57 protein-coding genes and 2 riboswitches (2 of these 59 cut by a window edge) are annotated in these 57,671 nt (G+C 46.3%); of the genes, 8 read left to right on the top strand and 49 right to left on the bottom strand.

Annotated elements, in window-relative coordinates:
- From R5H20_RS04005 to R5H20_RS03935, 15 genes are all read right to left on the bottom strand, one after another.
- A protein-coding gene (locus R5H20_RS04005) for a YhfX family PLP-dependent enzyme (protein ID WP_006637355.1) crosses the window boundary here: on the bottom strand, nucleotides 1-593 show its 5' portion. The gene continues 559 nt to the left of window position 1, outside the view; the window shows 593 of its 1,152 coding nt (coding positions 1-593); it begins with the start codon at nucleotides 591-593; the stop codon falls past the left edge of the window.
- Nucleotides 593-1,819, bottom strand: a complete 1,227-nt coding sequence (locus tag R5H20_RS04000) for a phosphopentomutase (protein ID WP_006637354.1) — start codon at nucleotides 1,817-1,819, stop codon at nucleotides 593-595. The genes R5H20_RS04005 and R5H20_RS04000 overlap by 1 nt, the downstream gene beginning before the upstream one ends.
- Entirely contained in the window at nucleotides 1,816-2,958 is a 1,143-nt protein-coding gene (locus R5H20_RS03995) for an aminotransferase class V-fold PLP-dependent enzyme (RefSeq protein WP_006637353.1), read from the bottom strand. The genes R5H20_RS04000 and R5H20_RS03995 overlap by 4 nt, the downstream gene beginning before the upstream one ends.
- A complete protein-coding gene (locus R5H20_RS03990) occupies nucleotides 2,955-3,839 on the bottom strand; it encodes a phosphotriesterase family protein (RefSeq protein ID WP_006637352.1) in 885 nt (294 codons plus the stop codon). Before R5H20_RS03990 ends, R5H20_RS03995 begins: the two co-directional genes overlap by 4 nt.
- A gap of 26 nt (nucleotides 3,840-3,865) precedes the next feature.
- Nucleotides 3,866-5,167 carry a YhfT family protein gene (locus R5H20_RS03985; protein ID WP_006637351.1) on the bottom strand — a complete coding sequence of 434 codons (1,302 nt, stop codon included), beginning with the start codon at nucleotides 5,165-5,167 and terminating at the stop codon, nucleotides 3,866-3,868.
- Nucleotides 5,168-5,335: 168 nt separating this feature from the next.
- Nucleotides 5,336-5,695: a DUF2620 domain-containing protein gene (locus R5H20_RS03980; protein WP_006637350.1), complete on the bottom strand. Its 360-nt coding sequence runs from the start codon at nucleotides 5,693-5,695 to the stop codon at nucleotides 5,336-5,338.
- Nucleotides 5,696-5,707: 12 nt separating this feature from the next.
- The gene (locus R5H20_RS03975; protein WP_006637349.1) at nucleotides 5,708-6,073 is read right to left on the bottom strand and encodes a PRD domain-containing protein; all 366 of its coding nucleotides are present in this window, start codon (nucleotides 6,071-6,073) and stop codon (nucleotides 5,708-5,710) included.
- Between the two features lie 86 nt (nucleotides 6,074-6,159).
- Nucleotides 6,160-7,089, bottom strand: coding sequence for a GntR family transcriptional regulator YhfZ (gene yhfZ, locus R5H20_RS03970; protein ID WP_254726463.1), 930 nt, complete (start codon nucleotides 7,087-7,089; stop codon nucleotides 6,160-6,162).
- Between the two features lie 129 nt (nucleotides 7,090-7,218).
- Nucleotides 7,219-8,409 carry a CamS family sex pheromone protein gene (locus R5H20_RS03965; protein ID WP_006637347.1) on the bottom strand — a complete coding sequence of 397 codons (1,191 nt, stop codon included), beginning with the start codon at nucleotides 8,407-8,409 and terminating at the stop codon, nucleotides 7,219-7,221.
- A 15-nt stretch (nucleotides 8,410-8,424) separates the two neighbouring features.
- A complete protein-coding gene (ligA, locus tag R5H20_RS03960) occupies nucleotides 8,425-10,428 on the bottom strand; it encodes an NAD-dependent DNA ligase LigA (protein ID WP_006637346.1) in 2,004 nt (667 codons plus the stop codon).
- A gap of 33 nt (nucleotides 10,429-10,461) precedes the next feature.
- Nucleotides 10,462-12,681 (bottom strand): DNA helicase PcrA, encoded by a 2,220-nt coding sequence (gene pcrA, locus R5H20_RS03955; RefSeq protein ID WP_006637345.1) that lies wholly within the window; start codon nucleotides 12,679-12,681, stop codon nucleotides 10,462-10,464.
- Between the two features lie 60 nt (nucleotides 12,682-12,741).
- Nucleotides 12,742-13,428, bottom strand: a complete 687-nt coding sequence (locus tag R5H20_RS03950) for a heptaprenylglyceryl phosphate synthase (RefSeq protein ID WP_006637344.1) — start codon at nucleotides 13,426-13,428, stop codon at nucleotides 12,742-12,744.
- A gap of 151 nt (nucleotides 13,429-13,579) precedes the next feature.
- The gene (locus R5H20_RS03945) at nucleotides 13,580-13,891 is read right to left on the bottom strand and encodes a YerC/YecD family TrpR-related protein (protein WP_006637343.1); all 312 of its coding nucleotides are present in this window, start codon (nucleotides 13,889-13,891) and stop codon (nucleotides 13,580-13,582) included.
- 2 nt (nucleotides 13,892-13,893) lie between these two features.
- Nucleotides 13,894-14,883: a DUF3048 domain-containing protein gene (locus R5H20_RS03940; protein ID WP_006637342.1), complete on the bottom strand. Its 990-nt coding sequence runs from the start codon at nucleotides 14,881-14,883 to the stop codon at nucleotides 13,894-13,896.
- Between the two features lie 25 nt (nucleotides 14,884-14,908).
- A complete protein-coding gene (locus R5H20_RS03935; RefSeq protein ID WP_006637341.1) occupies nucleotides 14,909-16,648 on the bottom strand; it encodes an adenine deaminase C-terminal domain-containing protein in 1,740 nt (579 codons plus the stop codon).
- A 124-nt stretch (nucleotides 16,649-16,772) separates the two neighbouring features.
- On the opposite strand from R5H20_RS03935, the gene R5H20_RS03930 reads away from it, so the two are divergent.
- The gene (locus tag R5H20_RS03930) at nucleotides 16,773-17,000 is read left to right on the top strand and encodes a YgaP family membrane protein (RefSeq protein ID WP_006637340.1); all 228 of its coding nucleotides are present in this window, start codon (nucleotides 16,773-16,775) and stop codon (nucleotides 16,998-17,000) included.
- Nucleotides 17,001-17,029: 29 nt separating this feature from the next.
- Here R5H20_RS03930 and R5H20_RS03925 read toward each other — a convergent pair whose 3' ends face one another.
- Nucleotides 17,030-18,247 (bottom strand): cytochrome P450, encoded by a 1,218-nt coding sequence (locus R5H20_RS03925; RefSeq protein ID WP_006637339.1) that lies wholly within the window; start codon nucleotides 18,245-18,247, stop codon nucleotides 17,030-17,032.
- A 136-nt stretch (nucleotides 18,248-18,383) separates the two neighbouring features.
- Here R5H20_RS03925 and R5H20_RS03920 point away from each other — a divergent pair, with 136 nt between their 5' ends.
- Nucleotides 18,384-18,962: a TetR/AcrR family transcriptional regulator gene (locus R5H20_RS03920; protein WP_006637338.1), complete on the top strand. Its 579-nt coding sequence runs from the start codon at nucleotides 18,384-18,386 to the stop codon at nucleotides 18,960-18,962.
- A 49-nt stretch (nucleotides 18,963-19,011) separates the two neighbouring features.
- Here R5H20_RS03920 and purD read toward each other — a convergent pair whose 3' ends face one another.
- From purD to R5H20_RS03805, 23 genes are all read right to left on the bottom strand, one after another.
- Nucleotides 19,012-20,280, bottom strand: coding sequence for a phosphoribosylamine--glycine ligase (purD, locus tag R5H20_RS03915; RefSeq protein WP_006637337.1), 1,269 nt, complete (start codon nucleotides 20,278-20,280; stop codon nucleotides 19,012-19,014).
- A gap of 14 nt (nucleotides 20,281-20,294) precedes the next feature.
- Nucleotides 20,295-21,833 carry a bifunctional phosphoribosylaminoimidazolecarboxamide formyltransferase/IMP cyclohydrolase gene (purH, locus tag R5H20_RS03910; protein ID WP_006637336.1) on the bottom strand — a complete coding sequence of 513 codons (1,539 nt, stop codon included), beginning with the start codon at nucleotides 21,831-21,833 and terminating at the stop codon, nucleotides 20,295-20,297.
- A complete protein-coding gene (gene purN, locus R5H20_RS03905; protein ID WP_006637335.1) occupies nucleotides 21,830-22,417 on the bottom strand; it encodes a phosphoribosylglycinamide formyltransferase in 588 nt (195 codons plus the stop codon). Before purN ends, purH begins: the two co-directional genes overlap by 4 nt.
- Entirely contained in the window at nucleotides 22,414-23,454 is a 1,041-nt protein-coding gene (gene purM, locus R5H20_RS03900; RefSeq protein WP_006637334.1) for a phosphoribosylformylglycinamidine cyclo-ligase, read from the bottom strand. The genes purN and purM overlap by 4 nt, the downstream gene beginning before the upstream one ends.
- Before the next feature lie 119 nt (nucleotides 23,455-23,573).
- On the bottom strand, nucleotides 23,574-25,004 hold the full coding sequence (purF, locus tag R5H20_RS03895; protein ID WP_006637333.1) for an amidophosphoribosyltransferase: 1,431 nt from the start codon (nucleotides 25,002-25,004) through the stop codon (nucleotides 23,574-23,576).
- Complete coding sequence (gene purL / locus R5H20_RS03890; protein WP_006637332.1) at nucleotides 24,980-27,208, bottom strand: phosphoribosylformylglycinamidine synthase subunit PurL; 2,229 nt, start codon at nucleotides 27,206-27,208, stop codon at nucleotides 24,980-24,982. Before purL ends, purF begins: the two co-directional genes overlap by 25 nt.
- Nucleotides 27,192-27,875 carry a phosphoribosylformylglycinamidine synthase subunit PurQ gene (gene purQ / locus R5H20_RS03885; RefSeq protein WP_006637331.1) on the bottom strand — a complete coding sequence of 228 codons (684 nt, stop codon included), beginning with the start codon at nucleotides 27,873-27,875 and terminating at the stop codon, nucleotides 27,192-27,194. Before purQ ends, purL begins: the two co-directional genes overlap by 17 nt.
- Nucleotides 27,872-28,126: a phosphoribosylformylglycinamidine synthase subunit PurS gene (gene purS, locus R5H20_RS03880; RefSeq protein WP_006637330.1), complete on the bottom strand. Its 255-nt coding sequence runs from the start codon at nucleotides 28,124-28,126 to the stop codon at nucleotides 27,872-27,874. Before purS ends, purQ begins: the two co-directional genes overlap by 4 nt.
- Before the next feature lies 1 nt (nucleotide 28,127).
- Nucleotides 28,128-28,844, bottom strand: coding sequence for a phosphoribosylaminoimidazolesuccinocarboxamide synthase (gene purC / locus R5H20_RS03875; RefSeq protein ID WP_006637329.1), 717 nt, complete (start codon nucleotides 28,842-28,844; stop codon nucleotides 28,128-28,130).
- Nucleotides 28,845-28,919: 75 nt separating this feature from the next.
- Nucleotides 28,920-30,215 carry an adenylosuccinate lyase gene (gene purB / locus R5H20_RS03870; protein ID WP_006637328.1) on the bottom strand — a complete coding sequence of 432 codons (1,296 nt, stop codon included), beginning with the start codon at nucleotides 30,213-30,215 and terminating at the stop codon, nucleotides 28,920-28,922.
- Nucleotides 30,212-31,354, bottom strand: a complete 1,143-nt coding sequence (purK, locus tag R5H20_RS03865; protein WP_006637327.1) for a 5-(carboxyamino)imidazole ribonucleotide synthase — start codon at nucleotides 31,352-31,354, stop codon at nucleotides 30,212-30,214. The genes purB and purK overlap by 4 nt, the downstream gene beginning before the upstream one ends.
- A complete protein-coding gene (gene purE, locus R5H20_RS03860) occupies nucleotides 31,347-31,835 on the bottom strand; it encodes a 5-(carboxyamino)imidazole ribonucleotide mutase (protein WP_006637326.1) in 489 nt (162 codons plus the stop codon). Before purE ends, purK begins: the two co-directional genes overlap by 8 nt.
- 131 nt (nucleotides 31,836-31,966) lie before the next feature.
- A riboswitch (purine riboswitch) is annotated at nucleotides 31,967-32,068 on the bottom strand.
- Nucleotides 32,069-32,147: 79 nt separating this feature from the next.
- Nucleotides 32,148-32,345, bottom strand: coding sequence for an NETI motif-containing protein (locus R5H20_RS03855; protein ID WP_006637325.1), 198 nt, complete (start codon nucleotides 32,343-32,345; stop codon nucleotides 32,148-32,150).
- Entirely contained in the window at nucleotides 32,345-32,866 is a 522-nt protein-coding gene (locus R5H20_RS03850; protein ID WP_373870225.1) for a DUF2179 domain-containing protein, read from the bottom strand. The genes R5H20_RS03855 and R5H20_RS03850 overlap by 1 nt, the downstream gene beginning before the upstream one ends.
- A gap of 277 nt (nucleotides 32,867-33,143) precedes the next feature.
- Nucleotides 33,144-33,317, bottom strand: coding sequence for a hypothetical protein (locus R5H20_RS03845; RefSeq protein WP_006637323.1), 174 nt, complete (start codon nucleotides 33,315-33,317; stop codon nucleotides 33,144-33,146).
- Between the two features lie 118 nt (nucleotides 33,318-33,435).
- Nucleotides 33,436-34,212 (bottom strand): DUF6574 domain-containing protein, encoded by a 777-nt coding sequence (locus R5H20_RS03840; RefSeq protein ID WP_006637322.1) that lies wholly within the window; start codon nucleotides 34,210-34,212, stop codon nucleotides 33,436-33,438.
- Between the two features lie 218 nt (nucleotides 34,213-34,430).
- The gene (locus tag R5H20_RS03835) at nucleotides 34,431-35,756 is read right to left on the bottom strand and encodes an NCS2 family permease (protein ID WP_006637321.1); all 1,326 of its coding nucleotides are present in this window, start codon (nucleotides 35,754-35,756) and stop codon (nucleotides 34,431-34,433) included.
- 133 nt (nucleotides 35,757-35,889) lie between these two features.
- Nucleotides 35,890-35,991, bottom strand: a riboswitch (purine riboswitch).
- A 238-nt stretch (nucleotides 35,992-36,229) separates the two neighbouring features.
- Nucleotides 36,230-37,771 carry a glutamine-hydrolyzing GMP synthase gene (guaA, locus tag R5H20_RS03830; protein WP_006637320.1) on the bottom strand — a complete coding sequence of 514 codons (1,542 nt, stop codon included), beginning with the start codon at nucleotides 37,769-37,771 and terminating at the stop codon, nucleotides 36,230-36,232.
- 184 nt (nucleotides 37,772-37,955) lie between these two features.
- The gene (locus R5H20_RS03825) at nucleotides 37,956-40,178 is read right to left on the bottom strand and encodes a DUF4129 domain-containing transglutaminase family protein (protein WP_006637319.1); all 2,223 of its coding nucleotides are present in this window, start codon (nucleotides 40,176-40,178) and stop codon (nucleotides 37,956-37,958) included.
- Between the two features lie 6 nt (nucleotides 40,179-40,184).
- Nucleotides 40,185-41,396: a DUF58 domain-containing protein gene (locus tag R5H20_RS03820; RefSeq protein WP_006637318.1), complete on the bottom strand. Its 1,212-nt coding sequence runs from the start codon at nucleotides 41,394-41,396 to the stop codon at nucleotides 40,185-40,187.
- Entirely contained in the window at nucleotides 41,396-42,358 is a 963-nt protein-coding gene (locus tag R5H20_RS03815) for an AAA family ATPase (RefSeq protein WP_006637317.1), read from the bottom strand. Before R5H20_RS03815 ends, R5H20_RS03820 begins: the two co-directional genes overlap by 1 nt.
- A gap of 130 nt (nucleotides 42,359-42,488) precedes the next feature.
- Nucleotides 42,489-43,367, bottom strand: coding sequence for a cation diffusion facilitator family transporter (locus R5H20_RS03810; RefSeq protein ID WP_006637316.1), 879 nt, complete (start codon nucleotides 43,365-43,367; stop codon nucleotides 42,489-42,491).
- 402 nt (nucleotides 43,368-43,769) lie between these two features.
- Nucleotides 43,770-44,774: an acyltransferase family protein gene (locus R5H20_RS03805; protein WP_006637315.1), complete on the bottom strand. Its 1,005-nt coding sequence runs from the start codon at nucleotides 44,772-44,774 to the stop codon at nucleotides 43,770-43,772.
- Nucleotides 44,775-45,085: 311 nt separating this feature from the next.
- Between R5H20_RS03805 and R5H20_RS03800 the strand changes: the two genes are divergently transcribed.
- Together R5H20_RS03800 and R5H20_RS03795 are read left to right on the top strand one after the other, a co-directional pair.
- Entirely contained in the window at nucleotides 45,086-46,630 is a 1,545-nt protein-coding gene (locus R5H20_RS03800; RefSeq protein ID WP_006637314.1) for a multicopper oxidase family protein, read from the top strand.
- A gap of 112 nt (nucleotides 46,631-46,742) precedes the next feature.
- On the top strand, nucleotides 46,743-47,612 hold the full coding sequence (locus R5H20_RS03795) for an AraC family transcriptional regulator (protein ID WP_029419908.1): 870 nt from the start codon (nucleotides 46,743-46,745) through the stop codon (nucleotides 47,610-47,612).
- Between the two features lie 37 nt (nucleotides 47,613-47,649).
- Here R5H20_RS03795 and R5H20_RS03790 read toward each other — a convergent pair whose 3' ends face one another.
- Together R5H20_RS03790 and lepB are read right to left on the bottom strand one after the other, a co-directional pair.
- Nucleotides 47,650-48,294: an SDR family oxidoreductase gene (locus R5H20_RS03790; RefSeq protein WP_006637312.1), complete on the bottom strand. Its 645-nt coding sequence runs from the start codon at nucleotides 48,292-48,294 to the stop codon at nucleotides 47,650-47,652.
- Nucleotides 48,295-48,421: 127 nt separating this feature from the next.
- Nucleotides 48,422-48,970: a signal peptidase I gene (gene lepB, locus R5H20_RS03785; protein ID WP_006637311.1), complete on the bottom strand. Its 549-nt coding sequence runs from the start codon at nucleotides 48,968-48,970 to the stop codon at nucleotides 48,422-48,424.
- A gap of 301 nt (nucleotides 48,971-49,271) precedes the next feature.
- On the opposite strand from lepB, the gene R5H20_RS03780 reads away from it, so the two are divergent.
- The gene (locus R5H20_RS03780; RefSeq protein ID WP_029419909.1) at nucleotides 49,272-49,475 is read left to right on the top strand and encodes a hypothetical protein; all 204 of its coding nucleotides are present in this window, start codon (nucleotides 49,272-49,274) and stop codon (nucleotides 49,473-49,475) included.
- Nucleotides 49,476-49,584: 109 nt separating this feature from the next.
- A complete protein-coding gene (locus R5H20_RS03775; RefSeq protein ID WP_006637310.1) occupies nucleotides 49,585-49,887 on the top strand; it encodes a hypothetical protein in 303 nt (100 codons plus the stop codon).
- A 420-nt stretch (nucleotides 49,888-50,307) separates the two neighbouring features.
- Here the strand turns inward: R5H20_RS03775 and R5H20_RS03770 are convergent, their stop codons facing one another.
- The 5 genes from R5H20_RS03770 to R5H20_RS03750 all read right to left on the bottom strand — a co-directional run bounded on the left by R5H20_RS03770 (nucleotide 50,308) and on the right by R5H20_RS03750 (nucleotide 53,550).
- Complete coding sequence (locus R5H20_RS03770; protein ID WP_006637309.1) at nucleotides 50,308-51,327, bottom strand: PD40 domain-containing protein; 1,020 nt, start codon at nucleotides 51,325-51,327, stop codon at nucleotides 50,308-50,310.
- Between the two features lie 57 nt (nucleotides 51,328-51,384).
- Nucleotides 51,385-51,765: an RlpA-like double-psi beta-barrel domain-containing protein gene (locus R5H20_RS03765; protein ID WP_006637308.1), complete on the bottom strand. Its 381-nt coding sequence runs from the start codon at nucleotides 51,763-51,765 to the stop codon at nucleotides 51,385-51,387.
- Nucleotides 51,766-51,923: 158 nt separating this feature from the next.
- The gene (locus R5H20_RS03760; RefSeq protein WP_006637307.1) at nucleotides 51,924-52,715 is read right to left on the bottom strand and encodes a DUF817 domain-containing protein; all 792 of its coding nucleotides are present in this window, start codon (nucleotides 52,713-52,715) and stop codon (nucleotides 51,924-51,926) included.
- A 117-nt stretch (nucleotides 52,716-52,832) separates the two neighbouring features.
- A complete protein-coding gene (locus R5H20_RS03755; protein WP_006637306.1) occupies nucleotides 52,833-53,057 on the bottom strand; it encodes a helix-turn-helix domain-containing protein in 225 nt (74 codons plus the stop codon).
- 10 nt (nucleotides 53,058-53,067) lie between these two features.
- On the bottom strand, nucleotides 53,068-53,550 hold the full coding sequence (locus R5H20_RS03750) for a DUF2975 domain-containing protein (protein WP_006637305.1): 483 nt from the start codon (nucleotides 53,548-53,550) through the stop codon (nucleotides 53,068-53,070).
- Nucleotides 53,551-54,035: 485 nt separating this feature from the next.
- Between R5H20_RS03750 and R5H20_RS03745 the strand changes: the two genes are divergently transcribed.
- Together R5H20_RS03745 and R5H20_RS03740 are read left to right on the top strand one after the other, a co-directional pair.
- A complete protein-coding gene (locus tag R5H20_RS03745; protein WP_006637304.1) occupies nucleotides 54,036-54,431 on the top strand; it encodes a hypothetical protein in 396 nt (131 codons plus the stop codon).
- Nucleotides 54,428-55,012 carry a hypothetical protein gene (locus R5H20_RS03740; RefSeq protein WP_006637303.1) on the top strand — a complete coding sequence of 195 codons (585 nt, stop codon included), beginning with the start codon at nucleotides 54,428-54,430 and terminating at the stop codon, nucleotides 55,010-55,012. Before R5H20_RS03745 ends, R5H20_RS03740 begins: the two co-directional genes overlap by 4 nt.
- A gap of 17 nt (nucleotides 55,013-55,029) precedes the next feature.
- Here the strand turns inward: R5H20_RS03740 and R5H20_RS03735 are convergent, their stop codons facing one another.
- The 3 genes from R5H20_RS03735 to R5H20_RS03725 all read right to left on the bottom strand — a co-directional run.
- A complete protein-coding gene (locus R5H20_RS03735; protein WP_141231109.1) occupies nucleotides 55,030-55,869 on the bottom strand; it encodes a GNAT family N-acetyltransferase in 840 nt (279 codons plus the stop codon).
- Between the two features lie 89 nt (nucleotides 55,870-55,958).
- Complete coding sequence (gene pgmB / locus R5H20_RS03730; protein ID WP_006637301.1) at nucleotides 55,959-56,627, bottom strand: beta-phosphoglucomutase; 669 nt, start codon at nucleotides 56,625-56,627, stop codon at nucleotides 55,959-55,961.
- Nucleotides 56,627-57,671, bottom strand: partial view of a glycoside hydrolase family 13 protein gene (locus R5H20_RS03725; RefSeq protein ID WP_006637300.1) — the 3' portion only. 653 nt of this gene lie beyond the right edge of the window; the window shows 1,045 of its 1,698 coding nt (coding positions 654-1,698); its start codon lies beyond the right edge, outside the window; its stop codon occupies nucleotides 56,627-56,629. The genes pgmB and R5H20_RS03725 overlap by 1 nt, the downstream gene beginning before the upstream one ends.

The raw sequence follows: 57,671 nt of genomic DNA, 5'->3' as shown, positions 1-57,671 counted from the left end.
ATTATGATACAGGGGAAACTTGTTAATCCGGCTATTTCAATTCCCTCTAATTTTTCAAGCGATTCGATATCCTTTACCAGCTGTTCAAATGTGAAGCCTCCTTCTTGGCCGTTGTATATAAAATCGCCTTTGTTTGCTATTCGCAAAAACACTTTTTGTGTTTTTCCCATTTGTTTTGCAGCCCTGCTGATATGTTGGGCATTCCGCAGGCTGAAAACCGTTACATAATCAGGATGAAGATGTAATACAGTTGATATCATATGAATAGGTATTTGCACAAGATGGCCTACATGTCCAATCTGAATTCCATGTTGACTGAGAGAGATTGCCTCCCATGGATCTACTGCAACAGCTTTGGCGATCCCGCATTCGGCGATTGCTTTTGCGACCAGCGGGTTACGGCCAAATTGCTTTGTCATAAAAAACAGTTCAATATCCTGTTTTTTGGCTTTTTCTGATAACATTTTTGTGTTTTCTTTTACAGCATCCAAGTCTAATACATACGTATTGGGTGCAATCATTCCTTGCTGATGGAGATCTAAGGCGGCATCTATTAATTTTTGATTATATTTGCATGTGGACTCCAAAAACATTAGTTTGTCTCCTCTTTTCCTTTTTTCATGATTTGAAGAAATGAACTGCCGTTTTCAGTATGCTCAAGCCCTAGATATTCAGCAGATGTTGCCGCGATATCTGCCAGCGTTTTTCGTTCCCCGATGTTAACGGGCGATAGCTTTTTGTGGTAAGCCAGCAAATATGTTTTTTCCCGTGTATGCTGACTATGGCCTATCGTCGGATCATTCCCGTGATCTGCGCTGATCATCAGGAGATCCTGTTCAGTCATCTTCTCAAGGATTTCTATCAAATGGCGATCAACCACTTCAATCCGATCCGCATAACGCTCAGGATTTTGTGCATGACCGGCTAAATCGGTCTCTTGCACTGTTGCAGCAATGACACCATGTTTGACATTGTCCATTTCATGTAAAATATTTTTCATTACTTGTTCCGTATCTACTCCCGGAAATTGATTTGCACCTTCGCAATAAATGACATCCTGCATTTTTCCGATAAGCGAAACGTCCATTCCTCTGTTTTTAGCCAAAGTCGGCAGCTGACTTTCAGGAGAAATGCCAAAACCCAAGTGCCGTACTTGATATCCTTGTTTGTATACATTTGATTTTGGGGAATTCACCCCGACTAAGCCGTCTTCTCTCCTTTCGACTGAATTCTGCAAACGTTCGGGTGATACATTTTCTCCTCCAAGCACAATCACTCTATTTACTTTTACATGATGACGAACGCATTCTCCTATTTTTAATACGTCTTCAAATGGGATCTCATCCAGCGGCGCAGTTACATTGTAAATTTGGCCGTAATCGGTTTCTATATTATCCGCTATGATCACCAAATCGTTTACAAGTAGATATGGCAGCTCCGGATTTGGCATGGTGACGTGATAGCCTTGTTTTTCTAAAGCTGATGCAACATGATCTATATGTTCAACAAAAGGAGCCAGATACGCCTTTTTAGGTTTTGTTCCCATCAGTTCATTATGGCCTTCAAAGCTGTCCGCTCCTTCATGCATAAGATTCAAAACACCGTAGCTTGCAATATGGCCAATATCTTTCAATTTAGGATGGTGTAAAATTTTATTTATCCCCATCTTTTCAAGATTCGGAATGTCCAAAGTAGGCACTGAATCAAGTATGTGATAAAACGTATTTGCTCCTGTATCCAAAGGGCGGTAGTCACTTGCATCATCCATACATCCGACACCCAGGCTGTCCAAAATGATAATAATGACTCTTTTATTCATATTGTGTCCTCCCTCGAATGAGTTGCATGAAGTTGTTCCGTTGCCTGTCGGATAGAGATTTTCAGTATTCTTAAAATCGTCTCAACACCGCTTCGTAAGGGATTAATTCGGATCATTTTTTTGGCCAGTGCCGGATCTGCCGATAAGAAAGTGCCAGACACTCTGTAAAACATCGGTGCAAACTCGTATTTTGATTCAGCACCAACCGGATTCGGCGCGGCTCCTAATTCATTAGCATGATGAAGCACCTCTTCAGCAATCGGTTTTGTAAATTCAACAAGTAAGACCTTAGATTGTGCATTTGCCAAATAAGCTCTTTTCACACCTTGGACCGTTCCGCTATTAAGCTCATGGACCAGTTGATCATTTACGCTTGCCTGGATTGCCAGCATCACAGGAGCATAGATGAGCCCCCTTAACGATTCCAAAGCTTCGTAACCTTGAACTTGACTTCCGCCGGAATAATTCAGCTTTTCTATTTTCTCCAGCAATTCATTTTTTCCCAACATGATCCCGACACCTTCAGGCCCCAGCAGTTTGAACAATGAAAAGGCGGACAAATCGGCTTCCATTTGCGCTCCGATTTTGTCGACTTTCATTGCCGCATAGTTGTCATCTGTAATAATAACTAAAGCAGGATTGGCGGAACGGATTATTTTTATCGTTTCAGCCAAATCATAATGGTCGTCAATTTTTTGCCTTGTGTGTTGTATTAATGCGCCTTTAAGCTTTGGATGCTTGGCAATGGCAGTTTTCATTTCTTCATGATGATGAAAATCCGCATATACCGGGAGAATCCCCATCGACTCCAAAGTCGTTTTGCTCGTTGGATAGATAGGTGCATCATGTACGAGAAGCTGATCACCCGGCTTTAAAAAACTCATGAAACCAAATCTCAATGCGCCTGTTCCCGCTCCGCGCACCAGCAAAGCTTTCTCTACATCAAAAAAGTCGGCCAATGCCTCTTCTACTTTTTTTGTGTAACATGGTTTATTGATTCCTTTTACAACTCCTAAATCGCCACATGAAAGTATTTCATCTCCGCGAAAATGCCTTGTCACGACATCGACCAGCTTAAACTGTTTTTGCTTAGCTTCTTCTATTGAAATGCTTTTTAGAGGATACGTTTGCATCTTCATTCACCCTGCCCTTCCATAAAAGCATGCGGGTTTTTCATCAACATTTTCTCTATTGATTCGCTTGTAATTCCATAGGTTTGCAAAAGAGGGATAAACGAATCGAGCAAATAGGAGTAGCCCGGTCCCCCTTTATAGGCCAGCTGCGATTTTCTAGTGATATCCATTGAGAGAAATACTTTGTGCATATATCCTTTATCCTGTATTTTTTTTAATATGTCTGCCCGGACACGATCAGGCATATAATTTTCTTTGCCTATGGTATCAAATTCCACGTATACGCCTTCCCTGAGCATCTTTAATATATAATCGGCATCTCCCGTTAAATCAACATGGCCTATTACCACTCTATTTAAATCGACACCATTCTTTTTAAAAAATTCTACTTGTTCATGTCCCAATGTTCCAATGGAAGTATGTGTAGAGATTGGCTTTTTGGTTTGCTTATGGGCCATGACAACAGCTTCAAACACTTTTTGTTCGGCTTCGGTCCATTTGTTATAGCTTGTACCAATTTCGCCGATAATCCCGGCTTTCACATTTGTTCCCCTTATCCCTTCGACAATTTCCTTCACCATTTTTTCAGCCAATTTTTCTTTCGTTTCACGGAATACCTTGATCGGATAAAAAGAGTCTTGATAGAAGCCAGTCGAAAAAACAATATTGATCCCAGTTTCTTTTGACACGTTTTCAACGTATGAAATATTCCTTCCCATTCCAATATTCGTTACATCGACAACATTGCGTACGCCTTTTTCATATAAACCTTTAAATTCTTTTATGGTTTCAGAAATGACATCCAACTTACAATCCTCATTGTTTTTCACCTCGGAAAGGTCAATGGTTATATGTTCATGCATATAGGTAATTCCGTTTTTCAGCATTCAGATACGTTCCCCTTTTTAATGGTTTAGCCAACCTGCCATAAACCGGCTGCGTAGAGAAGATTAGCTATAATCCCCAGCAAAATCACCGCAATAGGTCCAACAGCCAATTCAACGAGTGGTTTTGATGCCATTCGGTTGATTAAATAGCAGCCAATCACCCAAAAGAATCCAAGTCCAGGAGCAATTTTTTCTCCCGCCATGGCACTGCCGATTAAAATAGCCATTCCGAGAACATCTGATAGTGAAGTTCGAATATGCTCCCCCATTTCCCGTACGCCAGGCAATTTATCCATGCTTTTTGATACTGCCGATAACGAGATGACCTCCAAATACATGATGAGGGCGCCTAATATAAAAGCTAAAATCGGCACATCCCTGAAAACCAGGCCGACTGCAAATACCAGTGTCGTACCGGCTAAACCATAAACTCCAGTTACAATGGCAGTTGAAAAAACTAAAGGGATGAATCCGATTCCGCGTGCAAACGTAGCAATGGCTGCCTCCGTATAAAGTTCCTTATTTATCAAGGCTTGGGGCATTGCATCAACTGCTAAAATCAGCATGGAGGATGTTAAAGAAACAAGACCGCCCATTAAGGCTAATAAGAAGCGGTTTTTTTTGATTCGATTTACACGTTCATTAAAAATATTGACTAAATCGGCATTTGTAGATTCGCCTCCTCCCCTGATTCTCGCTGCATAGTAAATCATCATGACCATTCCTATTAATAAAGCCATCCCTTCAGGGCTTAGAGAAATGTTATATCCAGCCACTTGAAACGAACCAAATTTTTTGAATAACAGCAGAGAAGCTAATGTGACAATTGCAGTCACGGCGGCTTTCTTCAATCCGTGCTGATATCCGACCGCTACAGCTGGAAACACTGTAAAAGCAATAATAATCGGATTGCCGATCAGACTTAGCGAATCTATAAAATTGACAGGAAGCATGCCAAAGAAATCGACTACAAATTGAAGCCCCAAAACGATTCCAATACTATATACAGCGCCAATTATTCCTGCTGCGATCATTCCTATTTTGTTATCCGGGGTCCAAATACCAATAATGTCACACGCTAATAAAATACTATGGCCAATAATGATCGTAGCTCCTATGGACAACGGAATGCCAAAGCCGATAATCAAGCCAAAACTTAGCGCAAAGCTCGTTGCCGCAAGCTCTCCTCTTTTCATTCGCCCCTCAAGATATTCAGGCATAATGGGCCGCAAGCCATCATTAAACACAGCCACCCCGCGATTAACCAGAATGGAACCTAATGCACCGACGGCCACTATGACAATACATTGGATTAAAGTAAGATCCATTTCCTATTCACCTCTATGGATTTTTCTCAAACTCTGTATAGAGAACATGTTAAAGGTCTGAAAATGAACGCGCCCTCCATTGTTATTTGGATTCTCTATTTTGAACACGCGAAATTAAAGCGCTTTCTTTTTTTAGAAAGACTGGCCTTTCCGTTTTGCTACGTTCCTTCAAATTAATAAGGAAGGAATTAATATATCCAATATCTTTTTAGAAGAAGAAGCCGTAAAACCAAACGCAATCTTTCCACTATCGACTTCCTGCTCTATCTCTTTCTTGGTTTTTATCGTGCTTGGGGAAGCCAGGGTAGAACATTTGTCTTTTCCTAATAAGGCAATTGCCATTGCAAGCGCGCCGCCTGATCCTGTTTCACAGGCTCCAATATAATAGTCGGCCTTATTGTTTTTTATCGCCATTACCGCGTCCAAATCGCTTTTGACTGTAACGTCTACGTTAATTCCCCCAAGCTCTTTCACTTGCTTTTCGATTGCCTGCTTATTCAGCTGTCCACCTATTACAATTCTCACCATTATCAAATCCTCCTATTGATTACATTCTATGACTCTATGAAGATGAAGATAAAAATAGGCGCGTTCCCCTTCTGGAAGCTCTTGAACTGCCTGTGAATCGATATAGTCAATCACCTCTTCTATCATGTTTTGATATGGAGTCTCGTATACTTCATTGATGATGTCATTTGGTGGTTCATCTTCGCATTCCCCCCTTTCCAATCTGGCCAAAGCCATTGACATATGCGTCCAAAACATATCCGAGTCTTCGATCACCTGTTTTTTCAATTTACCTGCTAAAAAGTCAAAAGTATTCAAAGTTGCCGAGACTACATTTTTTGTTACAGCATGGCCTGCGGTTAAAATTTCCAGCTTTTCTTCGACTTGTCTGCGATTCATACAATACCTCCAATATACTGTATTTAGTATTTTTATGTAAAAATGCGTGACCCAGTGCAACCTTTCCGTTGGGTCGGGTCCGCATTTTAATAGCGCGGTATTTTCTCCCCTTTTTCTACGATTTTTTGAATGTCTAATATTTGTTTAACGCCAACCATACTCCACTTTTCTGTTATTTCTTGTTCTCTGCCGCCATCAATCATGATTACTGCTTCAGTTGTATCCTCGGACATTTTCTTTGCTTTCGGTGAACAAAAATCGACGGCTCTAAATGTTTGAATCATTCTTTCATCATCAGCATTCCAGACTGCGGCATCAATTTGTTTTGAATTCAGCATATCAAACAGCTGCATATAATTGACATTTATAAATTCGGCATTCTTGCTTTCAAATTCAGCCATTGTTAGCCGCTTTTGGTCCAGAGACTCCAAATCGACGCCTACTTTGACAGCACCCCTTACCGCATCCTCTTGAGAATCGGCTAAGAAAATTTTATGGGCATTTACATAACTGCCCGGTCCAAACCTTTTAAAGACTTTTAAGTTTGGATATTCTGCTATGGCGTCATCTGCTGTCAGTTTAGAAACAATTGCAAAATCGCTTCTCTTAGTCCGGACGGCTTCAATTCGATTCACTCCACCGCGCATATAAATCAAGTTCACTGTTTTTCCGGCGGATTCAAAACCTTCGACGATTCCTGTTGCCAATCCCTCGTATTTTCTCGAATATGGAAGGGGCATGGAACCGATTAATGGTGCAATTCCTGCTATTTCGAGCAATAAATTGTTATCCTTGCTTACTAAATACGTCCCTAAATGGCCCCTTGCTTCCAATTGAATGGCTTTCATATCGGCTAATAAATTCAGCGCGCTTTGCACGGTTCCCCTTCCAATGGATAACTGATCACAATAGTCTGAAATACGGGGGATTTTTTCGCCTGTTTTGAGCCCCAACAATTCTTTCGCAATATTTTTGGCTGCCAATCCATTTTTAGAATAAAATTTTTCCCACATCATCAATCTTCCTTAGACAATATACTATATTCTGTATAATTGATTATAAGTGATTGCGCTTACACTTGCAACAAATATTTTAAGCCATGATACTTTTCAAAAAAAGAAGCAGCCGAAAAGGCTGCTTCTTTTTTATGAATCATAGATATGCACGGTCGGTTCTTTGGCTCCCGGCTTTTTCAGAATGAGCGCTTCCTGGCCGTCTGATGAGGTGATGTTGATTTCGACGTTCAGTTCGCTCTTGCCGTAATAATCCATGACTTCTCCGGTCAAAAATTGGGTGAAAGCGATCACTTCGCTTTTTCCGTAAAACTGCATCGGAATGTTAATTTTCATTTCCTGCATTTGGTCGTCTTTGTACAATGCCGTTCCGACGACCCCTGTGTAATTAGGAAAATACGTTTCGACTTTATTTTTAAAACGTTTGAACAGCTCCGCGTCATCCGGATGTTTTGTCGTTCCGTCCGTTGACGGGAAGAACGTGTATTCTTCATTGATATTGTCCCAGCCGGTAATTTCGCTTGTACCGGCTTTCACATCGGTTTTGGCGATAAAGTTTCCGGGCACGATCGAGGATTTCGGCGCCTGTTTGTACAGGACGATCGTCAGCGGAATGTTTTTGAGGTCATCCATGTTCCGGATGCGTTTTGCCACTTCCTGAGCGATCTTTTCGCCCTCTGCTTTAATTTTTTTATCGCTGATGTTCACTTCTTTTTGCGGATCGCCGACATTTTCCCGGTAATAGTACACCGAGTTGAGCGCAAGGCCGATCACAACGCCGCCGAGCTCGATCGTATCTTTGTCTTTTCTGACGAGATAATCGTGTTCAAGCATATGGGCCAGATAAACCGGGCTTTCTTCGTTTTGTTTTTCTTGAGAGCCGCTTCCGGAAAGAGGCGGATTCAGCCCGAGATTTTTAAAGTTTTTATCTTTTTTTTCCGCTTTTTTCAGGTCATTCCCTGTTTTTTTGCGGGCCAGCCAGTTTGTGATCGTGTCTTCGTCCAAATATTGGCCTTCCTGAAACAGATAATCTTTCGTTGAGAACGAGTCTTGAGCGAGGCGCATCATGCCTGTTTCAAATTCATCGATGTCAAGCCTCGTGTTCAAGCGGTCGGTCGTCAGTCCGCGCGCTTTTCCGGCTTTAAAAGGAATCACCATTTTGTAATAAGAATCAGAGATGTTGTATTTCGGGATGATGGCTTTTTCTTTTGACTTATTCGTCTTTTGAACCATCTCCTGCTCCTCTTCTCCCTTAAAATTCGGCGCACAGGCTGAGAGCATCAACATACTCGCAGCAGCCGCCAAAATCAATGCTTTTTTCAATAGAAAACACTCCTCTTATTTCTTTAGCTCACTGATCAACCTTGCTTCATCCCATACTTCGATGTTGAGCTCTTCAGCTTTGGCCAGTTTGCTGCCTGCCGCTTCGCCGGCAATGACGAGATCGGTTTTTTTGCTTACACTGCCTGTGATTTTTCCCCCGAGCGCTTCAATTTCTGCTTTCGCGTCGTTTCGCGACATTTCACTAAGCTTTCCGGTCAGCACGATCGTTTTTCCTGCAAAGTAGGAATCGCTCTCTTCCGCCATCACTTTTTTCGGGCCTTTATAAACCGTATTCACGCCGAGCTGTTCAAGCTCATCCAACAGTTTGAGCATCTCTTCTTTTTCAAAATAGGTGACGATGGCATCCGCCATTTTTTCACCGATTTCGTCCACTTCCACCAGCTCTTCTTTTGACGCTTTTTTGAGCCGGTCAATCGTTTCAAAATGCATCGCGAGCGTTTTCGCCGCCTTCTCGCCGATAAAACGGATGCCGAGGCCGAAAAGAAGCCGCTCCAACGAATTTTCCTTCGATTTTTCAATGGACTGGAGGAGATTGTCGGTCGATTTTTCTCCCATTCGTTCGAGGTTGATCAGCTGTTCCCTTGTCAGCTTATAAAGATCGGCGACATTGTGGACCAGATCCGCACGGAACAGCTGTGTGATCACACGCTCTCCAAGTCCTTCTATATTCATGGCGTTGCGGGAAACGAAATGAATCAGTCCTTCCCTGATCTGAGCCGGACATTCCGGATTGATGCAGCGCAGTGCGACCTCTCCTTCGATTCTGACAAGCTCGCTTCCGCATTCAGGACATTCGTCAGGCATGTTGAATTCCTTTTCTTCGCCGGTCCGCTGTTCAATAAGCACATTGACAACCTCAGGAATGATGTCCCCCGCTTTTTTGATGACCACTTTGTCAAACAGCCGAATATCCTTTTCCTTAATTAAATCTTCGTTATGAAGGGACGCTCTTTGGACCGTCGTCCCGGCCACTTTTACAGGCTCAAGTATCGCCGTCGGCGTCACGACGCCGGTGCGGCCGACGCTTAATTCAATATCCAGCAGCTTTGTGACGACCTCTTCTGCCGGAAACTTGTAAGCGATCGCCCAGCGCGGGCTTTTGGCCGTGAATCCGAGCTCTTCCTGCTGGTGGAGCGAATCGACTTTAATGACGATGCCGTCGATTTCATACGGCAGATCGGCCCGTTTCGTCTTCAGCTCTTCCACGATGCCGATAACCTCATCAATCGTGCTGCATTTTTTTCTTTCATGATTGGTTTTAAAGCCGAGCTCATCAAGAAAATCAAGGCCCTGACTTTGCGTTTCGACTCCCATTTCGTCAAGCTCCGCTATACTGTAGACGAAAATGTCGAGATTTCGTTTCGCAGCAATTTTCGGATCAAGCTGTCTCAATGAGCCGGCGGCCGCATTCCGCGGGTTCGCAAACGGCTCTTCCCCCCGCTCGTTCCGCGCTTCATTCAGCAGTTCAAAGGAACGCTTCGGCATAAAGGCTTCGCCGCGCACCTCTATCGAAAGGTCGCGCTTCATTTTCAGAGGGATATTTCTGATCGTCTTTAAGTTCTCGGTTATATCCTCGCCTGTCGTTCCGTCGCCCCTTGTCGCCCCTCTGACAAATACCCCGTTTTCATAACGCAGCGAAACAGCAAGACCGTCAATTTTGAGTTCGACGTTATATTCAACGTCTCCGACCGCCTGGCGGACCCTGCGGTCAAAGTCGCGCAGATCCTCTTCATTAAAAGCATTGCCGAGGCTGAGCATCGGCGTTTTGTGCTGCACTTTTTGAAAAGCGTCCAAAACGGCTCCGCCGACGCGCTGTGAAGGTGAATCAGGCGTTTTCAGATCCGGGTGCTCCTCTTCAATCGAAATGAGCTCCTTCATCAGTTTGTCGTATTCGGAGTCAGGCACGCTCGGGTCATCAAGTGTGTGATATTCATAGTTGTATTTGTTGATCAGTGCATGCAGTTGGACCACACGGCGTTTAGCTGCTTCTTTTTCCATTAATTTCGTCCTTTCATTTCAGGTCTTTTGCCATTATTGCTTTTCAATTGGCGCAAAGGCCGCGAGCAGACGTTTGACTCCGATCGGACTCGGAAAGGCGATATCAAGCTCTGTTGATTCACCCGCTCCTTTCACGCTGACGACCGTACCCACGCCCCATTTTTTATGGGAGGCTTTATCTCCGACGGCCCAGTCGATTCCGTCTCCGCCGGTTTTGCTGTAGGATGCCGCCGGACGGCTGACGGGTCCTCTCCGTTCTGGCTTGCGTCCGAACGGTGCGGCTGCCGTGCTCTTCTTCTCATTTAGATTGTCCAATAATTCTTCCGGTATTTCCGCGATAAAACGCGATTCCGGATTCATATTCGTTCTGCCGAATAATGTCCGCATCCGCGCGTTTGTTAAGTAAAGCTCTTCTTCGGCCCTTGTAATGCCGACATAAGCGAGCCGCCGCTCCTCTTCCATTTCCGCTTCCTCCATCAGGGAGCGGCTGTGCGGGAAGACGCCTTCTTCAAGTCCCATTAAAAAGACGACCGGAAATTCCAGCCCTTTTGCGGCATGGAGTGTCATTAAGATCACGGCTTCATTGTTTCCGGATTCCTCTTCCTGCTGGTCAAGCTGGTCGATATCGGCGATCAGCGCCAAATCCGTCAAAAAGGCGACGAGCGATTTATCTTCGCTTTGCTGCTCAAAGTTTTTCGTCACGGATAAAAACTCGTCGATATTTTCAAGCCGGCTTTGGGCTTCGAGCGATTTTTCCGCTTTGAGCATTTCGCGGTATTCGGTTTTCTCGAGAATTTCTTCCGTCAGTTCTGTGACGGATAAGTATTCCTGCATATTCGTTAAATTTTCAATCATCTGTCTGAAGTCATCAAGGGCATTGGCCGCTTTCGCGCTGAGGCCGATAAAATCGACCTGGCCGAGCGCTTCAAACAGGGACAATCCGTTCATGTCCGCATATGCGGCGATTTTATCGACGGAGGTCGCCCCGACGCCGCGCTTTGGCACATTGACGATTCTGGCAAAGCTGATATCATCATCCGGATTTGCGACAAGGCGCAAATAAGCGAGAATGTCTTTAATTTCTTTCCTGTCGTAGAACTTCGTTCCGCCGACGATATTGTAGCTGATGTTTGCTTTCATCAGCGTTTCTTCGATGACGCGGGACTGGGCGTTTGTCCGGTATAAAATCGCAATATCGGAATAGGAGCGCTTGCCGGATTGGACGAGCTCCCGGATTTTGCCCGCCACAAACTGTCCTTCGCCAAACTCGTTGTCCCCTCTGAAATAGGAGATTTTCGCCCCTTCGTCATTTTCAGTCCAAAGTTTTTTGGGCTTTCTGTTTGAGTTGTTCTTGATCACTTCATTGGCCGCATTTAAAATCCGCTTCGTCGATCTGTAGTTCTGTTCGAGTAAAATGACGCTCGCATTCGGATAATCTTTTTCAAAAGACAGGATGTTGGCGATGTCCGCTCCGCGCCATCTGTAGATCGACTGGTCCGAGTCCCCGACAACGCAGATGTTCTGGAAGCGCTGGGCCATTTTTTTGACGAGCAAATATTGCGCCCTGTTCGTATCCTGATACTCATCGACATGAATATATTGAAATTTGCGCTGATAGTATTCAAGAACTTCCGGCACCCGGTCAAACAGGCGGATCGTCGTCATGATTAAATCGTCAAAATCAAGGGACTGATTTTTCCGCAGTTTTTTCTGATAATCTTTGTAGACGTCGCTGACAACCTGCTCAAAAAAGCCGCCCGCCGTTTTCTCATATTCCTCCGGGTCGATCAGTTCATTTTTCGCCCCGCTGATGGAGCCGAGAATGCTCCGCGGATCAAATTTTTTCGGATCGATGTTTCGTTCTTTCAAGATCCCTTTAATGACTGAGAGCTGGTCAGATGTATCAAGAATCGAGAAATTGCGGTTAATCCCGATACGGTCGATGTCTCTCCGCAAAATTCTCACACACATGCTGTGAAAGGTCGAAATCCAAATGTCGTCAGCCCCCGGTCCGAGAATGCTTTCGACACGGTCTTTCATCTCTCTCGCCGCTTTGTTCGTAAACGTAATCGCGAGGATGTTCCACGGGGCGACGCGCTTTTCCGCCATTAAATAAGCGATTCGATGGGTCAAAACCCTCGTTTTTCCGCTTCCCGCGCCGGCCATGATCAAAAGCGGCCCATCCGTTGTTTTGACCGCTTCCTGCTGTACGTTATTCAACCCATTTAATAATTGGTCGCTAATATAATTCAAAATCCGTTCACCGCCTCTTCAAACGTATGTTCTATTATAAACCAATCCGGTTAGTTTCGCTCATTTTTTTACGGCCTTCACCGTTTTCAACGCTTGTCCAAAATCTTCATAAATCGCATTTCCGACAACGACGACATCGGCATATTCAGCCATGTTTGCCGCAGTTTCCGGGTTTTTGATACCGCCGCCGTAAAATAAAGTCGTATCGGTCAGAACGGCTTTTGTTTCTTTGACGATCTCGGCATCCCCGAGCATCCCGCTGTATTCCAGATAAAAAACCGGCAGATGGAACAGTTTTTCGGCCAGTCTCGCGTACGCTTTGATATCCTCAAGCTCAAGCGCAGGATTTGCATTTGTCAAAGCTGCCGCCTTGCAGTCCTTGTTTAAGATACAATAGCCTTCCACAATGATCTCTTCCGGTGACATCAGCTCACCGTATTCTTTCATTGCCTCTTTATGTAGACCGACGATCCAGTCTGGATTATTGCTGTTCAGCACGGTAGGGATAAAATAAAGGTCAAATCCCGGCACAATCGCATCAATCGTGGATACTTCAAGGACGCACGGCACTAAAAAACGCCGAACCTTTGACATGAGGCGCAGCACGTCATCCTCTGTGACATTGTCGCTTCCGCCGATCAAAATCGCATCTGTTCCCGATTCACACAGCTGTTCAAGCTGATCGTCCGTTATATCTTTATTGGGATCGAGTTTAAAGACATGCTTCCACTCGGTAATATCGTACATGAAAAAAGCTCCTCCAATCGTTCTTACCATTTAAATATTATAACAAATTCACCCCTGTTGGAAAAACGGATTCCCGAAGAAAGAGAAGGGGAAAATTTGGGCGTAAAAAAACCGCCTGCGCTCTTAAAGCCAGGCGGTTTTGCGATCTTCCTCACGAAGATGATTCAGATTCTTTTTCTTTTACACGGTCCAGTGCCATAATATATGCGTCATTTCCGTAATTCAGGCAGCGTTTGACCCTGGAAATGGTCGCGGTGCTCGCTCCGGTCTCGGTTTCTATTTTGTGGTACGTGTTGCCGTCGCGAAGCATTCTGGCTACTTCGAGCCGCTGAGCCAGCGATTGAATTTCATTTATGGTACACAGATCATCGAAAAAACGGTAGCATTCTTCGAGATCCCTCAATGACAGGATGGATTGAAAAAGCTGGTCAAGCTCTCTCCCGCGTAATTTATCGATCTGCATCGTTACACACCTTCTCCTTTACTAATAGAAACCTTGCTGAGATCGGGAATGATGTTGATCCACGTTTTTCCCGGAACAAAAGGAACGGTTTTTCCGTCCTTCACCGGTATGATCCGGCCGTCTTCATTCTTCCAATCGACTTGGCGGACTTCCCCGTTTTGCAGAAGCAGCCCTTGTCCGCCTGATCGCAGGTCAATATCCCTTCTCCCGTCGGTATCTTTTACTTGATGTTCGGCTTCCACTATTAAAATATTTTGAAGAACAACCGGTTCTTCTGTTTCAAGGTCTGTTGTCAACATGCCGTCTGATGTTCTCACATAACCGCCAGCCTTTTTATCATAACCATATTCAACGTTGTTTGTAACGTTTTTTGTGCCATAATCTAACCGAGCCGAATAAGGCGTCCCGGAAGATGCAGCACGGGCGGTTTGAAATGTATACGGTTCTGTGCGGGCTTTCATGGAATATCCCTTATCATCGGCAGCTTTTTTGATATTTTTAAATGAAGTATACGAATTATGGGGCGCTTCCCGGAAGTCTGTTCTCCAAAACAAACTGCCATCATAATCCATTCCATTGATATGATCGGAGTCACCGCTTTTAAGCCGGTTTTTGGCACCGGGACTCCAGCCGTGGTGCACCAATAGGCCGTCAAAGCCAAGAGCCAAATCAATGAAATACTCGCGCGCGCTTCTGACGGGACCCGCAGCTTCAGGCATCTCGCTTTGGTAAATCGCCAAAAACCTTGTGATCGGGCCTTCACTCAGAGCCTCAATTACGATGTCCGCCTTGCTCAATCCCGACTGCGGTCTTGCCTTTGGATGATTGTTCACCACAACGGCAAGCGGCCGCTGCTGAACATTCCCATCCGCTTCCAAACCCGTCAGCGGATAGATATTTTTATCGGCTTCCCGTTTTTCTTTGGGCTGGCATGACATAAGCAGCACAGCACAGGCTATACACAGCAGTACTCTTGCGTATCGATTGGTCATACATTAGCTCCCGCTCTTTTATATTTTAACGCATTATCGATGGAAAGAGTACAGTTTTTTTCATGACATCAAAGATCCCTTTCGGCGTCACCCTGATGTATGGCAGATGGGTGCTTTGCAAGAAAAGCAGAGTAAAGACCGGATCGGTGAACACGTACCCTCTTTCAAATAGAAGTTCTTTCAGCCTGTTTTCCCGCTCAAGCACTTTCTCATACGTCTCATTTGATGCCCCGCCGCCTAAATGAAGAGGAATTTCGTGCAGGATTTTGCCGTTTTCGGCTAATACGATTCCGCCGCCGATGTCTTTCATCCGTTTAAATGCCAGCAGCATGTCTTCTTTATTTTTGCCGATGGCCACGATGTCCCCCGTGGTGGAATACGAGCTGACAAACCCTTGAACGCGGGATGCAAATCCCTTTAGCATCGTATTGACCCGCCATTTGCCTTTTTTATCGAACATGGCGAGATAGCTTTCATCATGATCGAAAGACAGCTGATTGACCGAGTTGTCAATCTCAATCGTATAAGGCTCCATGATCACGTCGTTCCGCATCTTCAAGCCGAGCGGCATGGAAAACTGCAAATCGTCCATCGTTAGATCATATGAAAGGTTCAGAGGGACAAGACCGCCTTTTTTCCATTCGGGCTCTGAAAACATTTCCGTGTTCACGCCGTCTGATTTTAAGATTCGGCCTTTTGCAAGGACCGTTACCGGAGTCGGGTTTTCAGGGCTTTCTAAAATGTTTAATGTCGCATATCGACCAGGTGCGACGACGCCGAGAAGGTCTTCAAGCTGATAGTATTTCGCAATATTAAATCCGGCCATATTATAAGCGTCAATCGCCGGAACGCCCTCTTCAAGGGCAATCGAAATCAGCTGGTTTGTCATGCCTTCCTTATAGAAATTCGGCGTGGCGCCATCCGTTGTGTAAAACATATGGTCATAATGGCGGAATCCCTCTTCATGCAGCTCACGCAGAATCGTTCTCAGATCCGGACGTATCGAAGAATGCCTTAATCCGGCATAATAGCCAAGCTCAAGCCGCTTTAATACCTCTTTTCCCGTCATCGCTTCATGATCCGCATCCGCGCCGAACAGTTTCATTTTTGTCAGCGTTTTCTCGGAGGCGCCGGGAAAATGGCCTTCGATCCGTTTCCGCCTTCTTTTCGTGCATTGCATGCAGTGAAGCATCAGGTCGTCTCCTTCTAAAAGACGCGGCCAGCCTGTCATTTCTCCTCCCTGAATCACGTCAGGATGCTCGCCCCAGTGCTTCCGGTAGTCAATCGAAAGCATTTGGTCTTCATCAGGCACCTCTGTCTGCAAATCATACCTTGACCACCAGTAATAGTGAACAGGCTGTTTTTTCAGTTCTTCCAAAATAGAAAACGCTTTCTTTTTTCCGCAATGCAAAAGCAAAAACAGGTTGTCGTTCACCAATGTCGTTGTTCCAAACTGTGACACATATTCAGCCAAAGTTTGGGGATTATAAATTTGAAAAGGATGCGCATGCGGCTCAATATATCCTGGTACAATGTATTTTCCTTCACAATCTATGGTAGTTTTAACAGCCGTTTTCGGAAGGTCACGGCCGACATAAACGATTCTGTCATGATGAATCCATACGTTTGCAGAGATCCACTGCTTTAAATACGGGTTCAATACGTATGCATTTCGTAAAAGGAGCGTTGGGAGCGACCTTGAACTTACAACATCAACTTGTGATCTGATGTCTTTATTTTTCCAATTTAAGGTGCGTTCGAACATTCACATACTCTCCTTTACATGTAATGACCCTATGTTAACACATTTACTATTGTCACGCATTACCATTCCGTTACAATTTTTCGAAAACACACTTTATTTAATTATTTTAATCGGAGGAATCAATATGAAGCAAAACATCGGACTGTTTGACGCCTTATTCCGCATCGCCTGCGGGCTTACGATCCTGTCCGCGGCGGCGGCCAAATTCACGAGAAAGCCGTGGTGCAGAATGACGCTCTTTTGCATGTTTATGGGTGCGATGAAAACCGCTTCCGGCATCCTGAGATTCTGTCCCATGACTTATGTATGCCAGACATATATGAAGCAGAGCGAATCCGAAGGACAATCGTAAAAAAAGCACCCCTGTTGGGATGCTTTTTTTCATGATGAAAGCAGCGCCTCTTTGACATGGAGGCGAAAATGTTTCAGACCGTACATGCTGCTGTTGGCCATCGGCTCTGTCGAGATCGTTTCCATAGCGGAATATTGCTTGAGGAGCGCCTCCAGCGCGATTTTTGTCTCCAGCCTCGCCAAAGGGGCGCCCAAACAGAAATGGATGCCGTGGCCAAAGCCGATGTGCCGGTTTGGATGGCGGTGAATATCAAATTCGTGCGCCCGTTCAAATGCAGCTTCATCCCGGTTGGCTGAGGCAAGAAAAGCGATCACTCCCTCTCCCTTTTTCAAATTCACTCCCCTGATTGCGGTATCCTGCTGGACGAAGCGCACGATCATCGGCGCCGGCGCGCGAAAACGGACAGCTTCTTCGACGGCCTGGGGGATCAGGTCAGGCTGATTTGCCAACTCGTCAAGCGTACCCGGTTTTTCAAGAATGCTGTAAACCATATTTGAAATCAAATTCGTCGTTGTCTCATTGCCAGCTAAAAGCAGCAGATTGCAAAACGGAACCAATTCATCAGGAGAAAGCCTGTCCCCATCTTCTTCAGCTTGAATTAAAAGTGAAATGATATCATCTCCCAGATTCCGTCTTTTTTCTTCAATGACGTTTTCAAAAAACGCGCTTAAGTCTTCTTCACCTTTATTCCTAATGGTCCGCCACTCCATGACGTCCTCTTCATAAGCGCTCTTCGGCAAGCTTACTAATAGATCTGACCATTCTTTGAATTTCTCCTTATGCTCAGATGGAACACCCAGCAATTCTGAAATGACCATAACGGGAAGAGGATAAGAAAAATCCTGAACGAGGTCGATTTCGTCCCGGCCGCGGGCCTTTCCAAGCAGTTCATCCGTCAGCACCCGGATGCGCGGTTCCCACTCTTTCATGATGCGCGGTGTGAAAGCTTTGCTTACAATCGACCTGATTCTGGTATGTTTTGGCGGATCCATGCTGACCATTGTTTTCGCAAATGTATTGCCGGATTCAAGCTGAGGGAATTGATTTGAAAAAAAGTCTTTGTCGCTGATCACTCTTTTGACATCATCATAAAGAAACACGTTCCACACTTTGCTGTCCTCATCATAGCAGACAGGTGATTCCTTGCGCATTTTTTCGTACCAGGGAAATGGATCATACGGGTCCTGCCGGTTTTTTCCGTTTAGAAGAGCTTTTTGAATAGGGTTCTGCTGTTTTGCCGAGTTCACTCGCTTCACTCCTTCTTTTTGCTTGTCAGCTGAATCATATTGGCAAATATGTTAGTTTAAAATCAAAAAAATTCACTGGATGATTCAACCAACAAATGACAGCAATGTGTCGAAAAAGGCAGAGGAGGCTGACTGCATGGCTGACAGCTACCGCGGGGACAAGCGGATGACGCAATCGAAAAAAAACTTAAAAAAAGCTCTTTTTGAATTGCTTGCCGAAAAAGAATGGGAGAAGATATCCGTTCAGGACATTACGAAGCGGGCAAAGCTGAACAGAACCACATTCTATCAGTATTATAAAGACAAATATGATCTGCTTCACCAGCATGTGAGCGATATGTTTGAAGCGATGAAGCAAGAGATTTTCTCCCCTCATGGCGCTGACGGCGATGATGATAAGCCGGAGGCATACTGGTATGTCCTGCGATTCTATCGACATTTGAAGCATAACTGCCGTGATTTTACGATCATTATCAACAGAAGGTATGAGCTGAATATTAAGGATTTACTTCATGATTTTTGGAATGACAGTTTTTTAACAGGAGTCAAAAAGGCTCCGGACGGCGAACTGCAGCATTGGGTTCCCTTGGACATTCAAAGGCAGTTTGTGATTTCCGCCTATGAAGGCACAGCGGCATGGTGGCTTGAAAATGGAATGCCTTATACGCCTGAATATATGGCTGAAGCCATGATCAGCCTGATCCAAAAAGGATGATGTAAAAAAAAGAGACAAAATGAGCACTTCCCATTTTGTCTCTTCATGTTTATTTCTGTGCGGCTTTTAAGGCGCGCGCGCCGATATCCGTCCGGTAGAAAAGCCCCGGCTTGGTGACTTCGCTTACCGCTTTGTAAGCCGTTTCCCTCGCCGCTTCAAACGTATCGGCAAAGGCCGTCACATTGGCGACGCGGCCGCCGTTTGTGACAAACTGGCCACCGCTTATTTTCGTTCCTGCGTGGAAGACGACCGTATCTTCCTCTGCTGGTGCCAAGGAGCCGATCGGCGTACCTTTTTCATAGCTTTCCGGATAGCCTTCAGACGCCAGAACAACGGTGACTGCCGCCGTATCCTTCCACTTCAGCTCAACTTCGCGGTCTTGCAGCAGATCAAGCATCACCTGAACAAGATCTGATTCAAGTCGCGGGAGCACGACCTGTGTCTCCGGATCTCCGAATCTGGCATTGAATTCAATCACTTTTGTGCCCTTTTCCGTCAGCATTAAGCCGGCATATAAGACGCCGGTAAATGAACGGCCTTCTTTGACCATGGCCTTGGCTGCGGGCTCCAAAATCGTTTTGACGGCATCTTGAACGACCGCATCGGAAATCTGCGGCACAGGAGAATAGGCGCCCATTCCCCCTGTATTCGGACCCTTGTCCCCGTCAAATGCCCGTTTGTGGTCCTGGGCGATCACCATCGGATATACTGTTTCTCCTTTAACAAATGCCATCAGCGAAAATTCTTCGCCGCTTAAAAACTCCTCGATCACGACAGATGCGCTCGCTTCGCCGAATTTTTCATCCTCGAGAAAATCGTGAAGGCATTGTACCGCTTCTTCCTCTGTCATCGCGACGGTCACGCCTTTGCCGGCTGCAAGCCCGTCCGCTTTGATCACGATCGGCGCTCCTTTTTGCCCAACATAGGCTTTCGCTTTGTCAAAGGACGTAAATGTTTCGTATTCGGCTGTCGGAATCTGATATTTCTTCATCAAATCCTTCGCAAACTGTTTGCTGCCTTCGATCACCGCAGCTTTGCGGGAAGGGCCGAAGACCGGCAGCCCCGCTTTTTCAAACTCATCGACAAGGCCTTCAATCAAAGGAACTTCAGGACCGACGATCGTCAGTCCAATATTGTTTTCCTTTGCGAAAGCGAGAAGGCCCTCGTGATTGCCTTCATCAAGATCAACGAGTACGGCCGTGCCCTCCATTCCGTCATTGCCGGGCGCTGCATAAACGGTGTCGACAAGCGGGCTCTGCGCCGCTTTCCAGGCTAATGTATGCTCTCTGCCGCCTCTACCGATAATCAATACGTTCACGCTGTTTCCTCCCCTTAATGTTTGAAGTGGCGGATTCCGGTGAACACCATCGCGATGCCGTACTCATCCGCTTTTTTAATCGAATCTTCGTCACGAACCGAGCCGCCCGGCTGAATGATTGCCGTCACACCGGCTTTAGCCGCTTCTTCGACCGTATCAGGCATCGGGAAGAAGGCGTCTGATCCGAGGGCGCTTCCTTTCGCTTTTTCGCCGGCCTGTTCAATCGCGATTTTCGCGGAGCCGACGCGGTTCATTTGCCCGGCACCAACACCGATCGTCATGTCGTCTTTGGCAAGCACGATCGCGTTTGACTTTACATGTTTGACGACTTTCCAGGCAAGCTTCAGGTCGGCCCACTCCTGTTCTGTCGGCTCCCTTTTCGTCGGGATCGTGATGTCGGCATCATCAAAGCCGTGCATATCCAGATCCTGAATCAAGAGTCCGCCTTGAACGGATGTCAGCTGCTTTTCGTTTTTGACAGGCTGATTGACATCAAGCGTCAACAGACGGAGATTTTTCTTGGATGTTAAAATCTCAAGCGCTTCTGTGCTGAATGAAGGTGCGATGATGATTTCCAAAAAGATTTGATGAAGGACTTCGGCAGTTGCTTGATCCACTTCACGGTTAAGGGCGATGATTCCGCCGAAAATCGATGTTTGATCAGCCGCGTAGGCTTTGTTGAACGCTTCCGCAATCGTTTTGCCTGTGCCGACGCCGCACGGGTTCATATGCTTGACCGCAACCGCCGCCGGCTCTGTGAATTCACGGACGATTTGGACTGCGGCATCCGCATCTTTAATGTTATTGTAGGAAAGCTCTTTTCCGTGAAGCTGATTCGCTGAAGCGATCGAACCGCTCACAGGGATGGCGCTTTGATAAAACACGGCTTCCTGATGCGGGTTTTCCCCGTAGCGGAGCGACTGTTTTTTCTCGAATGTGACGGTGAACTGTTCAGGCTCTTTTTCTCCTGTCACGTTTGTCAAATAATCGGCGATCAAAGCGTCATATGCCGCCGTGTGGCGGAATACTTTCGCCGCAAGCTCGCGTTTTTTCTCGAGGGACACCGCACCGGCCTCTTTGATGTCGGTCAGCACCGGATTGTAGTCTTGAGGATCGACGATGACGGCCACATCCTGATGGTTTTTCGCTGCGGCGCGAAGCATGCCCGGTCCGCCGATGTCGATATTTTCAATCGCTTCTTCGTATGTGACGCCTTCCTTAGAAATCGTTTCTTTAAACGGATAAAGGTTGACAACAACGAGGTCAATCGGCTGGATGCCTTGTTCACTCAGCTGTGCCATGTGCTTTTCATTATCGCGGACGGCAAGGAGACCGCCGTGAATGTTCGGATGAAGGGTTTTCAGCCGGCCATCCATGATTTCCGGAAAGCCCGTCACTTCGGAAATTCCGATCACATCAACGCCGTTTTCCTGAAGCAGCCTTTTTGTGCCGCCCGTTGAAATCACTTCAACGCCAAGCTCTGTCAATTCTTTTACAAAAGGGACAATGTTTGTTTTATCAGATACGCTGATTAATGCGCGTTTGATCGTCATTTCTTCTCACCTCTGCCATTTAGTTCAAGAAGCTCTTTAATCACTTCAGGGTAAAGCTCATGCTCCAATTTGTGAATCTTTTCTTCAAGGGATTCCAATGTTTCGTGCTGATCAAGTTCAAGCGCCCGCTGAGCGATGATGGGTCCTGTGTCCATCCCTTCATCAACATAGTGAACTGTAATTCCCGCCACTTTCACGCCCGCTCTGTACGCTTGTCCGATCGCGTCGATGCCGGGGAACGCCGGCAGGAGCGACGGATGGATGTTGATGATTTTGTTCCGGTACGCCGAAAGAAGCGTGTCACCGATCAGCCTCATGTAGCCCGCCAGCACGATCCACTCCGCCCCGTGGAGGCGGAGCTGTTCAACGATGAGTTGTTCAAAAGCCGCTTTATTTTCAAATGATTTCGGCTGAAAAGCGAATGACGGGATTCCGGCTTTTTCGGCCCGCTCCAGCACTTTCGCCTGCGGTTTGTCGCAGACGACAAGCACGATGCCGGCATCCCAGTTTTCTTCTTTCATTTTCCTCAAAATCGCTTCAAAATTCGTCCCGCTTCCTGATGCAAATACCGCAAATTTTTTCATGAAAGTCCGGCACCGCCAAACGTCACGCCGCTTCCGGCTTTCACCCGGCCGATCAAATAGGCTTTTTCCCCGTGGCCTTCGAGCGTTTGAATAATATCTGTCATATGCTCTTCTTTGACAGCGAGGACAAAACCGATGCCCATGTTGAAGACATTGAACATTTCTTCTGATTTCAAGCCGCCTTTTTCCTGCACAAACGGGAAAATGGCGGGGATCGGCCAAGATCCATGGTCGATTTCGACACCAAGACCTTCAGGCAGCATCCGCGGCAGGTTTTCGATAAAACCGCCTCCCGTGACATGCGCCATGCCGTCGACTTTTCCCGTTTTTACGGCTTCAAGCACTGGTTTGACATAAATCCTCGTCGGCTCTAAAAGCTCTTCGCCAAGAGGCCGTCCAAATGGTGTATATGTTTCATGGAGGCTCAGGCCGGCATCCTCAAGAAGAACTTTCCGCACGAGTGAAAAGCCGTTGCTGTGCAGGCCGCTTGAAGAAAGTCCGATCAGGAGATGTCCTTCGCGAATTCTTTCGCCCGTTACGATGTCATCCTTTTCAGCTACTCCTACTGAAAAACCGGCAATATCATATTCATCCTCAGTATACAGACCCGGCATTTCCGCCGTTTCTCCGCCGATGAGCGCAGATCCCGACTGAACGCAGCCTTCAGCAACTCCTCCCACGATCTCCTCTATTTTGGCCGGATCGGCTTTTCCGACCGCAAGATAATCGAGAAAAAACAGCGGTTCTGCACCTTGGGCCAATACATCGTTCACACACATCGCCACAGCGTCCACTCCGATCGTGTCGTGTTTATCCATGGCAAAAGCCAGTTTCAGCTTTGTCCCGACGCCGTCCGTCCCGGAAATGAGAACCGGTTTTTTATAAGGAAGCTCTGACAGGTCAAACATGCCGCCAAAACCGCCTAGAGCGCCCATCACGCCGATGCGCTTCGTCCGTTCGACATGCTTTTTCATCCGTTTGACGGCCTCATAGCCAGCCTCAATATCAACCCCGGCGTTTTTATAGCTTTCAGACATCATCATCACTCCTATTCCGCGCTAGTCCATTGATCGATTTCAATTCAAAAGAGCAGCACATTTCCCGCTGCCCCTGATTCATGTTCACAAGGTGCGGCGCCTAGCCGGACGCCGCTCATTTATTTTGTCAGCACGGCTTCTTTGACGTGCGGAAGTACAGTATCCTGGTAGATTTCCGTCGGATATTTTCCTGTAAAACAAGCCATGCACTGGCCGCAGTTTTCCCCTTCATACGTTCTGCCGATGCCGGAAAGCAGGCCTTCAATGCTCAAGAAAGACAGGGTATCGGCGCCGATTTCCTGGCGGATTTCTTCGACTGAATGAGAGGAGGCGATCAGCTCTTCGTGCGTCGACGTGTCGATTCCGTAAAAACACGGATGGGCAATCGGAGGCGAACTGATTCTCACATGCACTTCCGTTGCTCCCGCTTCCCTGAGCATCGTCACGATCCGGCGGCTCGTCGTGCCGCGCACGATCGAATCATCGACCATGACGACGCGCTTGCCTTCGACGACTCCGCGGACAGCGGACAGCTTCATCCTCACGCCCTGCTCTCTGAGCGATTGGGACGGCTGAATAAAGGTTCTGCCGACATAGCGGTTTTTGATCAGTCCGAGTTCATAAGGGATGCCTGTCGCTTCGGCATAGCCGATCGCCGCTGAAATGCTCGAATCCGGTACTCCTGTGACAACATCCGCTTCAACGCCGGATTCTTCGGCGAGTTTTTTGCCGAGGTTTTTTCTGGCGCTGTGTACGTTAATCCCGTTAATGTTGCTGTCAGGTCTTGAGAAATAGATATACTCCATGCTGCAGATCGAACGGTTGATATTCAGCGAAAAGCGCTCAGATGTCATGCCTTCATCATTGATGATCAGCATCTCGCCCGGTTCAACATCGCGCAAATACGTCGCGCCCACGACATCAAAGGCGCACGTTTCAGAAGCCACGACATATGCATCGCCAAGCATGGCGACCGACAGCGGTCTGAGTCCGTTCGGATCGAGCGCCACGATCATTTCCGTTTCCGTCATGATTAAGAAAGCGTAAGCGCCTTTCAGCATGGAAAGGGCGTTTTTAATTTGGTCCTTCAACATGAAATGACCGCTTCGCTTGATTAAATGGGCAAGCACTTCCGTATCGGAAGACGTCTGAAAAATGCTGCCCTGGTTTTCAAGCTGCTGCTTCAGCTGTGTGGCGTTGACTAAATTTCCGTTGTGTGCAAGCGCAAGGCTGCCGTTGTTTTGCGAATGGAAAAGGAACGGCTGGACGTTTTCAAAACCGCCGCCGCCCGCCGTTGCATAGCGGACATGGCCGATCGCCCCTTTTCCTTTCACTTTTTTGAGCTCGCCGTTTTGGAACACTTCGGTAATCAGCCCCTGGCCTTTGTGGGCGGACATCTTTTCCCCGTCCGTCGCCACGATGCCGGCGCCCTCCTGCCCCCTGTGCTGGAGGCTGTGGAGGCCGTAATACGTAATTTGCGGTGCTTCTTCATGCCCCCAAATCCCAAATACGCCGCATTCTTCATTTAAGCCTTTGATTTCAGCAAGCATGGGATAGCTCCTTTCCATGCGCTTTCAAGCTCTTCTGTCCGCGCATGAATCCATTGTTTTCCTTCCTGGCTTTGAATGGCAAAAATCCCGTCTGATGTTACCTCACCGATATGGATGGCGTCTTTTACGAGCGCTTCGAACGATTCCTGGTGTTCTTTTTTCACGGATACGATGAATCGTGACTGTGATTCGCTGAACAGCAGTGCAGGGTCTCCGCTAAGCGCGGCTTTGGCGCCAAGGCCTTTCGCCCCCATGACGCTTTCTGCCAGCGCGACGCCGAGTCCGCCCTCTGAGACATCGTGCGCCGATTGGACCAGTCCCGAGCGGATTGCTTGCAGAAGAGATTTTTGCCTTGACTCTTCCACTTCAAGGTCGATCGCCGGCGCTTTTCCATAGATTTTTCCTTCTGTCAGCTTTTGCAGCTCGCTTCCGGCAAATTCAGGAAGCGTGTCGCCGATGACATAAATCAAATCTCCCGCAGCTTTGAACTGCTGTGTCGTGATATGAGCCGTATCTTCGATCAGTCCGACCATGCCGATGACAGGCGTCGGATAGATGGCGCTTCCGTTCGATTCATTGTACAGAGAAACGTTTCCGCCGATAACCGGAGTGTTCAGTACGTTGCAAGCCTCGCTGATACCGTCGGCCGCTTTTTCAATCTGCCAGAAAATCTCCGGCTTTTCCGGGTTGCCGAAATTGAGGTTATCCGTGACCGCAAGCGGCTCCGCTCCAGAGCAGACAATGTTGCGCGCAGCCTCGGCAACTGCGATTTTTCCGCCGATTTCCGGGTCGAGATATAAATAGCGGGCGTTGCAGTCCGTCGTCATGGCGAGCGCTTTTTTCGTTCCGCGGATTCTGAGAACCCCCGCATCAGAGCCGGGAGCGACTACCGTATTCGTCCGCACCATGTAGTCGTATTGGTCATAGACCCATTCCTTGCTGGCGATCGTCGGCTGCTGCAAAAGGGCAAGAAGCGTCTCTTTGGCATCATCCACCTTTGGTACAGGGACGTCTGTTTCAAGGAATTCTTTGTAGTACGCCGGAACCTTTGAAGGCTTGTGGTAAACAGGCGCGTCCTCTGCGAGCGCATCTACCGGAAGCTCGGCGACGATTTCCCCTTCGTGGAGCAGGCGCAGCATTTTATCATCTGTCACATGCCCGACGGCAACCGCTTCAAGATCATATTTGTCAAAAATATCGATGATTTCTTGTTCACGGCCGCGCTTAATGACGAGCAGCATGCGCTCCTGAGATTCTGACAGCATCATTTCGTACGGCGTCATGCCCGTTTCCCGCTGCGGGATCAAATCCAGGTTCATTTCGATGCCTGAGCCGGCTTTACTGGCCATTTCCGCACTCGAACTTGTCAGCCCTGCCGCTCCCATATCCTGAATGCCGACAAGGGCATCGGATTTGATGACTTCCAGGCACGCTTCAAGCAAAAGCTTCTCCATGAAAGGATCGCCGACTTGAACCGCGGAACGTTTTTCTTCTGAAGCATCAGACATTTCCTCAGACGCGAAGGTTGCGCCATGGATGCCGTCGCGCCCTGTTTTCGCGCCGACATACATGACTGTGTTTCCGACGCCTTTCGCCTGGCCTTTTTTAATATCTTCATGGTTGATCAACCCGACGCACATCGCATTGACGAGAGGGTTTCCTTCATAGCAGCTGTCAAACTGCACCTCACCGCCGACGGTCGGGATGCCGATGCAGTTTCCGTAACCGGCAATGCCTGCGACTACTTCTTCAAACAAGTACTTCACACGCGGTGAAGTGAGTTCACCAAAGCGAAGAGAGTTCAAGACAGCGATCGGCCGCGCCCCCATTGAGAAGACGTCGCGGATGATGCCGCCCACACCTGTTGCAGCTCCCTGATAAGGTTCGATCGCCGATGGGTGGTTGTGCGATTCGATTTTGAACACGACCGCCTGGTTGTCGCCGATGTCGACGATTCCCGCGCCTTCCCCAGGGCCTTGCAGAACGCGCTCGCCCTTAGTCGGGAACTTTTTCAAGATCGGCTTCGAATTTTTGTAGCTGCAATGCTCTGACCACATAACCGAAAAAATCCCGATTTCCGTATAGTTGGGAAGTCTTCCGAGAATCGATTCGATCATGGCGAACTCGTCATCGCTGACGCCCATTTGCTGATAGAGTTTCTCTTCCTTAATCTGTTCTTTACTTGGTTCAAGCAGTAGCGACATGAGTTTCCCTCCAATTTTTCACGATAGACTGAAAGAGTTTGAGACCGTCGGCGCTTCCGAGCAGAGAGTCGACTGCGCGCTCAGGGTGAGGCATCATGCCAAGTACATTACCTTTTTCATTGACGACGCCCGCGATATCATCGACGCTGCCATTGATATTTGTTCCATACGTGAACGCAATCTGGTTGTTGGCTTTTAATGCGGCAAGCGTTTCTTCATCACAATAAAAGTTTCCTTCGCCGTGTGCGATCGGGATCGTAATCGCTTCTCCTTTGGCATATGAAGATGTAAACAGTGTGTCATCGTTTTGCACGATCAGTTCAACAGGGCGGCAAATAAACTTCAAATCTTTATTCCGCCTCATCGCGCCCGGCAATAATCCGAGCTCCTGCAAAATTTGAAATCCGTTGCAGACGCCGAGTACAGGCTTCCCTTCTTCAGCCGCTTTTTTGACGGCGGGCATAATGTTTGCAAAGCGGGCGATCGCACCGCATCTCAAGTAATCACCGTAGGAAAAGCCTCCCGGGATCAACACCCCGTCATACCCGTCAAGGCTTGTTTCCGTGTGCCAGACGTATTCCGCTTCTTCGCCGAGCTCATCCTTGATGGCGTGGAACATGTCGATATCACAGTTTGAGCCTGGTAGAACAATCACCGCGAATTTCACTGTGCGACAACCTCCTCAACTTCATATCTGTAATCTTCAATCACCGTGTTTGCCAACAGTTTTTCGCACATTTCTTTGACTAAAATGTCAAGATCGCGGTCTGATTTTTCGATTGTAAGCTCCATGTATTTGCCGATGCGGACTTCCTGAACTTCTTTGTAAGACATGCTGTGCAATGCATGCTGGACGGCACTCCCTTGCGGATCTAGAACACTTTCTTTTAAGCTCACATAAACTTTCACTTTATACATCTCACATGCCTCCAAGTCTTTTAAAAATTTCTGAGTACGCATCAGTCAATCCGCCTAAATTCCGTCTGAATACGTCTTTATCAAGCTTTTCATTCGTTTCTTTATCCCAAAGCCGGCACGTATCAGGTGAAATTTCATCGGCAAGCAGGACCTGTCCATTTGCGTCAAGCCCGAACTCAAGCTTGAAATCTATCAATCTGACATCACAGGCTGCGAAAATATGCTGCAGCTCTTCGTTTACCTGCCTTGTAATCGACTTGATTGTTTCTACCTGGTCAGGTTCAGCCGCCTGTAAAATCCAAATGTGGTCTTCTGTGATCAGCGGGTCGCCGAGAGAATCGTCTTTATAATAGAATTCGATAATCGGCTCTTTGAGCGCTGTGCCCTCCGGAATGCCGAGACGTTTGGACATGCTCCCCGCAACGACATTGCGGACGACGACTTCTAGCGGGATAATCGTCACTTTTTTGATGAGCTGCTCGGTTTCGGAAATCCGTTTCACAAAGTGGTTTGCGATTCCTTTCTCATGCAGCCTTGTGAAAATCAGGCTGGAAATTTCATTATTTAAACGGCCTTTCCCGTCAATTTCGGCCTTTTTTTCTCCGTTAAAGGCTGTTGCAGAATCTTTGTATTCGACAAACAGAATATCGTCATCATCCGTCCGAAAAATCTTTTTTGCTTTTCCCTCGTATAAAAGTTCATTTTTCAAAATATTCACAGAAGGCCTCCTAACCCGAATGTTGGAAATATTTCGGCACTTAGACCCCCGCCTGAAAAAGGCGGGCGCCGCTTTTTATGCCAAGCCTAAACGTTCAAAGATAAAGTCGACGTTTTTCAAATGATAATTGTAGTCAAAGCAGTCGGCGATTTGTTCAGGAGAAAGGCGGGATGTAATGTTCTCCTCAGCTTCGACAAGCTGGCGGAACGGCACTTGCTTCTCCCATGCTTCCATCGCTTTCGGCTGAACCGTGTCATATGCTTCCTCGCGCGCCATTCCCGTATCGATCAGCGCCAGAAGAACGCGCTGCGAGTAGATCAGTCCGAGTGTGCGGTCCATATTGCGCTTCATGTTTTCCGGGAACACGGTCAGGTTTTTCACAATATTGCCGAAACGGTTCAGCATGTAGTTCAGCGCAATCGTCGCATCAGGCAAAATGATCCGTTCCGCGGATGAATGGGAAATATCTCGTTCATGCCAAAGCGGCACATTTTCATAAGCGGTCAGCATGTAGCCGCGGATGACGCGGGCCATTCCCGTCATGTTTTCAGAGCCGATCGGGTTCCGCTTGTGCGGCATGGCTGATGAACCTTTTTGGCCTTTGGCGAAAAATTCTTCAACCTCGCGCGTTTCGCTTTTTTGCAGCCCGCGGATTTCAACGGCGAATTTCTCAATGCTTGTCGCAATCAGCGCAAGTGCTGCCATATAATCGGCATGCCGGTCACGCTGCAGCGTTTGCGTGGAAATCGGCGCCGGTTTCAAGCCCAGCTTCTCACATACGTATTGTTCAACGAACGGATCGATGTTCGCGTATGTTCCGACAGCACCGGAGATTTTGCCGACTTCGATACCTTCCTTCGCCTGTTTAAAGCGCTCCAGATTGCGCTTCATTTCCTCGTACCACAGCGCAAGCTTCAAACCGAATGTCGTCGGCTCTGCATGTACGCCGTGTGTGCGTCCCATCATGACCGTATATTTATGCTCTTTCGCTTTTTCTTTTAAAATGTCAACAAATCTCTCAATGTCCTTGAGCAAAATCTCGTTGGCCTGTTTTAATAGATAGGAAAGAGCGGTATCGACAACATCCGTTGATGTCAGGCCGTAGTGAACCCATTTTCTTTCTTCGCCGAGCGTTTCAGATACGGCGCGGGTAAAAGCGACGACGTCATGGCGTGTATCTTGTTCGATTTCTAAAATCCGGTTCATATCAAATGATGCGTTCTTGCGCATGGCCTTTACGTCTTCTTTAGGGATGACGCCAAGCTCCGCCCATGCTTCACACGCTAAAATTTCGACTTCAAGCCATGCCTGAAACCTGTTTTCATCCGTCCAAATCGCAGCCATTTCCGGTCTTGAATAACGTTCAATCATGATTTTCGTCCTCCATCTCTTTCGATCCACTTTTCTGTGATCTGCTGAATCCATTGTTGATCAGGTTTTCTTATAAATGTAATATGCCCCATTTTGCGGCCCTGTTTAACTTCATGCTTTCCATAAATATAAAGTTTCGCCTCTTTTAACAGCTCAGGCTCTTCTTCAGCCATGTACACTTCATCGCCTAAGAGATTGACCATCATTCCTTCTTTCAGAAGCTCCGTTTTGCCGAGCGGCAATCCGCAGACGGCCCTGATATGCTGTTCAAACTGGCTTGTTTCGCACAGATCGAGCGTATAATGCCCCGAATTATGGGGGCGCGGCGCAAGTTCATTGACGAGCAGTCCGCCGTCTTCCTTCAGGAAAAGTTCAACCGCCAGCGTTCCGACGAGCTGAAGCTTTTCGGCGAGCCGGACGGCAAGATCAGCCGCTTTTTCCTGTACCGCGGATTCGACTCTCGCCGGGACGATGCTTTGAAATAGAATGTTATCTTTATGAATGTTTTCAGCAACTGGAAAAACGGCGGTTTCCCCGTACACTGACCTTGTCACAATGACGGACAGTTCCATTTTGAAATGAACCCAGCTTTCCAGAATGCAGGTTCCATGCTCTAGAAGGGCCGCTGCTTCTTCGATTTGCTCTTTTTCCTTAATTACATACTGGCCTTTTCCATCGTACCCGCCGCGGCATGTCTTCAGCACCGCCGGAAGCCCGAGTTCTGATACGGCCGCTTCCAGCTCTTTGCGGTCATGAATGATTCTGTAGGGCGCCACTTTGCAGCCTGCTGATTCAATCGCTTTTTTCTCCGTCTCCCTGTTTTGCGTCAGAAGCAGAAGCTCGCTTCCCTGCGGGAGATACGCGTTGTCCTTCAGCCAGTTTAGTGCGTCATAGTCGATATTTTCGAATTCATAGGTGATGACATCGCTCGCCTCGGCAAGCTTCTGTATTGCTTCATTATCATTATAAGCCGCCGTGATTTCAAGGTCTGCCACCTGTCCGCACGGTGAGGCAGGAACAGGATCAACCACCGCCACGCGGTAACCCATCTGCTTTGCGGCGACTGCCATCATTTTGCCGAGCTGGCCGCCTCCGATGATGCCGATTGTCGCTCCTGGAAAAACCGTTTGTTTATACAAGCTGATCACTGCTTTCTAAAACCGTTTGTTTCATTTGATCTCTTCGTTCGCTCAAAGCGCGGGCTATTCTTTCATCAAAAGCCGAAAGAATCTGGGCTGCAAGCAGGCCTGCATTGACGGCGCCGGCTTTTCCGATCGCAACAGTCGCCACCGGAACACCGCCCGGCATTTGAACGATTGATAATAGCGAGTCAAGTCCGTTCAGCGCTTTTGACTGTACCGGCACCCCGATAACAGGCAGCGTCGTTTTGGCCGCAACCATTCCCGGCAGGTGGGCAGCGCCCCCCGCTCCGGCAATAATGACCTTCAAGCCTCTCTCCCGCGCTGTCTCGGCATATTCAAACATGAGATCAGGCGTCCGATGAGCGGAAACAACCTTTTTCTCAAATGGAATCTCCAATTCTTCAAGTATGTCGCAAGCGTGTTTCATCGTTTCCCAGTCGGATGTGCTTCCCATAATAACACCTGCAAGAGGCTGCATATTATTGTCCCACCTTTAGCTGTAATTCTTCGCAAACAAAAAACCCGGCTGTATTGCATGTAGGAAGCAACACAAACCGGGCATGGCGCGCTTATCGTCAGTCGTCCGCTTCTCGCGATTTCCATGTCAGTTTATTGTCCACTTTCCTGCATAGTCCGATGATTTACGGTCATCGGGTAGAGACTTATGGGCCATATTCCCAAGATTATATGAGGTCGTGTTTTTATGTCATGTTTATCTTAACAACGGACTTCAATTATGTCAACGATATTATCGAACGATATTATTTTTTGTAGTTTTAATGTTCGGGTTTTAGATTAATTTCCCTTCAAATATAATTTTCCTTCCGCATGGGACGACCTGAATCGTTCCATTTTCCTTCATCTCTTTAAAGACTGGCTCTTCCATCCGGCGCACAGGAGCATACCCTTCTTTTTGCATTTGATTCAAAACAGATTCAATCGTTTCGCCCTCAGTCACTTCAAAGCGCTTCTTCTTCGGCTTTGTCATTATTCTTTAATTCTCCTTTTCTTAACGGCTTTCACCCAAAAGCCGCCGTGGATCGTTTTCGGTTCATAGGAAACGATAAACGCTTTTGAGTCGATTGATTTGATCGTCTCATACAATTGCAGTTCATACCTTCTCGGCGTCAAAATCTGCATCGCCGTCCTGTCTCCTTCAAGTCCGCCGACGACCCAATGGGTGACGCCATATCCTTTTTCGCGGAGCTGTTTCGGAAGATCGAGATCAAGCTCCTTCGTGATTGCATTTACCATAATATATCCGAGCGCAAGCTTTTCTTCTATTTTCGTGCCGACGATAATTCCGATTCCAAACCCTACCGCATAGGCAATGACATTTTGAATTTGATTTAAATTATCTAAAACCAGTCCGAGTCCGACAACGTAGACCAGCATTTCGATTGTACCGATAAAGGCGGCCAGATACCGCTGGCCTTTCAGTGTCAGTATCATTCGAAGGGTTAAAAATGTTACATATATAATATTGATAACCAAAATAATGCCAACCATACTCACAGCGTGTACAAATGCCGTGTGAAGCAATTGCAATCCCTCCTTTAGATCCAAAGCAATCATATTCTACTAGAGAAATTCCGCATATACAATCCTGTAATGACCATGCTTCACTACAAAATTTTTCGACAAACCGACACCAGGTTCCAATTATGATCAGTTTACCCTTTTTGCAGTAGTTTCAAAGCCTTTATACCGTCAAAAAAGACGTTCATATGAACGCCCCCCTCACCACAGCAGCACAGCCGGCTCCGATTGTTTCCGATCCTATCAGCTACGGCTGCTTTTTGCCTGTCTTTAGCTTTTTGATTGAACGATGCTCCTTTTCAAGGTCACTCAGCGTATACGCCGCTAAATCGTTTGGATTCTCGATCAGGCCGGACTTCATGATCTGCCTGATGAGCCATTTCTTTTTTTGATGAATCGCTTTGCGGAGAAACTTGGCCATTCGATTACTCCCCCGATCAATATGACATGTGTTTTTATATTATACTCATTAATCTTATGAGTCAACTTGGAATTAATGATAAAAAAAGCTGGTTCATCATGTGAACCAGCGGCCCGTCTTACACCGGAACGAGTGAAGACAGCAAATAACCGACCATGAACTTCCATGTCAATCCGACATACACCAATTCAAGCAAAAGGACGCCAAAGACGCAATACATCAAATCAGTCCGCATCCTTCCGCTTTTTTCATAAACGGACTGAATCATGAAAAACATTCCGAATGTCAGTCCAAGGAAGATGAAAATAGATAGGATTACCGTCATCGTCGTGATATTTAAAATCGCACAAATCATCCACAGGGCGGCCGGGATGATAAACGGAACCAACAGCAAGCCGTATTTTGCCGCAGTCTCAACAAAAGACATGTTATGCTTCAGCAAAAACCTTGACACGACCCAAATGGACCCGGCCATCCAAAACATGAACACCATGCAGTAAAGGAAAACAACGAGAAACACTTCCATGAATGGAACGGACACGCCAAATCCAAGAACCCTGCCGCGGCCGGACAAAAGCTGATAAAAATTCCCGAGCGAAAAGAAAACGGCTAACAGCGTCATGGATATAACGGAATACTTAAAATAAGACCGGTCATACTGTTCCGCCGCACGGACAGGAGATTTTAACACCTCAAGCATAAAGCTGAAATAACGGACAAGAGCGGCGTTTACGCTTTGCAATGCCGTTTTGGCTTTCGATGAGGATGTGCTTGGCTCCTTGCTTTTCCGCGCATTGCGCGAGCTTCTCGACATCCTCGATGCAGGTTCCTGATCTATTTCATGTTCATGATCTTCATCATGACTTTTTTTGTCTTTATATTGTTCATCAATCATATAAGCAACTCCTATTCTTTGCCCAAAGCGAAAGCTACTGATTTCTTTTCTAAATTACCGAAGCCTTGACAAACAGTCAAGCAAAACCCTATTTTCAAACAGATTTGGCGGTCATTATATATAACGCTGATCACCACCGAAAAGTTTTGTTTTCTTTCGCCTAATTTCGCCCGCATTAAAAAACCGATAACCCGTAAGAGTTATCGGCCATACAAAGCTTAGTGATTTAAGAAAATAAAGTAAAGAATAAAGATGACAAACAAAGCATACATAATCGGATGAACATCTTTCGCTTTGCCTTTAAAGATCATTGTGATTGGATAAAAGATGAAGCCGATCGCAATCCCCGTCGCAATACTGTATGTCAGCGGCATGCAGATCATCGTTAAAAACGCGGGAACGGCGATTTCGAATTTTGTCCAGTCAATTTTGCCGAGCGGCGCCACCATCAGCACTCCCACGACGATTAATGCGGGAGCTGTGACATTTGACGTTACAACGGTCAGCAAAGGAGAGAAAAACATCGAAAATAAAAAGAGTATTCCTGTTACAACAGCCGCAAAGCCTGATCTTGCTCCTGCTGCAACCCCTGCGCTTGATTCAACATAAGAAGTCGTCGTCGATGTTCCAAGAACCGCGCCGACAACGATCGAAGATGAATCGGCAAACAAAGCCCTTCCAGCCCTCGGCAGTTTGTTTTCTTTCATTAATCCCGCTTGTGTGGCGACCGCTACCAGCGTACCGGCAGTGTCAAAAAATCCGACAAACAGGAACGTTAAAATGACGATCAGCATATCCAAAGAGAAAATATCCTGCAAATGAATAATGGCTTGTCCAAACGTCGGTTCAAGGCTTGGAATTTTGTCGACAATCTTTGTCGGCGCATCAATCAAGCCAAAGATCACACCGGCCACAGCCGTGATCAGCATTCCGAAGAAGACGCCCCCATTCACCCGAAGCACCATCAAAATGACGGTGACGATAATTCCGAATATCGTCAGCAGCACAGGCCCGCTGTGAATGTTTCCAAGCGAAACGAGCGTGCTCGGGTTGGCCACGATAATTTTTGAACCTTGCAAACCGACAAATGTAATGAAAAGGCCGATACCGGCTCCAACCGCCAGTTTGAGCTCCGGAGGAATGGCGTTGATGATTTTTTCCCGCAATCCCGTTAAAGAAAGACCGACAAAGATAAGACCTGAAATAAACACGCCTGATAAGGCCACCTGCCAGGAAATGCCCATGCTCAGGACAACAGTAAAAGCAAAAAACGCATTCAGTCCCATTCCGGGCGCGATGGCTATCGGATATTTCGCGATGATGCCCATTAAAATACAGCCGACGGCAGAAGCAATCGCTGTCGCTGTAAAGACTGAACCCTGATCTATTCTTAATTGATTAGGAAAATCATGAACGGAAGCGAGAGACAAAGTAAGCGGATTGACGAATAAAATGTACGCCATTGATAAAAAGGTGGTCAGACCGCCAATGATTTCTCTCCGGTAATTTGTACCCAATTCATCAAACTGAAAGAAACGCTTCAAAATGGTATACTCCTCTCGATTTTCTGTCGTTTTTATTGTTTCATAAACCGTTGCTTTTAAAACAAAAAACGCCCCAAATAAACGGGACGCTTGACTACGGCAGATGTCATACTGAAAAAATGTTTCTCGGCATGAAATCAATATATACCAGCGTAGTCAAGCTATTTACGGTAGCTTGGTAGAAACTTATGGGCCATATTCCCATGATTATACGACAAGTTCTTTTTCAATTACTATGCTATTGTAGCAATATCTCTCCTTAAACACAATACAAAAAAGCGAACATTATTCAAAACAATGTCCGCTATGTTCGTTTACTGTATATTCCAATCAAGCAACCCCGCTAGTTTTTTCGCCCTTTAGAAAGTTATACAAATAAAACGTTCCTTTTGATAAGCGTGTTCTCCGCGCTTTTTCCGTTCCAGAAAAAAATGCCCCAAATCCTAAAGAGGCAAGGATTTGAGGCATTGCTATTATTCCCACTCAATTGTTGCAGGCGGCTTGCTCGTAATATCGTACACCACACGGTTAATGTGCTTCACTTCATTGACAATCCGCGTTGAGATCTTCTCAAGGACATCCCACGGGATTCTTGCCCAGTCAGATGTCATGCCGTCGATTGACGTGACGGCGCGAATTCCGATTGTATAGTCATATGTCCTCGCGTCTCCCATGACGCCGACACTGCGGATGTCAGGAAGAACGGTGAAGTACTGCCAAATATCGCGGTCAAGCCCGGCTTTGGCGATTTCTTCGCGGAGAATCGCGTCTGACTCACGGACGATTTCCAGTTTTTCTTCTGTCACTTCTCCCAAAACGCGAATTCCAAGACCCGGTCCAGGGAACGGCTGTCTCCAAACAATCTCATCAGGGATGCCAAGCTCTGTACCAAGCGCGCGGACTTCATCTTTAAATAAAGTATTCAGCGGTTCAATCAGCTTAAACTGCATATCTTCAGGCAGTCCGCCGACATTGTGGTGCGATTTGATCGTCTGCGCAGTCGCCGTGCCGCTTTCAATAATGTCGGTGTAAAGCGTGCCTTGTGCAAGGAAATCGATTCCTTTCAGCTTGTCCGCCTCATCGTCAAACACGTAGATGAACTCGTTGCCGATGATTTTCCGTTTTTGCTCAGGGTCTGAAACACCTTTCAGCTTGTTGAGGAAGCGGTCTTTTGCATCGACTTTGATGACGTTCATATTAAAGCCTTCGCTGAACGTCTTCATGACGCCTTCGGCTTCACCTTTGCGAAGAAGACCGTGGTCGACGAAAATACATGTCAGCTGATCGCCGATCGCTTTGTGGATCAAGACTGCGACAACAGAAGAATCAACTCCGCCGCTGAGCGCGCATAGCACTTGCTTGTCGCCGACTGTTTCACGGATCTTTTGCATTTCAATTTCAATGAAGTTCTCCATTGACCATTCGCCGGCGCATTCGCAAACATGGAACACAAAGTTTTTCAGCAGATCGTTTCCGTACTCAGAGTGGCGAACTTCCGGGTGGAACTGAACGCCGTACCACTTTTTATCTTTCTTGCTCATCGCTGAATTCGGGCAGTGATGGCTTGTCGCATCAACAGTGAAACCTTCCGGAACTTCAACGACTAAATCACCATGACTCATCCAAACGACTTGTTCTTTCGGAAGGTCTTTAAACAGATCCGGCTCGCCTTCGATATGAATGTTTGCTTTTCCGTACTCACGCTGGCTAGCCGCTTCCACTTTGCCGCCGAGGTAATGGGTCATCAGCTGCATGCCGTAGCAGATTCCGAGAACAGGGATGTCCAGTTCAAAAATCTTTTCGTCACAGCGGAAAGATCCTTCATCATACACGCTGTTCGGTCCTCCGGACAAAATAATTCCCTTCGGATTCATTTCTTTGATTTCTTCCGCTGTCAACGTATGCGGATGCAATTCGCTGTACACACCAAACTCGCGGATGCGCCGGGTGATCAGCTGGTTGTACTGACTTCCAAAATCCAATACAAGAATCATTTCATTTACTAACTTCGTCATGGTGTCACCTCTTTATCAAATTGTCTTTTGCACAGAAAAAATGGCGGCAGACATACGGCGGTCCTGCCCCCATTCGCGGGTTCGGCCCGGTGTGCAAAATGATTGACGCCGGGCCTGCCAGCAAAGATATATAAGGGTTTTTAATATTCACTTATTCTAACAATAGGAAAGAAAGCGGTCAAGACTATCTCCTTTTAATTAAATTTTCCCATAACTCGGCTGATTCATTCCAAAGCTTTCCTGCGTCTTCTTTTCGGTAAAGCGCCCGTTCATAACGAAGCGTCAGAAGCGTCATCTCATCGCTGTCATATCGTTTATCAACCGTTTCCGCAAATTCACGGAGCGTCTGTCCCGCTTCTTTTTTCATGCCTTTTCTCTTCAACTGGCGGAGCAGCTCCTCATACGCCTTGAAGAATACGGCATCATCCTGCCGCTTTTTCAATCTGGCGGCAATCATGACAGGGAGCCAAATTGTCCGTGTAAAATAGAGACCCGCTCCTGCGGCCAAGAGAAGAAGCAGAAATGCCGCGCCATACCAGAGAACACCGCCTGCGCCGCCGCGGTTTGCAGCCGCATCTGTTTGACGGTCTTGTTGGGCATCAAGCCTTTGATTCCCACTGTTTTTTTGTTCTTCTTTGACGGCTTGTTTTCTTTGATGATCGGCATATTCCTGTTCTTTTCCGCCTTTTTCTGAAGCGGCATCCTCACGCCCGCCGCCGGAATGCTCGATCAGCTGCTCGGGGTTGATAAAGCCTTTCGTCGGCTCGAACGTCACCCAGCCCTGTCCTTCAAAATAGACTTCAACCCAGGAATGGGCATTGTTGTTTGTCACTTCATAAACGGTCTGCTTTTTATCGGGCGACGTCCCGGCAAACTGCCCCGATGTATAGCCTTTCACCCAGCGGGCTGGTATCCCGGCAGAACGCAATAACACCGTCATCGCCGTGGAAAAGTTGTCGCAATACCCGATTTTGGTTTCGAATAAAAATTGGTCAACATAATCCTGATTTTTACTCGGAACGGCGACATCTTTTGTCTGATACGAAAAATCGGAAGAACCGAGATAGTCTTCAATCGCTTTCGCTTTGTCGTAAACATTGTCATGGCCTTTCGTCAAATCAAGGGCGAGCTGTTTGACACGCTCGGGAAGGGAAGCGGGAAGCTGCAGATATTTTTGGTGTCTTTTGCCCCACTCCCCCTCAGAATCCATGCTGATGCTTTTCAGCTTGTTCACGTCAAAAACCGGGGATTCATAGGTCAGGGAATAGCTTCCAAGATTTTGAATGTCCGCCCCCATCCGGCCGCTTGGAATCATCCGTTCCGTATTGCTGTTCATCTTAAGGGGTACGAAATCGTCCAATAAAATCGCCTTCGTCCCGATCGGATATAAGACATGATCATAGCGGTAAGCCGGATTGATGTCGACCTTGACTTTGCGCGTCTCTGTTTTGACACTTTTATCATACCATTGATAATCGAGCTTATTATCATCCAGATTGATGGTTGCCCCGGCCTTCTCATCTTCAGACCAGCCTTTGCCGGTATAATGGCTCTTCGTTTCCACCCTGAAATAGCTTCTTTCCTTGCCCTGCCATGTAAAGACCAATGTATTGTCTTGTGTGAATGGTCCGCCCAGTGATGTATCATTGGTTCCATAGCCGACCTTGTTTTTGCCGCCTGAAGTAAAATCGCCATTGGCCGCCGTTTTGATAAACGGCACCGGATCAGGCCAAATCGGATCCGTCTTCGGCGCAGCTATGCCCACAGCAGCAGCGGCAGCAGTCAGCAGCAGCAGCGGAGCAAACCATTTGGCAAATAATGATGCGGAAGCTTTGAGCCTCTCGCTCTCCTTCATCCGCTCCAAATACAGCATTCCCAGCAAAAGAAATCCCAATATAGCGATCCGGACGATCGCATATGACGCGTCAAAAGGCGTAAACGTGTCAATCACTGTAATATAAACGATCGTCATAATGAAAAAGAAGAAGATTCTCCGCTGGTAGATCACCCAATAATGCAGAAGGTAGACTAATAGCCAGAGCAGGACGAAAAAGAGCAGCGTCCGAAACAAAGGCGACATATCGCGCCACATCCCGGAGAAAATGAACGATACATTATGATTGACCTCTTGCAAAAGCTTTCCGACCCAGGAGGCTGAGAGCAACGGGCCGTCGTAGAATATCCAATGAAGCGCAAACAATATAAAGCCGAGGCTGACCGGAAACCTGATCATCCAAGGAACCTTAAAAAATGTAAACAAAAAAACCATCGCGATAAAAACGATAAAAAAGACGGTATGCCCCGTATCCGTAAAATACTGCAAAGGACGGAGCCACTCCCAAAGGAGCAAAAAAGTTAATACATAAAAAATCAGCAAACTGACCCGGCTGTTTCTTTCTCTCGACATCATGCCTCACCTCGCTTTCGCAAAAACATGGGAAAAACGGTCTCCGGCAATCACGCTGACTTCAATTCCCCGCGCTGTTACATACTCGATGGCCGCGCTTTCTTCAGGCGAGAGAGCGTCTCCCTTTTCTTTGATGACGAAAACGGCGGGCGCCTTGTCTCTCGCCGCGTTCCCCAAAACACGCGACAACTCCGGTGTCATGCGGCTTGTCATGATGTACTTTACAGTCTTGGCGATATCAGGGAGATGAAGTTCTTTCTCAAGCAGACTGTGAAACGGGTAAGAAGAATCACAATCAGCCAATGCCAAATGGTAAAAGAGCTTCCTCAAATGATCCTCCCCGGAGCGGACCGGAAAGACGGTTCGCTCTTTTCCAATGGAAACAAGTCCGGTATAAGTCCCGTTTTGAAGAGCCGCACGGACAACCGATGCCGTAAAAACAACGATATCTTCAAAAACCGGAGAAGGTGATCTGTCCATAAAAATGTACAAATTTCGGCCTTTCACCTGTTCAAATTCCTTTGTCATCAGGCTGTTCCGCCTTGCCGATGTCTTCCAGTCCACCCATGAAACACGGTCGCCGGGCTGATATTCCCTCACGCCTGAAGCCAGGTTGCTGTTTTGCCTCTGAAAATCAACCGCATGTCCGCCCTTATCGTCAAAACTGCCCGCGTTTTCGCGATATGTAATTTCTTGATATGAAGGCAGCACTAGAAAGGAGGTTTCAATTTGCAGATACACTTCCTTTTCCAGCAGCCCAAGCGGATCACCGGTGCGGATTCTGACCGCAGTCAGACGGTGATCGCCCCTCGGGACGGACGGTATCGTATAAACCATCTTGATTTCCTTCTGAAACCAGGGAAAAAGAAACGTTTTCGCCTCAGATAGATGACCGTTTTTCAAAAGCGAAGCCGGAAGGCAGTCTTCCACTATCAAAAACATCAGCGGAAACGGAAATTTTCTTTTTAGCGTAATGACGGCTTCAAATGGATCCCCGGCTTTCAACTGTCCACGGCTGAGCTTGCGTTCAGCCTCGAATGTTTTCAACGGATAGAAAGCAAACAAAACGGCGTACAACCCAAAGGGAAGAAAAACATAGAACAAAAACCAGCTGACAAATCCCCCTTGAAACATGGCATAGCTGAACGTCGAAGCCAATAGAAGAAATAGAACAAACAGCCTCCATCCGAACCCGAAACGACCGAAGCGCTCTCTCATTATCTGCTCATCGACCTTCCTACGGGAACCTTCGTTTTAGCCATGATATCCTGAAGAACCGTCTCCGGCCGTTTGCCTTCAAATTTCGCCTCCGGCCGCAAGATCATTCTGTGCGGAAGCGTAAATGGCGCAAGATACTGAATATCGTCGGGAATCACATAATCGCGGCTGTACAAAAAAGCAAACGCCTGTGCGGCCTTCATCAGGGCAATTGAGCCGCGCGGACTGACTCCCAAATAAACGTCTGAATGATGTCTTGTTTGCTGGGTGATGTCAACAATATATTCCTTAATGGAACGATCCACATATACCGTTTCAGCCTCTTTTTGGAACGAGGCCAGCTCCTCCTTTGTAATAACCGGCTCAATTTGTTCAATCGGACGGCTTCTCTCCTGAAGGTCGAGCACCTGAAGCTCTTCGCGGACCGTTGGATAGCCCATTCGAAGCTTGAATAGGAAGCGGTCAAGCTGGGCTTCAGGGAGCGGATAAGTCCCTTCATATTCCACCGGGTTCTGTGTGGCCATGACAAAAAAAGGCTGGGAAAGCGGCATCGTCACACCGTCCACAGTCACGCTCCCTTCTTCCATCGCTTCTAAGAGGGCCGATTGGGTTTTGGGCGATGTGCGGTTGATTTCATCCGCAAGAACAATATCTCCCATAATCGGGCCTGAACGGTATTCAAATTCAAGGGTTTTTGGATTATATATGGAAACGCCTGTAACGTCTGAAGGCAATAAATCCGGCGTAAACTGAATTCTCTTGAATTCCGCACCGGTAGACTTCGCCAAAGTACGGACCATCATCGTTTTCCCCACACCTGGCACATCTTCCAAAAGCACATGGCCGTTTGCAAGAATGGCGGTCAGGCTCAAAACGGCAATATCTTTCTTTCCTACCATTACTTTATCAATATTTTCGGCTACTTTTCCCAAAACAGGATGCAGCGTTTCTTGGTAAGCCATCCTTTTCCTCCTCATGCGTACGGATCAAAATTGATTTAACTTTACGATAAACGATGTTCCGCCAGAAAACAACTAAATGGTTAAACTCTCTTTTTATACAATTAAAAATAACCTTTTCCAATCGAAAAGGTTATTTTACATCGTCTCTAAACGGTTCTATATGAACATGGGAATGAACGATCGAGTGCTCCTCCTGCATTTTCCTTTCAATTTCATCGGCGATATCGTGGCTTTCAGAAATATTCAGGTCAGGCCTGACTTCAACGATGACTTCAATATGAACGGCGCTTCCCAAATATCTCGCCTTCACATCCTTGATCCTGCCGACGCCGGGAACTTTTTGAATCGTTTCTTTATATGTCGAAATATCCTTTATATCAAATCCGTCCGTCAAGGAGTGGGCGGCCTCTTTAAAAATATCCCACGCCGTTTTGCAGATGATCAATCCGATGATAAATGCCGCAGCCGTATCGACCCAGGCAAGGTGAAACTGCGCCGCGAAAATGCCCGTAAACGTTCCGATGCTGACGAAAGCATCTGATCTATTGTCTGCGGCGGCCGCATAAAGCGCCTGGCTGTTTACCTTTTTAGCGAGCCTTTTATTATAGCCGTAAACCAAAAACATCACGGCCGCACTCCCGACCGCCGTCCAAGCCGCAATCATATCGGGAGTTGTTTCTCTCGGGTGAAAAAACATTTCACCAGAACTGTACAGCACCTCAAGCCCGACAACCATCATAATAAAAGAGGCGACGAGCGAGGCGATCGTCTCGGCCCTGAAATGCCCGTACGGATGGTCTTCATCAGGCGGCTTTTGCGAAATCCTGAGACCGATCAGCACCGCTAAAGATGCAATAATGTCCGTCGTGTTGTTAAGCCCGTCTGCCCTTAAGGCCTCGGAGTGAAACATATACCCGATCATCAGCTTAACAGCCGACAGGACAAGGTAAGCGATTATACTGACCCATGCCCCGGCTTCTCCTTTTTTTAATTCGTCATACCGTTCCATAAAAAGCTTCCTTTCCCATCCGTGTATTCGCTTTTATCATACAAAGCAAAACCCGAGTGAGTCTATAGAAACATGATTCACTTCTTGCAGAAATATAGTCGCAATAGAACTTTTTTTATTGAAGGAAACAAATTTCAGCCCGGCCAATCCCCGAAAAACCCCGGTACGGCAAGTTTTTTTCAAATCCCCTTACTCTCTCCGGCATGCCGCCGAATAAGGTTCGGATCCTTTTTCCGAATTATTTTTCTTTTTTACAAGCGAATTTTTTCAGAAAAACGTTAAACAATCAGAGACTGCCGACTATCCAGAGATCTTTCGCCAGGCGGCAAAGTGACAGGAACAATCGCGTTTAACCTGAAATAGGCCGAAACACCTTGCAGAATCTCTGCAAGGCGTTTTGATTCAGCATCTTTTTTTCCTCCCCAGCAACACCGGGTATCTGTTCAAAAGAAGAATGCACGGAACCATGATCAGCAAGGTCACGGCAGTATACACGCCGCCCCACAATACGGAACCGTATGTCTCATCAAGGGAAACATTCATGAAATAATAGATGATGGCTTTTAACATCCGGATGACCGGGTAATGAAGAACGAGGATGATCAGCGAATTTCTGCCGAGGAATTGCAGAAGCGCCGCATGCTGCAGTTTAAAGCTTATAAGTATCACGCCGGCCGTTCCCAAACATGACGTAACGTAAAAGATCGCCATGTTTCCGTATTCATTCGCTCTCATATCCACTCTGACGTTTTGGCTTTGCAGAAAGCCGACCAGAATGAACAGAAACAATGACATGAGCAGCGTTTTGCGATGCCTGTCAGCCTTCAGCATATGCCTCAGAAAAAAACCGGCCGCATAAAAACCGAGGGCTGTCAAAGCGACCTCAATATTCCACGGAAGCTTTAATCCGAGATACTGGTAATTGATATAACCGAACAGACCGGATACCGTCACAACAAGGACAACATCGTGATCCTTCAGCGTTTTTTTCAACCAAAAAAACAGCATATCGACGATGAACAAGCATGTTAAAAACCATAGAGCAGGATTATGGGTCAGCATATAGCCGTCAGGAATGGAATAAAAAATCCCTTTAAACGGGACGATCGGATCAACATCCGAACTGCCGCTGAACTTGAAATGCCTCTCGACAAACAACCAATATAAATAGGCGATGACGGAAAAGATGAAGTACGGCAAAAGAAGAGTCTTCATTTTTTTGAGAAGGAAGGAAGAAAAGGTCATATTCTCATCGCGGTACACGACCCCTGACAAAAAGAAAAACAGCGGCATGTGAAAAGAAAAAATGAACGTTTTCAGCCATTCAGTTGTCGGTGTATGGCCTAACACGACCAGGATAATTCCCAGCCCTTTCGCCGCGTCAATCCAATCGATCCTTTTCGGCATCACCGGCATCTCCTTTCAGCCCGCTTTTATCCCGCAAAAAAAGGGATCACACATAATGTATCATCGCCTCGTAAAAGAGCACCACCTTCTCCCCTCGCAAAACGCCATATTTAATCGTTTTGAAATATCCCGTTCATTCCCTTGTAAAACTTCGTCTTTTTTATCATAAAAGGCTTCCGAAAAACAGGCTTGGACAGACGCCTTTACAGCGGCTTCCTCTGCATTTTTTCTCTCTCAGGCAGGAACCTAAACATAGGTCCCGTCTTATAATGTACTAATCTTTTTATCAGAACATAGAGGACAGGTGAAACATGAAACTTGAAAAATTTGTCGACCAGCTGCCGATTCCAAAAGTGATCAAACCTCATACAAAAAGCAAAACAAACACCTACTATGAGGTCACGATGCAGGAGTTTTATCAACAGCTTCACCGAGATCTGCCGCCTACCCGGCTTTACGGATATAACGGAAGCTACCCCGGACCTACATTTGAAGTCAAAAAAAATGAAAAGGTCGCGGTCAAATGGATGAATAAACTGCCGCATCACCATTTTCTTCCTATCGACCACACGATTCACCATGACGCCCATGAGGAGCATCAAGTCAAAACGGTCGTTCACCTTCACGGCGGAAATACTCCGGCTGACAGCGACGGCTATCCTGAGGCTTGGTATACAAGGGATTTTAAAGAAACGGGGCCGTTTTTCGAAAAGGAGGTTTATGAATATCCCAACCACCAGGACGCGACCGCCCTCTGGTACCATGATCACGCGATGGCCCTGACAAGACTGAATGTATATGCGGGCCTTGTCGGTTTATATTTCATCCGTGACAGGGAAGAACAGTCTTTAAACGTGCCAAAAGGAGAATATGAGATTCCCCTCTTGATCCAGGATAAGTCGTTTCAGGAGGATGGTTCATTGTTTTATCCGCGGCAGCCTGACGACCCTTCTCCAGATCTGCCGAATCCGTCGATTGTCCCCGGATTTTGCGGAGATACCATTTTGGTGAATGGCAAAGTGTGGCCCTACGCAGAAATCGAACCGCGAAAATACCGTTTTCGCGTTCTGAATGCTTCAAATACGAGGATATATGAACTGTATTTCGATTCAGGGCATGCGTTTTATCAAATCGGAACAGACGGCGGCCTGCTGCAGCGCCCGGCAAAAGTCGAGTCACTCACGATCGCCCCTGCTGAAAGATGCGACCTTATCGTCGATTTTTCGAATGCAGAAGGAAAAACAGTCACTTTGAAAAACCGGATCGGCTGCGGCGGAGAGGATGCAGACCCGGAAACCGATGCCGATATTATGCAGTTCCGCGTATCCAAGCCATTAAAACAAAAGGACACTAGCAAGATTCCAAAAATATTGAGAAAGCGGCCGTTTTTCCAAAACCGAAATATCAATACGATCAGGCGTTTGACCTTGGGGGCATCGCAGGATCAATACGGAAGGCCTGTCCTTCTTTTAAACAACACGAGATGGCATGCGCCCGTGACAGAGACCCCCGCGCTTGGCAGCACTGAGATCTGGTCGATCGTCAATGCGGGAAGGGCCATCCATCCGATCCATTTGCATCTCGTTCAATTTTTCATTCTTGACCACCGCCCATTTGACACGGAGCGCTATCAGGAAAACGGAGAACTGATTTTTACCGGCCCTGCCGCTGCTCCCCCGCCAAATGAAAGAGGACTTAAAGATACGGTAAAGGTTCCACCCGGATCAGTCACGCGCATAATCGCCACCTTCAGCCCGTACAGCGGCAAATACGTGTGGCATTGCCATATACTCGAGCATGAAGATTATGATATGATGCGGCCCCTTGACGTCACAGATTTTCGCATCCAATCATAAAAGCCTCCTTTGCCGGAGGCTTTTTTCATTTATAAAAAGCACAACGGATCAAAAAAAGCGGTCTTCCATCGTGTACAATAAAGGCAAGAAAACTCCGAAAGGCTGTGTCAAAGTGGACTATTACGAAAGAATTCAAAGCGCTGTTCATTTTATGGAAGAAAATCTGAAAAAGGAATTACCCATCACCGACATTGCTTCAAAGGCTTGTTTCTCACCATTCCATTTTCAACGGCTTTTTCAAGCGATTTCCGGTTTTTCCGTACGGGAATATATCCGCCGGCGGCGGTTGACTGAAGCCGCAAATCTGCTGAAGAAGACCAACCGGACAATCCTCGACATCGCCATCGACTACCAGTATGGTTCACAGGAAGCATTCAGCCGGGCGTTCGCCCATTGCTTCGGGATCACCCCGGCCAAATACCGCAGATCAACAATCCAACTGGATGGCCAGTCTATCATCAATTTTCTCGACCTGAAAACAAGCCTCAATGGAGACGAATCGATTCCCAAACCGGCCATCATGCACTTAGACTCCATTCCCGTCATCGGTTATGAATACCACACAGACCTGAACGATGAACAGTATTTTGAAGACATCCCCGGCTTCTACCACGATTTCGGAGCTAATGAATACTTTTTGAAGATCCCTGATAAAGCAGCGCCTGACATGTCATACGGCATATCATGCAATTTCCGGGATGAGGGCGCATTTTCATTTATCGTCGGCGAGGCGGTTCTCTCGTCGGCTCAAAATACCGAAGACCGGTTTGTCCACATTGAGATACCCGGCGGGAAGTACGCCGTGTTTGACGTAAGCGGGCCGACTGAACAGGTTCAAAACACAAGAAGGTACATCTATCGCACATGGCTTGCGAATGCGAACTATGAAAGAAGGGAAGGACCGGATTTTGAGGTGACTGATGTGCGCCGCTCCGCTTATCCGCATGACATGAAAATGAAAATCTATATTCCCATTACATAAATACCGGGAACCCATTTTGGATTCCCGGTATGTTCGCTCAGATTGCTTTCAGCGCTTCGGCGATCGCCGTTTCTCCGCTGAGCAGGTCAAATGAACGGCCGAATGTGCGCTCTTCAGTAAGTGCGGCGGCCACTGTGGCAGCTACGTCTTCGCGGGGAATCGCGCCCCGCTCCAGATTTTCCGCGGCTGTTATTTTCCCTGTGCCCGGCTCATTTAAAAGCCCTCCAGGACGGATGATCGTATATATTAAATCACTTGCTTCCAGTATTTTATCCGCATAATGCTTTGCGACATAATAAGGTTTTATCGCTTCGTTCCAGTTTTCCCTGTTGTGGGCCTGCAATGTGCTGACCATGATAAACCGTTTAATGCCTGCTTGTTGTGCGGCTTCAATCGTTTTTGCCGCGCCGTCCAGATCGACCAGCAATGTTTTATCATCACCGGTGTTTCCGCCTGATCCGGCCGTAAAGACGATCGCCTCACAGCCTTTTGCCGCTTCCGCAATCTCTTCCACAGTCCCTTCTAAATTGGCGAGCGCGCTTTCGACTCCGGAGCGCTTCAATGTCTCCGCCTGCTCTTCATTTCTGACCATCGCCCTGACCTGATGTTCGCTGCTTTCATGCAGCATGTTGGTCAGGTGCCGGCCAATCTGCCCATTTGCTCCGACGATGAACACTTTCATATCATCCTGCTCCTTTCGCTTCGGTTTCTTCTATTATTTCATTGTATGTATGATCCTTCAAACAGCCGGCCCACACGAATCCGGCAAAAAGAAAAGACCTCCCATCTCTATCATGGGAAGTCTTTTCTTATTCTATTCCGCCGATTTCGTTGAATGGAAAGTAGCGAAACTCGACTTTGCCGACGACGGAGGATTTTGAAACAAATCCAAAATAGCGGCTGTCTCTGCTGTTCTGCCGGTTGTCTCCCATAACGAAGAAACTGTCTTTCGGCACTTTTTCTTTGCCTGTTAAGTCTTTCAGGGTGAAATTATTTGTTAAATGTTCATCGCCCGCCAAGGTTTGCTTATTTTGTTTCAGATAAGGCTCATCATAGGTTTTTCCATTAATATAAAGGACATCGTCTTTCATCTCAATCGAATCCCCGGGGACGCCGATGACTCTTTTGACATAGTCTTCGTCAGCATCAGGGGCATGAAAAATAATCTTGTCAAAACGATGTATGTCGCTGATTTTACTGACCATAACCATATTCCCGTTTTGCAGGGTTGGAGACATTGAATCCCCTAAAACAGTTGACGGTGTAAACAGAAAATAGCGGCAAATAAATACAATTACCCCCGCAATGAGAAGCGTCCTCACCCATGACCAGATCTCTTTTTTTCTAGTATTCTTCATATTTTCTCTCCTTCATATCGATTATATCAGAATTTTGCCGCTTGGTATGCATTCTCTCTCATATCATACCAGACGGCTCGCCTTCATGCCGTTTCCGCGCTTCTTCGTTTTATGGTGAAAAATCCCGTTTTATTATACATTAGCGTTTCCTTGCAGAAAATCCTTTCATTTCCCCTGTTTTATTTTATAAATTTGGCAGAGCTATAGGCAAAAACCGTTATAGATGCACAGGCAAACTCATTCCGTCTGCAATACATTATCATAACCCAGATAAAGGTGGTGAGCGCCATGTACAACTACGATGAATACGACAATTACGATCCATACAACCGCAAGCCGAAACATACGCCGAAGACGAATGACACCAGTGAACAGCGTCATTCTGATGATCGCGACCGTTTCAAATGCAAAAGAAGAAAGTGTTTTTCTGATGATGACGATGACCGCTTTACATGCCGGAGAAAGAAGTGCTGAGAATGTTCATGAGAAGCCGATTCACACATGATAATCGGCTTTTTTCCATTTGATCGCTGGACGTCCGTGACGCCAAGTCAGCTTTGGAACCATCATCCAATAGCTGAATATGCTAATGGAAAAGGAGATGAAAAACAGCTATGAGCGTCCCTCACGATGTTCTCTGCTCGATGCCCCATGATCATGAACGTTCGCTGCATGATCTTTGCCTCAAGTATATGCATTACCACGTTGTGCTGAAACTGAAAGATGGGCGATCGGTTCACGGCATCCTTGAAGGGGCAAATCGCCGGGAAGCATCAGTCCTCATCCCGGAAAACGTAACCGAAGGAAGACAATTTTACGGGAACTTCAGATATCCGCTGAAAACATACTGCCGGTTCAGAAGAAGGATCTTCCCGTTTGCTCTGTTGACCGCATTATATCCATTTCCATATGATTGAGGGCTGACATCGGGCAATGAGCCATTCACCCAAAACATGTACGGATCGAATTGTTTGCGCAAATCAATAGCTCCATCAATTATCATATAAGAAAAAACAAACCGGGAAGGGAAATTGTGAAGTATTTAGAAATAATCGTTTTGTTCTCAAGTCCAGGCTTTATCCATTACATGATAACGCGGGGATTTTCTAAAACGATATGTGATGATCGCATTTGCTTTTTGTATCGATTCGCCCTTCCTTTGCCATACATAGCGAACAAAAAGATTTTTTATATTTTTAGCTGCCATTATATATTGGTTTCGGGATTCTGTATGTAATGCAAGATAGGCTTTTCACAAGATATGCTTTCTTTAACCATAGCCTGTACGAAAAACAATCAGCCGGCTAAGCTGTTTGAAAAACGCTTGCCGGCCGATGTCAATTCAAAACAGTAAAACCATTGATGATCCCGTTCGGTTTTTCCCATTCTTTGCTTACTTTTTTTGTATCGGTATCGTAAGCGAAAATCGTTCTAACCTTCGCTTCGTTTCCCGTTTCATCTTTCAGAAGCTTAGCTCCTTTTGCTTCGGCTAGGAAAAAGATTTTTTTCCCGTCTTTTGAAAACTGCGGCTGCGCCGAGTCGATCAATGTGAACTCCCGCCCGTCTTTAATGATTGGTTTATATTCTTTCGTCTCGACATCCAGCTTGCAGATCGCCGTTTTTTCGCCTTCTTCATCTGTTGCGGTAAAAACCGCCGTCTTCCCATTTGGCGAGATTGTGATATCATTAATGAATTTCGCTATCGTTTTTATGTCTTGATTCTGCTTCTCATCGGCTAAAGAAATGCGCATATTGGTCGGTTCTGGAGCGACTCCCTTGCTATTCGCCTCATCGGTTTTCTTATAATCTTCCTCCTCGGAATAGTGCAGGAGGACAAACTGGCCTTTATCTTGATTGTATTGATAGAAGCTTACCGTTTCATCCTTGTCGTTTAATTTCGGATAGATGGCGGTAAACGCCTTTGTTTTCAAATCAAATGATGCCAGATGAAAGTTTCGTTCAGCCGAGAGATTATAACGCATGTACAGTTTTGAGCCGTCTTTTGACAAGGTTAGCTCGTCTACATATTCATCGCCTGAATGCAGCGTCGTTTTTTTGCCTGTTTTCAGATCCAGTTTGATCAAACGCCGTCCGCTGCTCTTGTCCAAATTTGTATAGTATAGGATTTGATGTTTGCGATCCAGCGCCATAGCAGGATAGTCCGTCATTTTTTCTTTGTAAAGCACTTTCTGATTTTCATAATAAGAGGTCATTAATTTTTGATCTGTAAAGGACACGAGAAGGTCTGAACTGCCTGCCTCTTTTTGCTCCGTTTTTAATCCGGAAAAACGGAACACAGCAAAAACCCCTGCAGCTAAAACGATTCCCGCCGCCAAGATTATCATTATTTTTTTCATGTTCTGATCTCCGCCAATAGAAAGAAGCAAGAAAACATTTTTCTTGCTCCATTTCGTTTATTTTTTATAAGTATAATGTCCTTTGACCTTGCCTTTGCTTGTTGAAAATCCTAAAGCTCTGAAGGCTTTCGGACTTACATCCAAAACAGCGCCGGGCAGTCTGCCGACATCGTATTTATATACCGTAATCACTTTTTTAGGTTTTGCTTTTGAATAAGCTCTTATTTTTGTGCCTTTACGCGGAACGTCAAAACCCATTTTTGTAGCACAATCCCAATGACCGAGCCTTTTTCCGTCAGCGCCGATTTTTCCCACTCCATTGTACCAAGTAATATAGCCGCTGACTTTTTTTGTCTTAGCGCTGGCTTCACCGGCAAAATTAAATGCCAACAGTAAACTCGCCGCTAAAACAAAAACTGAAAAGAGTATTTTCTTCATATAAAAATATCCTCCATGTGCTGGGATTTTTTTCTGACATAGAGATTATACCGTGTTTCATAGACAAGCTCTTTTACAGTTTCTTTACGTTTGGAATGCAAATATTACATATTCTAAGCCCTTCTTCGATTAAAAGCGGTGAATTTTTCATATCCTTACTATAAAAATTGACCAGTTTCTATCTTGGTGGTATTTTTCCCTTTAACCTGTTTTAACGTCGCTACGATAAGAAAGCTGACAATCACTAATAACAGCCATGAACTCACCTTTCCTAGATGAACGAGACTCCATGCATCGGTTTGGTTTGGATATTCCCACGCCCCAAAAAACGTTGCAATATTTTCGGCTATCCAGATAAAAAATCCGATGAGCCCAAAAGAAAGTGCGAGTGGCATACGGTAACGAATTCCATTAACCTCATATGTAACCCATGATTGCCAAAAGACGATCATGACAAGTCCAGATAACCACCAACGAATGTCAATCAAATAATGGTGGGTAAAAAAATTTAAATAAATAGCAGCGGCAAGAGGTACGACTACCAAAAACGGCGGCCACTTCACCAGTTCAACCTTAAGCCTCCTCCACGCCTGGCAAAGATAACTGGCTACACTTGCGTACATGAAGCCGCTATACAAAGGCACTCCAAAAATTTTGAAATATCCTTCCTCCGGATAAGACCAGGAGCCCATATGTACCTTGAAAAGTTCAAGAGCAAGTCCAATAAGGTGAAACAATGTGATCACTTTTAATTCATCCCGTGTTTCAAGACCTGAACGCACCATCAACCACTGCATGAGAACACAGATGATGAGCAGCCAGTCATACCGTGGCAAGAAGGGAAGAGGGATGATTTTTGTAAGAGCCAAAGAGGCAAAAATAACGACAGGAAACAAACATGATAGGGCCTGCTCCCAACCAAAACGAACGAGTTGTTTTAGTGCTCTCATGATTTGTGCCTCCATAGGTTTTTTCTGAATATTTGCAATGTTTGCTTTAATGGACTAAGAATTATGCGGAGAGGATCATTCAGCCCCATTTTCCTTTTCATGATAAATATTTCTGATTTATACATCCCTTGTGTCTTCATCACTTTGGTATTCCAAAATATCCCCGGGCTGACATTCCAAAGCCTTGCAAATCGCCTCTAAAGTTGATAATCGAATGGCCTTTGCTTTTCCATTTTTCAATATAGAAAGATTAGCCATCGTTATCCCAACCCTCTCCGAAAGTTCTGTTACGCTCATTTTCCTTTTAGCCAGCATCACATCAATATTGATAATAATTGCCATGTTCATCACCTCAGACCGTTAAGTCATTTTCTGTTTTTATATCAATCGCTTCTTTTAACAGTTTTTGAAGAACAGCAGCAAAGACTGCAATCACCATTGAAGCAAAAATAATGACCAATCCGATGACTATGATACCCGGGGCGTCGTCTATCTCCGCCACGAGATAAAAAAGCGGCATGCCTGCCACATACAAGATGCTGATTGTGTTCGCACAGTATTTGATATTTTTTAAAGCTCTTACAGAAATTTTAGAGAACGCTTTGTTCTTATCAATATAGCTTAAAAGTTGAAACGCTTGATAAAGAGCAAAGTAAAAAGGTATCGCCGTTACATACAAATAGATGAAAACGAGATATTTTATATAAGCAATATTGGGAAGTAATTCTGCTGTATAATTGGCTATCTTAGGCACCAAAAAAATGCATAAAGCAAGAATTGGAATTCCAATAAGAATAACAGCTATCTTTAAGAAGAGTGTTGACACTCGTTTCATAAAAAGCACCTCACTTATTTGTTGTCGATTTGAATTTAGCATATTATTTATCGTTTTGCAATAAAAAAATATTGAAATGGATCATTTTATTATTGTTATGTTGTGGTCTTTTTCATTTTAGCCAAGACAAAATTCGTTCTTACGGTAATGCTCTACAATGTAAAACTTGTGCAGCCAACTGAACCGTTGAACAACAAGAAAAAAGCATGCCGCAACAATTAGTTCGAAGTTCAATGTGCCTTGGATCACTAAATCCAAACGATTTTTCAATTAAAAATTCTGTCACTGGGATTCAGTGAGCTCGGGGAATTGTTTTTAGGTGAGTTTACAAAAATGCCAGACAGTGCGCGGGGAATCTTTAATACTTACTTGAAAACTAATCTGAAAAGCACAGAAATAAGAGGCAGTAATCGATATAAAAATTGACACTTTCGCCTGTTTTGCTCGTATAAAAGGAGAAAAACAGATAGACAGGATGATAAAATATGACAAAATTCAAACTCACTTCTTTTACTCTCATGATGTTTACCGCAGCCCTTTTGATTTCCGGCTGCGACGACAGCGGTGAAGACCGTTCTCAAGAAGCCGCCAAAGACAAATCGCTGAAAACATATGATCTCGTCTGGTTCGATTATCTGAATGACAGCGAATCTGACAGCGCCCCGGAAGTCAAAGTCTCCTATATGGAAAACGGCAAGCAAAAAACGAAAACATTTAAAAAATATGTGGAGAATGTGGAAGATATCGAACAGCCTTACATCAAAATGCGGAATGATGAAGTGTTCATCTACAGGCCGCCTTACATGACATACGACCAGAAGCCGCTTGAAGGAGTCGTGAAAGACAAAATAGAACAAAAAAGCAGTGATGATCAACAATGAAGAAAAAGACGCTATTGCTGATGCTCGCCGTTTTATTCATGTTTACAGCAGTATGGGCAGATAACGCAGAAGCTGTAAGCGGGACAAGCTCGTCAGGGGGAAGGTCTGCAAACACATCAGGAAAAAGCTCTGCCGGCAGCCGGGCGGCTTCGGTTCATAAAAATGCCAGAAGCTATATCAAAAACGCCGCAAATAAAAGCAATTCGGCGAAAAATTTCACTAAAAACAGAGTTTCGAACAGTCTGCAAAGAACATTGCCTGCAAACGCCCTGTACAAGAGAAGCGTCAAACAGACAATCAATCAAAATCCCGCAGGCACGTCTTTTTTTAATTATTATTTTCCATACTGGATGATCTTTCATTCACATGGATATACAGCCGAACAAAAAAGCATGCTGCAAAGTATCGGAGTGAGAGAAAAAGAGATTGCCAAACCGAAGGAAAACAGATACTGGCTGATCATTGAGGATCAAAGCGGAAAGCAGCAGGCCGTCCTCGTCTCAAAAAAGCAATATGACAGCGTGAACAAAGGAGATCGCATCAAATTGCGCCATAAACGTCTGATCAAAGAAAAAAGCTGATTGAAACAAAGTGTTCATCAGCTTTTTTCAGACTGGTCAAAAGCATACACTATCGAATCCGCAACCGGCCTGTAGCCGATTTCCGCGTAGATTTTATTGGATGTCGGATTGGCTTGATCGGTGTACAAACTGCAAAATGAGACCCCTTCGTCCAACAGCGTCCGGCTGAGGGCCGCCACACATGATGTTGCATAGCCTTTGTTTCGCCGGTTTTTCGGTGTAAACACAAGGTTGACGGTGATGCCGTTTTTCGTCGGCCTCGATTTTTGAGCCATTGAAACAGCCTCCCCACAGTCATCCCATACATAAATTGAAGCTTTATCAATCCCCCGGGCGGCCATTTTCTTCGCCTTTTCATGCCCGAGGCCGTCATGGAAAGCCTCTTCTGAAAACGAATGTATCCAATCGGTGATCAATTCCAGATCACGCTGATCCGCTTTTCTTAAGCTTCCTGAACTCAGAGAGACGTCATTGACGTTATCGAGCTGATAAATGGTTTGCTTCATCTTGACCCGCGTCTTCCTTTTCCATGCATCTGCAAAAGCTTTGGCAATCGCGGGCTGCCCGATGACGCCCGGCGGCCTGATTCCCGCCTTTTTTATATACGCGGCCAGTTCACCTGCCGCTTCGACCCGGCGTTCGTCTCCAGCCAAAATCAATTCACCTGAAGCCATAACTGCCATCAGCTGAATTCCCTGTTCATTTTCCGCTGACAGCAAAACGGCTTCAGAGTCTTGCCGTTCCCGCAGAAGATACAAAAGCCCAAGCGGCAAATTGTTGACTGCTTCATGCTCTAAAAGCGCATGCTCGGCATGCCGAAGAAATTCTTCGGGACAGCTGAATCTTTTGACTTCCACGTTGATTAAGCCCCTTTCTGTTTCTTTACTTTCATTAAAGAACAGCTTTACGTTTGAAAGCAAGGGGCATTTTCTGTCGCCGTCCCCAATTATCGTTCCATGCGCCGCTTCCAGCCTTCATACAGAAGGTCAAACGACAAATCAGACGTTTGCCTGACAGAAAGGTCTGCTTCATGCATGGCGCGTTCATTCCCGACTCCTACGGCAAACATCCCCGCTGATTTGATCGAGGCGATCCCGGCTTCGGCGTCTTCTATACCTGCACAGTCCACAGGGGATACGCCGAGATGCCCGGCAGCCGCCAAAAATATTTCAGGATCGGGCTTTCCTTTTTTAAGACTTGCCGGATCGACAATGACATCAAAGACGTTGATCAGGTCCAGCCTTTTTAAAATGGACGGGGCATTGCGGCTTGCCGAAGCTAAAGCGATTTTGATCCGTTCTTTTTCCAGTTCACATAAGAGACGCCCGATTCCGGGCAAAAGATCGCGGGGCGTAATGTTGTCTATCAGTTTTTGATAATATTGATTTTTCATTACCAAGAGATCCCGCTTTGCGGATTTTGAGTATGTCGCTGACAATCCGCCATGGTCCAGGATGCGTTCAAGCGATTCCTCCCTGCTGATTCCTTTCAGCCTTTCATTAAAGTCCCTGTCAAATGGAATATGCAATTGTTCAGCGATACGCTTCCACGCGAGAAAATGCAGCTCAGCCGTATCTGTTATGACTCCATCCAAATCAAATATGACCGCTTTCACTAGTGACGGCCCTTTCCAGTGCTGATGTATATGACAGCATCGTATGGATTCAGCCGGATATGTTTCGGTTCATCCCCTTGGCGGCAGTTGGAAAGCAGCACTTCCCACTGGTCACCAAGCAGTTCCGAAGGCGCTTCACACACAGCTTCTTCTTCTGACAAATTCACTGCGATGAAAAGCTTTTCGCCTTCATACTCGCGGGTATAAGCGAATATTTGCGGATCATCCCCGAGCAGCAGCTGATAATCTCCGTAGACAAACACCTTGTGCTGTTTACGTAATCGAATCAGCTTCTGATAATAGTGAAAAATCGAATCCGCGTCGGCCAGAGCTTCTTTCACATTGATTTCTTTATAGCGGGGATTTACCGCAAGCCACGGCTCGCCCGCCGTAAAGCCGGCGTGTTGGCTGTCGTCCCATTGCATCGGCGTGCGCGCGTGATCCCTCCCCTTCTGGCCTACCGCCTTCAGGAAATCTTCCTCTGTCATCGTTTGATTTTCAATGACCAGCTCCTGATAGGCATTTTTGATTTCAAGATCCTCATACATGTCCAACGGGAAATCGCTGTTGACCATGCCGATTTCTTCTCCCTGGTAAATATAAGGCGTTCCTTTCAGACCGTGAAGAACCGTTGCGAATGCTTTGGCACACTGCTTTCGCAGAGACGCGTCATTTCCCCAGCGCGAAATGACCCTCGGCTGATCGTGATTTTCAAAGTACAGACTGTTCCAGCCCACATCCATCAGAGCAGTCTGCCACCGGGTCAGCACCTTTTTCAAAGCGATCAGGTCAAACGGTTTGAGTTGCCATTTCCCATTCGGCGACCCCTGTTCCGTATCGATATCCATATGTTCGAATGTAAAGATCATATTCAGCTCATTCCTGCTTGCATCCGTATACCTTTTTGCTTCTTCCACGTCTGAGCCATTCGCTTCGCCGACTGTCATACAATCATACTTTGACAGCACTTCCCGGTTCATTTCCTGAATAAATTCATGAAGGCGGGGACCGTTTGAATGATATGGACCGACGATATAACTGCGG

The sequence above is a fragment of the Bacillus sp. KICET-3 genome (genome assembly GCF_033261025.1).
Lineage (GTDB): Bacteria > Bacillota > Bacilli > Bacillales > Bacillaceae > Bacillus > Bacillus sonorensis.
This window is presented reverse-complemented; position numbering and strand designations above follow the sequence as displayed.

Bases quoted from the DNA above. Each gene is read 5' to 3' on its own strand.
- lepB (WP_006637311.1), bottom strand. From the start codon at position 48,970: ATGAAGAATACTAGAAAAAAAGAGATCTGGTCATGGGTGAGGACGCTT.
- yhfZ (WP_254726463.1), bottom strand. From the start codon at position 7,089: ATGATGTGGGAAAAATTTTATTCTAAAAATGGATTGGCAGCCAAAAAT.
- R5H20_RS03765 (WP_006637308.1), bottom strand. From the start codon at position 51,765: ATGAAGAAAATACTCTTTTCAGTTTTTGTTTTAGCGGCGAGTTTACTG.
- purH (WP_006637336.1), bottom strand. From the start codon at position 21,833: ATGACGATCAAACGCGCATTAATCAGCGTATCTGATAAAACAAACATT.
- R5H20_RS03930 (WP_006637340.1), top strand. From the start codon at position 16,773: ATGAAGCAAAACATCGGACTGTTTGACGCCTTATTCCGCATCGCCTGC.
- purS (WP_006637330.1), bottom strand. From the start codon at position 28,126: ATGTATAAAGTGAAAGTTTATGTGAGCTTAAAAGAAAGTGTTCTAGAT.
- R5H20_RS03950 (WP_006637344.1), bottom strand. From the start codon at position 13,428: ATGTACGATATTACCGAGTGGAAGCATGTCTTTAAACTCGATCCCAAT.
- ligA (WP_006637346.1), bottom strand. From the start codon at position 10,428: ATGGAAAAAGAAGCAGCTAAACGCCGTGTGGTCCAACTGCATGCACTG.
- R5H20_RS03990 (WP_006637352.1), bottom strand. From the start codon at position 3,839: ATGCTGAAAAACGGAATTACCTATATGCATGAACATATAACCATTGAC.
- R5H20_RS03810 (WP_006637316.1), bottom strand. From the start codon at position 43,367: ATGGAACGGTATGACGAATTAAAAAAAGGAGAAGCCGGGGCATGGGTC.
- R5H20_RS03800 (WP_006637314.1), top strand. From the start codon at position 45,086: ATGAAACTTGAAAAATTTGTCGACCAGCTGCCGATTCCAAAAGTGATC.
- R5H20_RS03740 (WP_006637303.1), top strand. From the start codon at position 54,428: ATGAAGAAAAAGACGCTATTGCTGATGCTCGCCGTTTTATTCATGTTT.
- purN (WP_006637335.1), bottom strand. From the start codon at position 22,417: ATGAAAAAATTTGCGGTATTTGCATCAGGAAGCGGGACGAATTTTGAA.
- purM (WP_006637334.1), bottom strand. From the start codon at position 23,454: ATGTCTGAAAGCTATAAAAACGCCGGGGTTGATATTGAGGCTGGCTAT.
- R5H20_RS03850 (WP_373870225.1), bottom strand. From the start codon at position 32,866: ATGGTTGGCATTATTTTGGTTATCAATATTATATATGTAACATTTTTA.
- R5H20_RS03920 (WP_006637338.1), top strand. From the start codon at position 18,384: ATGGCTGACAGCTACCGCGGGGACAAGCGGATGACGCAATCGAAAAAA.
- R5H20_RS03760 (WP_006637307.1), bottom strand. From the start codon at position 52,715: ATGAGAGCACTAAAACAACTCGTTCGTTTTGGTTGGGAGCAGGCCCTA.
- R5H20_RS03775 (WP_006637310.1), top strand. From the start codon at position 49,585: ATGAGCGTCCCTCACGATGTTCTCTGCTCGATGCCCCATGATCATGAA.
- R5H20_RS03755 (WP_006637306.1), bottom strand. From the start codon at position 53,057: ATGGCAATTATTATCAATATTGATGTGATGCTGGCTAAAAGGAAAATG.
- guaA (WP_006637320.1), bottom strand. From the start codon at position 37,771: ATGACGAAGTTAGTAAATGAAATGATTCTTGTATTGGATTTTGGAAGT.
- R5H20_RS03780 (WP_029419909.1), top strand. From the start codon at position 49,272: ATGAATACGACAATTACGATCCATACAACCGCAAGCCGAAACATACGC.
- R5H20_RS03770 (WP_006637309.1), bottom strand. From the start codon at position 51,327: ATGAAAAAAATAATGATAATCTTGGCGGCGGGAATCGTTTTAGCTGCA.
- R5H20_RS03855 (WP_006637325.1), bottom strand. From the start codon at position 32,345: ATGACAAAGCCGAAGAAGAAGCGCTTTGAAGTGACTGAGGGCGAAACG.
- R5H20_RS03945 (WP_006637343.1), bottom strand. From the start codon at position 13,891: ATGCAGATCGATAAATTACGCGGGAGAGAGCTTGACCAGCTTTTTCAA.
- purL (WP_006637332.1), bottom strand. From the start codon at position 27,208: ATGTCGCTACTGCTTGAACCAAGTAAAGAACAGATTAAGGAAGAGAAA.
- R5H20_RS03805 (WP_006637315.1), bottom strand. From the start codon at position 44,774: ATGCCGAAAAGGATCGATTGGATTGACGCGGCGAAAGGGCTGGGAATT.
- purB (WP_006637328.1), bottom strand. From the start codon at position 30,215: ATGATTGAACGTTATTCAAGACCGGAAATGGCTGCGATTTGGACGGAT.
- purE (WP_006637326.1), bottom strand. From the start codon at position 31,835: ATGCAGCCTCTTGCAGGTGTTATTATGGGAAGCACATCCGACTGGGAA.
- R5H20_RS03750 (WP_006637305.1), bottom strand. From the start codon at position 53,550: ATGAAACGAGTGTCAACACTCTTCTTAAAGATAGCTGTTATTCTTATT.
- R5H20_RS03975 (WP_006637349.1), bottom strand. From the start codon at position 6,073: ATGAATCGCAGACAAGTCGAAGAAAAGCTGGAAATTTTAACCGCAGGC.
- R5H20_RS03820 (WP_006637318.1), bottom strand. From the start codon at position 41,396: ATGAGAGAGCGCTTCGGTCGTTTCGGGTTCGGATGGAGGCTGTTTGTT.
- purF (WP_006637333.1), bottom strand. From the start codon at position 25,004: ATGCTTGCTGAAATCAAAGGCTTAAATGAAGAATGCGGCGTATTTGGG.
- R5H20_RS03745 (WP_006637304.1), top strand. From the start codon at position 54,036: ATGACAAAATTCAAACTCACTTCTTTTACTCTCATGATGTTTACCGCA.
- R5H20_RS03995 (WP_006637353.1), bottom strand. From the start codon at position 2,958: ATGAAGATGCAAACGTATCCTCTAAAAAGCATTTCAATAGAAGAAGCT.
- R5H20_RS03840 (WP_006637322.1), bottom strand. From the start codon at position 34,212: ATGATTGATGAACAATATAAAGACAAAAAAAGTCATGATGAAGATCAT.
- R5H20_RS03985 (WP_006637351.1), bottom strand. From the start codon at position 5,167: ATGGATCTTACTTTAATCCAATGTATTGTCATAGTGGCCGTCGGTGCA.
- R5H20_RS03825 (WP_006637319.1), bottom strand. From the start codon at position 40,178: ATGTCGAGAGAAAGAAACAGCCGGGTCAGTTTGCTGATTTTTTATGTA.
- R5H20_RS03790 (WP_006637312.1), bottom strand. From the start codon at position 48,294: ATGAAAGTGTTCATCGTCGGAGCAAATGGGCAGATTGGCCGGCACCTG.
- R5H20_RS03935 (WP_006637341.1), bottom strand. From the start codon at position 16,648: ATGTTCGAACGCACCTTAAATTGGAAAAATAAAGACATCAGATCACAA.
- R5H20_RS03815 (WP_006637317.1), bottom strand. From the start codon at position 42,358: ATGGCTTACCAAGAAACGCTGCATCCTGTTTTGGGAAAAGTAGCCGAA.
- R5H20_RS04000 (WP_006637354.1), bottom strand. From the start codon at position 1,819: ATGAATAAAAGAGTCATTATTATCATTTTGGACAGCCTGGGTGTCGGA.
- R5H20_RS03845 (WP_006637323.1), bottom strand. From the start codon at position 33,317: ATGGCCAAGTTTCTCCGCAAAGCGATTCATCAAAAAAAGAAATGGCTC.
- R5H20_RS03940 (WP_006637342.1), bottom strand. From the start codon at position 14,883: ATGACCAATCGATACGCAAGAGTACTGCTGTGTATAGCCTGTGCTGTG.
- R5H20_RS03980 (WP_006637350.1), bottom strand. From the start codon at position 5,695: ATGGTGAGAATTGTAATAGGTGGACAGCTGAATAAGCAGGCAATCGAA.